The sequence below is a fragment of the Methylomonas sp. Kb3 genome (assembly GCF_002834115.1).
GTDB classification, from domain to species: Bacteria; Pseudomonadota; Gammaproteobacteria; order Methylococcales; family Methylomonadaceae; genus Methylomonas; species Methylomonas defluvii.
This window is the reverse complement of sequence record NZ_PIZT01000004.1, coordinates 57,672-115,342: the sequence shown is the minus strand read 5'-3', so window position 1 is coordinate 115,342 and position 57,671 is coordinate 57,672. Positions and strand designations below refer to the sequence as shown.

The following is a 57,671-nucleotide window of genomic DNA, read 5'->3' as shown; positions in this document are numbered from 1 at the left end:
ACAATCATCAGGTCATTCCAGCGGAGACTGCCGAAATCTGGCTGAAACAGCTATTGAAAGCTGATTGGAAAAAGCTAACCCAGGCCGCCTTTGCCGCCACCTTGTTGGCTAGACGCTGCGACGACCGGGCTCGGGATATCGACGATAGCCTGCGAGCGCAGGTGATCGACAAGCTCAAACAAGCTAAATCCCCTGTGTCGTGGGTAGACATGGTTGCCGAATTCAAACAACTGGATGAACAACAGGAAAAGCAAGTCTTCGGCGAAGCGCTGCCGCCGGGCTTGAAACTAATTGTTTAATGCTAAGCTTTGTGATGCCGATATAACAATCAACAGCGGCACGTTACCTGAACCGGTTATTGGCATAGAAATCGCTTTATCCGGTTCAATAGCGGTTTTTCACTCCGAAAGCACATTAAACGACAAAAACATGGCAGACAAATACGGCATAGACAGTCATAAACTGGTGTATCACCCGCAGCGAGTGGCACAGTGGTTGGACGGCAGGCACGATTGGCAGCAAGCGAAAGCCGTGTATCCTATCTACATGGAGGTCTCTCCGGTAGGTGCCTGCAATCACCGCTGCACGTTTTGCGCAGTGGATTACATCGGATATAAAGCGCAGCGTCTGGATGTCAAAATTTTGGCGGAGCGTTTGGCTGAGATGGGTAGGCTTGGTGTGAAAAGCATCATGTACGCCGGTGAAGGCGAGCCTATGTTGCACAAGGAGATTAATGACATTGTCAAATGGACTTTCGACGCCGGTATCGATGTGTCTTTCACTACCAACGGCACCTTGATGAACCAGCGTTTTGTCGAGCAATCCTTGCCGCTGGTGTCTTGGATTAAAGTATCGCTAAATGCCGGTAGTGCCGAAAATTACGCGGCCATTCATCAAACCAAGGCGTCCGATTTTGACTTGGTGCTGAACAATCTGCGTCGTGCGGTCGACCATAAAAAAACCCGGCAATTATCCTGCGCTCTGGGAGCACAAATTTTATTGTTGCCGGAAAATCAACATGAAGTAACCACCCTGGCAAAAATCTGCCGCGAAATCGGTTTGGATTATCTGGTCGTCAAGCCGTATTCCCAACATCTATTCAGCGAAACCCGCCGCTACGAAGCCTTGCGATACGACAATCTACTGGGAATGGCCGAGGAACTGGCCCAATTCAACGCCGATGGCTTTAACGTGGTATTTCGCGAACAGACCATGAAGAACTACAGCCAGTCGGAAACCGAGCGTTACAAAACCTGCCACGCCACGCCTTATTTTTGGGGCTATATCATGGCTGACGGAGAAGTGTACGGTTGCAGTGCCTATCTCACCGATCAACGCTTTGCTTACGGCAATATCCATCAGCAGTCTTTCCAAGCCATCTGGGAAGGCGAGAAACGCCGGCAGAACTGGCAGTACATCACCCAGGACTTGGATATTAGCCAATGCCGCAAAAATTGTCGGATGGAATCGGTTAATCAATATTTGGACAAACTCACGGCCAACCAGCCGGCCCATATCAACTTTATCTAGGACGAACGCATGAAAGTATTGGTTACCGGCGGTGCGGGATTCATCGGCAGTCATTTGAGCCGGGAGTTATGGCAACAAGGCCATCAGGTCAGCGTGATCGATAGTCTGGTTGGCGGCCGTAAAGAAACGATTGCCGATTTGCTCGGCCAGGAGCGTTTTGAGTTTCATCAGGCCGATATTCGCGACGCCGAAACCATCGCACCTTTGTTCGCAGGTATTGACTGGGTTTTTCACTTGGCCGGTCTAGCCGACATCGTACCCTCCATCGAGCAGCCGCGCGCGTATTACGAGACCAATGTCAGCGGTACATTCAATGTATTGGAAGCGGCCCGCGCCGCCGGTATCAAGCGATTTGTCTACGCGGCGTCGTCATCCTGCTACGGTATCCCAGATCAATTTCCGACACCGGAATCTGCGCCCGTTCAGCCACAGTATCCTTACGCTTTGACTAAATACTTGGGTGAGGAACTGGTGATGCACTGGGCACAGCTCTATGACTTGCCTGCAGTGTCGCTGCGCTTATTCAACGTCTACGGCCCACATGCTCGTACCACGGGCGCTTACGGCGCGGTGTTCGGGGTGTTTCTAGCGCAAAAGATTAATGGTAAACCCTTTACCGTGGTCGGCGACGGCACCCAGACCCGCGACTTTACCTACGTCACGGATGTGGCCAAAGCCTTTATCGCCGCTGCCGAATCGGAACTTTGTGGCGAGATCATGAATGTCGGTAGCGGCGGCACCTACAGTGTCAATCAACTGGTGGGATTATTGGGCGGTGCGATCGAATACATTCCCAAGCGGCCCGGCGAGCCCGATTGCACCTTTGCCGACACCCGTAATATCAAGACAAAACTTGGCTGGCGGCCGCAAGTTAGTTTCGAGCAGGGTGTGGCCAATATGCTGGCGCGCATCGATTACTGGCAAAACGCCCCGCTGTGGACTTCGGCTTCTATCGCTGACGCTACTGCGGGCTGGTTTAAGTACCTGGACAAATAGGGAGGAGCCCATGGCTATCGGACAAGCGGCAGCGGATTTTGCGACTTTGCTGAACAGCAGCGTATTTACAGACGCGCAGGGCCAAACCCTGGACGGCGAATCGGTGATACAGCAATTGCTTGCCGAGTTTGCCAGAGTCCGCGACCAGCAGGCTAAGATCATGGTGCTGGGCAACGGTGGCAGCGCGGCGATTGCCAGTCATGTGATTACCGACTTGCGGAATGTTGGCGGCTTGTGCGCCTTGACCTTACACGAAGCCGCGCCCTTGACGTGTTTTACTAACGACTTCGGTTACGAGCAGGCCTTTGCCAAACAAATTACCGCGTTTGCGAATCCGGACGATTTATTGATCGCAATCAGCAGTTCCGGCCAATCCTTGAATATCGTCAACGCGGTACAAGCTGCCAACGCCAAAGGCTTGCCGGTCATGACGCTAAGTGGCTTTAAGTCCGACAATCCGCTCCGTAAACTGGGGCGCTGGAATTGCTGGCTGGACAGCAGTCATTACGGCATGGTCGAGTTGGGGCATCTCTTCGTGTTGCACCATATTACCGATCATCTGCTCAGGAAATAAGCTCATGTCCACGGAAAAAATTGTCTCCATCGAACAACTGGCGCAGCGTGCCGCCGAACTGAAAGCGCAAGGCAAAACCGTGGCTTTATGCCATGGGACTTTTGATTTACTGCACATTGGCCATATCCGTCATTTGCAAAGCGGAGCAAGGCAGGCAGATGCATTATTGGTTAGCGTCACCGCCGACGAATATGTCAATAAAGGCCCCGGTCGGCCGGTGTTTAATCAATATTTGCGCGCCGAAAACATTGCGGCACTGGCTTGCGTCGATAGTGTGGCGATCAACCATGCGATTACCGCCGTGGAAGTATTGGATCAGGTGAAGCCTGATTTATATGTGAAGGGTAGCGATTACAAAAGTACCAGCGACGATCTGACCGGCAATATCCAGCACGAAAAAGACGCCGTGGAACGGCACGGCGGCAGGATTTACTTTACCGACGAATTGACGTCCAGCTCAACGCGCTTATTGAACGAGTATTTTGAGGTGTTCTCCCCGGAAATCTCAGCGTACCTGGATCAGTTCAAGGAAACGGTCGGCGCCAACGAGATTATCGACAAACTCAAGGCCTTAAGCGGTTTGAATGTACTGGTGGTCGGCGAAGCGATAGTCGACGAATACCATTACACCTCCCCCTTGGGCCAAACAGGCAAAGGCAACGTGTTTTCAGTGAAATACAATGATTACGAACGCTTTGCCGGCGGCGCTATCGCGGTGGCGAATCACGTAGCGGAATTTGCCCATAATGTCACGTTGCTTTCGGGCCTGGGCGCCACGAAAAGCCACGAAGATTTTATTCGTACCAATTTGAACCCGGCGATTGATCCGGTGTTCTTCTTCAGTCAGGATCGGCCGACGATTGTGAAGCGACGCTATGTCGATGCCGACATCGCCAAGTTATTTGAAGTGTATTTTTATAACGATGCGCCGTTGCCGGAGGACACCAATCGCAAGATCGTGGCTTGGCTGGACAAACATTTGCGCGATTACGATGTGGTGATCGTACCGGATTTCGGCAACGGCTTTATCTCCAATCAAATGGTCGCGGCCTTGTCCAAAGGCGCTAAATATCTGGCGGTGAATGCGCAGGTTAACAGCGGCAATCGGGGGTACCACTTGATCACGCGGTATCCGAACGCAGACTTCTTGTCGTTAAACGAACCGGAATTGCGGTTGGCGAGCCACGATAGAGGTGCTGCCATTGAGGAATTGGCCGGCCAGTTGGCCGACAAATTAAGTGCCCAGCACATCGCCATCACCCGCGGTACTAAAGGCGCGTTGATGCTGGATCAAACCAAAACGGCTTACAAGATTCCCGCGTTGTCCTCCAAAGTGGTGGATCGCATCGGTGCCGGCGATGCCTTTCTGTCTGTGGCCGGCTTGTGTTTGGGCGGCGGCTTGTCACCGGAGCAAGCCTTGTTCGCCGGTAGCGCCGCGGCCGCACTGGATGTGCAGATTGTATGTAACCGCGAACCGGTGCGGGCAGTGGCTTTATTCAAATACATCACTACCTTGTTGAAATGACAGACATGAACCTTACGCCTGCCGATTTGAAGCAGCTGTATTATCAAATGTTGCGCATCCGCCGAGTCGAGGAAGCGATTGCCCGGCGCTATGCCGAACAGCAAATGCGTTGTCCCACCCATCTTTGCATCGGCGAAGAAGCTATTGCTGTCGGGGTCTGTGCACATTTGACCAACCAGGACAAGGTGTTCAGCAATCATCGCGGCCACGGCCATTATTTGGCTAAAGGCGGTGATTTGCCGCGCCTGCTGGCGGAGTTGTACGGCTATGCCGAAGGCTGCTGCGGCGGCCGGGGTGGGTCGATGCATTTGACCGACCTGGAAGCCGGGTTTGTTGCGTCCACGCCTATCGTCGGCGGCACCGTGCCATTAGCCGCCGGTTATGCCTGGGCCGAGCAGATGAAAAAATCCGGCGCCGCACAGGGATGTGCCAGTGTCGCGAGAGGCAGGATGCCGGAAGCGACCAACGTCGTGGTGATTTTCTTCGGCGATGGCTGTTTTGAAGAAGGCGTGATGCACGAAACGATGAATTTTGCGGTATTAAAAAAGCTACCGTTGCTGTTTGTCTGCGAGAACAACCAATACTCGGTGATGACACCGTTGGCAGAACGCCAACCCAAACGCGATATTTATAAAATAGCCGCCGCCCACGGCTTAAACGCGGTTAGCGGCGACGGTAATCGGGTCGATGAAGTATATGAACTGGCGCGAATAGCGGTTGGCAACACTAGGAATGGCTTGGGCCCGCAGTTTTTGGAATTGCATACTCACCGCTGGCCGGAGCATTGCGGACCTAATGAAGATGACGACTTAGGCTATCGCCGCCCCGGTGAATTGGCCGAGTGGAAATTGCGCTGCCCGCTACTGCAAACCCGGCAGGCCTTGCTTGACGCGCAGTTGAGTGATGATGCCGAACTAACGCAAATGGAAACCCGCTTGGCCGAGGAAATTGAACAAGCTTTTGCTTGGGCTTTGCAAGGCACACGTCCGACTGTCGATAGCATGAGGCAACATCTGTATGCGTGAAGTAGAGACGATGACTTATGGTGAGGCAATCCGCGAGGCTTTGGACGATGCTTTGGCCCAATATCCGGAAATGTTGCTGATTGGTGAAGGTGTGCCGGACCCGAAGACCATCTTTGCCACAACCCAGGGTTTACGGGAGAAATACGGCGCGGAGCGGGTATTGGATATGCCGTTGGCGGAAAACGGCATGACTGGTATTTGTATCGGCGCAGCCTTGGCCGGCATGCGGCCGGTGCTGGTACATCAGCGTATCGATTTTGCCTTGCTGTCGGTCGATCAGTTGATCAATAACGCCGCCAAGTGGCATTACATGTTTGACGGCCAACAAAAAGTGCCGTTGGTAATTCGCGTCATCATTGGTCGCGGTTGGGGGCAGGGGCCGCAACATTCGCAAAGTCTGCAAGCCATGTTTGCGCAAGTGCCGGGCTTGAAAGTGGTGATGCCGACCACGGCTGGCGATGCCTACCATTTTATGCTGGAGGCGATTGCCGATAACAATCCGGTGCTGTTTATCGAACACCGCTGGTTACACCATGTCCAAGGTGAGGTCGACAAACTTCGTCCGGCGGCCGGGTTGTCCGGCGCGGCTTTGCTGCGGCAAGGCACCGATATTACCTTGGCAGCATTCTCGCACATGAGCATAGAAGCCTTGAAAGCCGCCACGGTATTGGCAAGGTATGGTGTCGACGCCGAAGTCTTGGATATGCGTTGCGTCAGCAGCTTGGATGTGGATAGCGTTGCCGGATCGCTGGCAAAAACCGGCGGCAAATTGCTAGTAGCGGATTGCGCGCCGGAAATGGCGTCAATTGGTCATCAGTTGCTATCCAAACTGGTGTTGGCCCATGGACATGGTTTACAACAAGCGCCGCGCTTGATTGCTTATCCCAACCATCCGGTGCCGACCTCGCATTTTGTCGCCAACGAGTACTATCCTGGCGCCGAGCAGATCGCCTGTGCCGTGTTGGACATGGTGGGTCGATCAGAATTAACAGCCTCGGTAATCGGCGCTTTGCAGTCCGACTTGCCCAAAGATCAACCCGACCGCAGCTTCGTCGGCCCGTTTTAACGCATTGAACAGAGCATCAAACCATGGCTAAAACAGAACAAACCAATCGTTTCGGCAACAGCGCCGTGACTGATATACCCGACAATGTGCCGATGTTCAGCCAGCCCGGGCATAAACTGCGGACCTCCAACAATATTGTCGACCGTAGCGCTTTGTCGAATGACTACCAGGTTATCGACACCAGCCAGTTGGCTAAATTGCCCGGACAGAAATTACAGAGCATTTCCCACGACGATCAAGAAGGCATCATTCGTCTGGAAGCGGGGAGCGAGCATGAACAACACGTTCCCAACCAGTTCACCGGCCCCAGTTTTCGCACCCAGCGAGAACGCTTCCGTTTCGACGGACACAAAATGATGCATCATTTGGATAGGGTGCAGGCCTGGCAAAACGGCCAGCGCTTTGCGCCGGTGCATATCGATATGGGGCTGACCAAGTTTTGCAACACGGCTTGCCTGTATTGCTACGCGGTGGTACAGAACATGACCAAGGGCACCATGATTGGCCGCGAAGCGCTGCTCAATTTTGTCCGCGACTGCGGCAAATTGGGTGTCCGTTCTTTGGGGTTCATCGGCGACGGCGAACCGACGCTCAACCCCACTCTCTACGACGCCACCGTGCTGGCCGGTGAATTAGGTATCGATACCGCAATGGCCACTAACGGCATTTTGTTGGACATGGATCGCGCCCACGATTTGCTGAAAAACATGAGCTACATCCGCTTTAATCTATCCGCCGGTACCCCGGAAGGCTTCAGGCGAGTGCATCAATCCAAGGAAGTCAATTTTCACTTGTTGATCGACAAGATTCGCGAACTGGTGAAGATCAAAAAAGCCAACAACTATAAATGTACACTGGGCTTGCAGATGGTGTTAATCCCGGAATGCTTCGACGAAGTGCTGGCGGAAGCCAAACTGGGCGCCGAATTGGGTGTGGATTATTTCGTGATCAAGCATTGCTCGGATTCCGAGTACAAGGAAATTGGTATCGATTACGACGCCTACTTAAAAATCGGCGATGTCCTGAAACAAGCTGAAGCTCTGAGTACGGACAGCTATGTGGTCCAGGCCAAATGGAACAAAATCAACGCCGCCGGCGAAACCAATCTATACAAGGACGGCTACCGCAAATACGACCAATGTTTCGGCACACCGTTTTTATTGCAGATTTCCGGCAACGGCAAAATCTATCCTTGCGGGCCGTTTTTCAATAAAGAGCGTTTTTACATAGGCGATTTGCACACCGATTCCTTTTACGACTTGGTTGCCACCAGCGAACGCTACTGGCAGGTGCATAAAGATGTGGCCGAATCGGTGGATGTGCATAAAGACTGCGCCATCGGCTGCCGGCAGGATTATGTGAACAAGTTTTTGTGGGATTTGAAGAATCCGCCGGAACACATCAACTTCATTTGATTGCGCTGGAATGCACGATGAATTCGGCGGTTAAGGACATATTTTTTCTGAATATAGAGGACGCCTACGCGGAGGCGTCCAAGCAACAGAGCATCGTCGACGAATCCGGCAGTGTGCGCCGGCAATATTGCTATTACGACGGGCTGTTGACCGATATTGTGTTGCCGAATTTTATTCAGGTTCCCGCCGACAAGTTTGTCGAGTTTTTTTCGCACAACTCATTACCGATACCGCAACTGATCGCCATTTCTCAAGACGGCGCCGTACATTTCAACGACATGCCCCGGGATGTCATTGACGAAGTGATGCAGTACCGCAATCAATATCGCGTGCCGGACTATGTGCATTTCGATACCTATTTTATCGATCCGCTCCAGGCGTTAAACGTGGCAAAGCAGGCCAATCGAGTGTCCTGCGGCCATCCCACCATAGACGGTTTGCAGATTTGCTATTACCGGGGCGAGTTGCCCGAATCGGACTTACCGAACTTGATACATCTGGAATTGCCGGATTACGAGGAATTTTTCATCCGCTCCCGTTTGCGTATTCCGGAAAATATTGATATTCCCGACGGCTTGGAAGAGGAGGTTAAGGCCGCCATCCGGCAGGATATTGCCGCAGCCGGTGAATCGATCAAGCGCAGGCGCCTGTGGTTGATCCAACAATTGCTGAACAAAGCCAAGGCCTTGCCACCGCGTTGGGTCGGCAATCGGCCGCCGCGGATATTTATCCCGACGAGTCGTTTGACCACCGTTATGCAATATAGCTCGCAAGGCTTGGCCAAGGCCTTTGCCGCTCTGGGTTGGGAGGTGCTGTTTTACATTCAGGATAACGATATGGAAGGCAGCAATATGGTCGATATGCTGGAAAAATATATCGATTTCGACCCGCATGCCTGCTTGTATGTCAACAGCTTGAACAACAGTTTCATGCACGACGATATTGTCAATATCGTCTGGTGGCAGGATTTGATGCCGCAATTGAAGTATTCGCAGCCGCTGAAATGGCGAGCCCGGGATTTCAATTTTTCGATTTCGCCGCTGTTTGATCGTTATCTGGAGCAACGCCAGGCCGCCTTGGTGCAACGCTTACATTTTGTGATAGACGATGTGGTGTTTCATGCCGGTAACAATCAGGCGCGAGCCGACAAGATTGTGTTCGTCGGCAGTTCCTATCTGCCGGTGATCAATATCGACAATAGCCAACATCGCCAGGCTCTGGATAGCTTGATTGCGGCGATGGAATCCGGCGCTTGCTTTGACGAAGCGAGCGTGCGGCAAATTGCCGAGACCAGCGGGCTAAGTTATGAATTTGTGTTTTGGAAATTACTGCATTATGTGATTCGCGATTATTCGGTGAAGTGGCTGTGCGCCGATCCTGGTCTGCCGGTGGATGTTTACGGACGCTACTGGGATCAGGATGCCGAGGTGGCACCGTTTTATCGAGGCGAATTGCCGCACGGCGAAGCAGTAGCGGAAGTTTACCGTTCCGTTCGCTATGCCTTGGTTTGCCATCCGTTCGAAATCAATTCGCAGAGGTTGGCTGAAGCGGCCGCTTGCGGTTGTATCCCGGTGGTTTACGATTGCCGGGATGTGGCCGAGCCGCCGTATTGGGACGACTATTGCTTGTTCTTCAAGACGGCCGATCAGTTGCGCAACATTCTGCATAAGCGCTTGCAACCGGCCAAGGCGCCGGAGGGTTTGGCCGCGCAGTTTACCTATCGGGCCGCTGCCGAACGCTTGATCGAGCTGAGCGACTTGCGCTTGTTGGCTAAAGTGGCTGAGCCCGCACCGGAGCCAGTCGCCCTGTTGCCGGAACTGTTCGGCGATAAGTTGCATGTGCTTGCCGGCGCGGAATTTGGCTCGGAAACTTTTTTGGCACAGTTGCAAACCAATCTGGCCTGCTTGGCCCAGCATCGCCCGGCTTTGCACGAAGCCCTGTTGGCAGCTTGGTCGCAACAGCCTATTACGATTTTCGTTGATCAGGCTATACGCGGTGAGTACTGGCGGGTATCGGTAGCGCAGGCTGGCGAACAAGTTTATCGCCTGGATAACATCGCCTTACTCGAACACCGACGCCTGATTGCCGAAAATGCGCAAACAATGGCCCGGGAAAATACCTGCTGTTATGCGCTGGTCGGTTTGGGTGCCGGTTACGAATTGTTGGCGGCGTTCCGCGCCACCGAGTCGCCGATTCCGGAAATGGCGGAATTTGAGGTGCCGGTGTATTTGATCGAAACCAAGCCGGCCGTATGGTTGTTAAATTTGCTGTTGCATGACCTTCAGCCGCTGCTGGCGGCCCGCCGTCTGCGGATTTTTTCCGACCTCGCAGCGGAGGCTAATTTAACCGCCGAGTTTTCGAAGTTCGAAGCAGCCCTGCCGGATATGTTGTTCAATCCAGACCCCAACGGCGCCATCAGCTCAGAGCGTGTTTATCAGCTGTCGGTCGATGCAAAGCAGGCCCGCGTCGAACGGCATGCCGCTAATTTGCGCCAAGTTGCTGACTACTATCAGAGCATCAGCAGCGAACAGTGGCGGAAAAAATTCAGCGCGGAAAAAGTTGGCGAATTGCGGGTAATGGGCTTTATCTCGCGCTTCTCCAGCTTTTTGAAATACTGCATGCGCGACTGGCTGGACGGTTTTCAAAGATTGGGTGCGACGGTGCTACTGTGTAGCGAAACAGAAAATTATTATCTAACCAACATCGAGCATCTGATTGACGAGATCAACCGCTTCAAACCGGACTTGATTTTAACCATAGACCATTTTCGGCATGAATTTGAAGGTATCCCGGCAACTGTTCCTTTTGTAAATTGGATACAGGATATGTTGCCGAATATTCGCTTCAATGAAATGGCGCCCGGTCCGTTTGATTTGAATTTTGTGTTTGCTCGGCGCTGGCTGAGTTTCAACACGCTGCCCTTGTACGGTGACTACCCGCTGCAGTTTTTACCTTTGGGATTCAATGACAGCCAATATTACCCGCTGGAGGAAGAAACCATTGATTGCGACGTGTTGCTGGTCAGTCATTTGGAGGCGCCAGGCAAAACTTTACAACCCCTGCGCGACCCTAGTTTGGATATGAGCTTGCTTGAGCAAGAAGACGCTATGCTTCGAAGCGGTGCACTGAGTTTGGTACAGTTGCGCGAGTTGTACGCCGTGCTCGAACGCCACTGCGCATCGATGACGATGACTGAATTTGAAGAGTTCTGCACAGTGCATCCCGGGAAAACGGCGGCCGATTTTCGTGATTTGTTTGCCCGACATGGCTACGCGCTTAGCGACGGACTCCTCGATTTGCTGTTATGTGTAAAAGGCAATCGCCTGCATTGCGAGTATTTGAATCGCATGAAATATTGGCCGATCCAGCTATTGATGGATGCTTTTCCGAACTTGAAAATTCAACTTTACGGCAAGCATTGGGAGGCATATCCGGCGTTTGCCGACTTGGCCCGTGGCGTCGCTGAAAACGGTACGGCGCTAAACCGCATCATGCAACGGGCTAAAATTTGTTTGAACGCCAATCCCGGTGTCACGCTGCACATGCGGGCCTTGGAAATCATCGCCGCCGGCCGATTTATGTTGTCTAGGCAGATGCTTTACGACGGCTCGCCGTTGCGCGAGTTCTTCGATGCTGACGCCGTCGTGCTGTATGACGACGAAGCCGATTTGCTAGCCAAAGCCGCGTATTACTTGAATAACTCGGAGGCCCGCAAGCAGGTTGCCGCCAATGCGTTGCGCGGACTGGACGCCAAATTGTCTTATCGTGCTGTGGCTAAGCGTGTCTTGACGGCAGCGGGTCAACGGTTTTCTAAGTTGGCGGTGGCATGAGGCTGCAACATTTAGCACTGTTCATGCCGCGTAATACGCCGTTTTATCGGCGGGTTTACGGCTTTTTGCGCGACGCATTCTCCAGCCTGGACGTTCGGGTCAGCGGCGGTTGCGGTTTGCTGAACGAGGCGCAAATGCACACTTGGTTGGCCCAGCATAAACCGGACGCGGTGTTTGAAATGAATCGGGTCAAGAACGAAATGCCGGCTTTACACCGGTATAAAATCCCGCATATCGCTTGGATCGTGGATTTTCAGGGGCGGACTGAGGCGCAAATCGCCGGCAGCGAAATTACTTATTTTTTTGATCCCGGCTGGGATGCCAACTATTGTACCGGGGGGCTGCAAGATTGGTTGCCGCCCGGCACGTGCGTGGAAACCTTTCAGCCGTTGCCCGGGGCTCTGCCGCTGGATGTGGAATTCAATTTTATTGGCCATATCCCGTTGCCGTGGAGTGCTGCCGAATTGGCGCGACCGGTCGCCGCTGACTCGACGTTGACCTTTGCCGAGTTGTTGCAGCGTTACGACAGGCATTTACAAACCACACGCGAGCAGATCAAAACTCACGGCGATTTAAAACGTATCATCGACGATTTGTTGGACGTAGCCGGTGCGACCCCCGAACCCGAATTTTTAAACGCTTGCTATTACAATTTGATGGAGCGGACCAAGCGTGTGCAAAACCGCACGGAGCTATTGAATTTCGCGCTGGGTAAGTCGAAATCGATTGCGATTTACGGTAGCGACAATTGGGCGCAATGGCGCGAATACCGGCCGTTTTATCGGCATTTTTTAGACTGTCCGGCCGAGTTGAACCGAGTACATCAATATTCGCGCATCAATTTGCACGACGGGGTCAGTTTTCACTTTCGCGCGATCGATTGCCTGGCTTCCGGCGGCTTATTGTTTTGGTACGATAACGACGAGGTCGATTCAGAAGTTCTACTTGGCCGCGGTTTGCACGACCACTTTGACGCCAGTCGGCACTACTTTGCGTTTAAAAGCGAAAATTTCGAATATGTTTACCAGCAGGCCATAGAGGGCCGAGCGATGGGGCAGGCTATTGTCGCCGAGGTGCGGGCGTTGATAGCAGCCAAACATACCTGGCGCGCCCGTGCAGAAAAAATCATTCACGACTTAGCCTATGTCTAAAAGGTAATTGCGATGAAAACCCTTTTGATTTCCCCCAGTTATTATCCTCAGGCCAACGCTTCGTACTTTCCTCTGGGCTTGGCTTATATTTCGGCCTATATCCAAAGCCAAGGGCATCAGGTAATAGGTTTGAACTTCAATCACATGCCTATGGAAAAGCGCAATCCGGCCTTGTGCGATACCTTGTTGCACGAAGAGGTCGATATTATCGGCATCAGCGGATTGACCGTGGCGTATAACGAGATCGACCGTTTGATTAAAGCCATCCGGGCGATTCGCGCCGATGTGCCCATCGTATTGGGCGGCGGCATTACCTCGGTGGAAGGCGAGTTGATGATGAACACACTGCAGCCGAATTATGCGGTGGTCGGCGAGGGCGAGCTGATCTTCACCCGTTTGTTGAAAGCCTTGGAAGAAGGTGACGACGTTCGTAAAATCGCCGGGATATGGTGCTGGGACGCGGATAAGCCCAAATTCACCGGCGAGGGTGAGTCGCCTAAATACCTGGACGAATTGCCGTTGCCTGATTTGGATTCGTTTGGAATACGCGAGCATATCGGCTTGCAGGGTGAACACGGCCAGTTTTCCTATCATTTGACCCGGTTGGACGCCGGTCGCTCGTTTCCGATTGCCGCCAGTCGGTCCTGCCCGTTTAAATGCACTTTTTGCCATCACGCCGGCATGGGCACGTATAAAAAACATGACATTGGCCGGGTGGTCGACCAAATCGAAGGGTATATTCAAACTTACGGCATCAATAACTTTTCGATTTACGACGAATTATTCTCGGCCAATAAGGCTAGGGTGGTCGAGTTTTGCGATCTACTGAAACAGCGCAATCTGAATATTCAATGGTTTTGCCAATTGCGTATGGATCAGCTGGATTTGCCGATGCTGAAAATGATGAAGGAAACCGGCTGCAATTATATTTCGTTCGGCATAGAGAGCGGCAGCGACGCGATACTGGGCAGCATGAAGAAAAAAATTACCAAGCAAACCATTACCGATGCGGTAAAAATCGTGCGCGAGGCGAAGATCGGCATCCAAGGCAATTTTTTATTCGGCGATCCGGCCGAAACGCAAGAAACCATCCGCGAGAGTTTGCAGTTTCAACAAGACAATCAATTATATTTTTGCGATTGGTCGGCGGTGATTCCATATGCCGGTACTCCCATTTACCATTATGCGCTGGAAAAAGGTTTAATTGCAGACCGTGAAACCTTTATGCGCAGTTTGTGCAATATATCCGGCTATCTATACAACAGTCAGGTAAATATGACGCAGATGAGCGACGAGGAGTACAAGGATTGGTATATCTCGCTGCGCGAGCTGAACGATGAAAATCACCGCAAGCGCTGCACCAAAGTGGTAGCCGGGGAGATATTGGAACGCTGGAAATCAAGAATTACTATTGAATGCCCGTGTTGCAGTCATCAACAAACCTTGGATTTGCCTTTCCCGTTCGAACAGGACGAAAACGGTCCTCTTTTAAACGGTCCCGTTGGCGTGCAGGGCATGAATGTATTATGCCCGGATTGCGGGCGGAAAATGCATTTGAAGGCCAGGGATATTCCTCACATGAAATTGGTTTATGACCGATTTCAGGCAGAAATGGATGCTTTAGCGGAAAATCAGCAGCACGCAATTTTTATTCCCGCACTAGACCGGTTTGCTACAGTCTTTTTAGAGGATATTAAGATTGATCAAACCTTTGTCGCAGCGGTTTACGATACACGGCCATTTCGAGAGGACAAGTTATTTTTGGATAGGCGGACCCAATTGCTTGATATTGACCGAGTTAAGGAACTCGACGGGCAGAACGTGGTGATTTTACCTTGGATCGAATATCAAAAAGTTTTGGACTGGCTGAAACACCAGAACGTGACACCTAAAAAAGTGATTTGTTGGAATCAGTTTTTCCGCAACGCCATTTCCGAGGCATGAAAATTCGCCGGGTTTCGTTATTTTTACCCCGTGATACCCGTTGGTATCGGATGTTGTCGAGACAGATGGCGCAAGGGTTTAGCCAAGCCGGTTTGGAGGTAAGTTACTGTTGCGGCTTGCTCGATCAGGCTGGTTTATCCGATTGGATAAACCAGTATCGTCCGGATGTGATTTTTGAAATGAATCGAGCTCGCAACGATGTGCCGTTTTTACCGAAGCATATTATCCATATTTGTTGGCTTGTCGATTTTAATGGTCGTGTCATTAGCGATTTTTATGGTAGCGAGATAACGTACTTGTTCAGCGCCAATTGGCTGGATAAGTTTTGCTACGATGGCTTTTATCGTTGGCTGGCGCCGGGGGCGTGCCTGAACGATTATTACCCCGCTACTCCCGATGTGCGGTACCCGGCTAGTTTTGTTGGGCATATCCCCAAGCCCTGGTCTATGGACGAATTGGATGCCGATATTTCAGCAGATTCTATACCGTTGCGGTTTGGCGAGGTGTTGCCGATTTTAGAGAGTCGTATCACTAGCCAGCGTAATTATTTGAACGTGCATGACGATTATTTGGCGTTGCTGCAAACTGTTGCCAAAGATTACTTCAATCGAACGGTAAAGCTGACTAATAAACTCGAATATGACGTCAGCGGGCGATTAATTCGCATGCTGAATCGGCGCGAGTTAATTGACAATATCCTGACAGTAACTGATTTGGCGCTGTTTGGTCCGCAAAACTGGAATGATTGGGACGTTTATCGGCCTTATTATCATTGCCAGCTGGATAGTGTTATGCAGATGCGCCAAGTATATGCCGGTTCGCAAATCAACTTGCACGAAGGCGAGTCTGCGCATTTTCGGGTGATGGATTGTATGGCTTCCGGTGGTTTGATTTTAATTAAAAAAAATCACTGGGACGAATTAGTAGGCGGCGGAATCAGGAATTTCTTTGTTCCTGGGTTGCATTACCTGGAATTCGATGTCGATCAGGTCGGTGATATATGCCGATATTACCTAAATCAGCCACTGGCTGCGCAAAAGATTCGTTCCGCTGCAGTAAAGGCGGTGCGTCAGGCCCATACCTGGCGGCATCGGGCCGAAGCCATTTTGGCTGATTTGGCCGGTTTGGGTTATAAAGTCGCCTGCTAATCTAATTTGTCTGATTCGAAGTAAGCCCGTTACACCAACATGGAGACTGGCATCCAGTGATTTGGGCGGCAGCTTTGATTCTCACTGGGACTTAGTTCCGGCAATCTTTATTTGGGGGTCATCTGCGGTAAGGCCGGATGAAATCTGACAAAATAGAGTTGGATGTCGGTATTTTAGGTTTCTGCTACCGCTGCCGATAACTAAATTGTCCGGGTATGGCGTCGTTTTGAGGTCGCCACATGTTGCTTGGAAAGCGTTTGAATTCATTGCGTCCATCGGGGTGGCCCGATGGGTAGGTCAAGTGTTAATCAATTGGGTACACATACAACATATGTCAAATCACTATTCTCGAGGTCGTTCTAACCTACCGGAACCCCTGTCGGTATCAAATGCCGAACGGTTCTGCGAACAGGGCTTTATTGCCGTTAACGACTATTTTGATACTAATTTGTTGCTGCGTGTTTCAGAGGAATGGCAAGCGTTCTGCGCCAGCGCGACGCCGAGCGAGCTACCGGTCGACCGCCCGGCGGCGGTGTTTTGGCGTCACGTTCAGGGTGACGTAAAGCGCATAAGGCCGCTGGCTGAGTTCCCCGCGTTGTCCGAGATAGCGCTTGGGCACGCGGCTACTCAAATTGCCCGGCAGTTGGCGCAAGTCAGTCAAGGTGAAATGGAACTGCGTCTGTTTGAGACTATCGTGTTTTCCAAGCCTCCTTTGGAGGGCGGTATGCTTAGCTGGCACCAGGACAATCCGTTTTTTCCTTTTGATCCGCAAAATCAGATTGCGTTATGGATTCCTCTGGATGATGTCGATCCCGAAAATGGTGGATTGGAATATGCAATAGGCAGCCATAAAGCCGGTGTCAGTGCGCCGTTTGATTTGCATTCCGGTGCGAACCTGGGCGATGGGCAAATTTGCTTGACCCCGGCCGATTTCGCCGACGATAAATTCGACACGTTTGCAGTTAGCTTAAGGGTCGGTGGCGTCGCAGTGCACGACGGTCGAACTTGGCATCGTTCGTTTCCAAATACTTCCACTACCCGACAACGACGAGCGATTTCGTTGCGTTATTTAGTTGGTCCGACCCGCTATTCGCCGCGCCAAGGTACTGCAGCCAGCATGAATGCCCAAATCAATTTGGCTGCTGGCGCGTTGATCGATTGCTCGGCTTTTCCTTTGGTCTGAGCATTGTCCGGGCAATCTAATTCAACAATGCCGGATGTGTCGGCAGTGCCTGTCTGCCACGCTTGCAGCGCCGATTCGTTAAGCGTATTTAACGAGTCGGCTGACTTAGCAGCAGTCTCTTCTGATTGCCGAGCTTGGCCGGCATCGTTTGCTGTGGCGATTTGTTTGAACTGTGGTTTGGTGCAAAAAGTGGTCGATGCCTTATGGCGACAGTCCGCCGCACAAATTTATGCTAGTTACGACCTTTACCATCAAACGCCCAATCGTACCGAGCAAGTGATTTTTGATCAGCTTAGCGGAACGGCCCTGCCGCGCTCGGAATTGATGTTTGGGCATTATTTTCAACGGCGGCCATTGACGTCAGGCGGTACGTTTCTTGACCTGGGCTGCGGCACAGGCCCAACCTTGACAGCGTTTTCCAAGCTTGCAAACGGCTGGCGATTATTTGGCTACGATCCCAATTTGCCGGATCGGCAGCGGGTGCTTGCCGTCCCCTGCGTGCAGGAAGTGTTTGCCGGCGATTTGTGCGAAATTGCCGGTACATTCGATCTCATAACCGCTGTGCATGTACTTGAGCATGTCACCGAGCCTCTCTGCTTTCTGCAGGGTATGCGGTCATTGATGCACACCGATAGCCGGGCTTTAATCCAGATACCGCATTTTCCCAGCTCTCCCTTTGACTTAGCGATTTTTGATCATTGCTCACACTTCACGTGCTCGAGTATTTCAAGCCTGCTGGCGAGGGCAGGATTGGTGATCGAGACTATCGATATTGATTTGATCCCCAAGGAAATCAGCATTGTCGTAAAGCCTGGCGAACCTTCAGTAGTTCATTCGGCTAATGAGTTGGCCAAGTCGCGAGCTGAAGTAGAGGCTAGCATTGCTTGGCTGCGCGACCTGCAAGATCAAGCGCTGAGTGTCGAAAGCGAGCGCTTAGGGATTTTCGGTACTTCGATTGGAGCGAACTGGTTACATGGTTTGCTGGAGGAGCGGGTAGGATTCTTCGTGGATGAGGATCGGACTCGCCAGGGGCAACTTTATCGAGGATGCCCGGTATTTGCGCCGAGTGAGGTACCGGAATTAGGCAATATCTTGATGCCACTGCCCCGCAGCACGGCTGAAAAAATTTGCCGCCGAATCGGTGCGGGTAGTAATTATCTGCTGCCGCCGGCCTAGGTCAAGCAGCTTCTTTAAACGTTCAGGAGACGTATGAGTACATTCGACGGTTTTCGCAAAACGGGTACCGATCAATCCACCGAAGACAGACTGCAAGAACATTGTGCCAACTTTGCTATCGATCCGCTGACTGCCGTCAAGCTGTTTCCAGTGCTAGCGCGTCGGCAGTGGTTAAAACGGTTTTTGGCACATGCCGAACTGTTCAAACACACGTTGAACGTACCGGGCGATATTGCTGAGTTTGGCGTGTTTCGGGGCCTAAGTCTGATGACTTGGGCTAATTTACTGGAAACCTATGCGATTGGTGATCGGACCAAAGTTGTTTATGGCTTTGACAATTGGCGGGGATTCACCGAATTCGCTGCGCAGGACGGTAAGCCCACTGCTGAAGTCGATAAAGTCCTGGGTGGTTACGATTCATCGGGCTTTAAATCCGAGCTGGAAGCGGCATTGGCTATTTTCGATGCTGACCGGTTTGTGCCTTGGAAGCCCAGGGTGAAACTCATCGAAGGGGATATTGGTGACACTGTGCCGCGTTTTGTGGCTGAAAATCCTGGCGTCCGGTTTTCATTAGTGCATTTTGATTGCGATTTGTATACGCCGACCAAAGCCGCCTTAGAGGCAATTTGGCCGAAAGTTAGCCGGGGGGGAGTGGTGCTGTTCGATGAATATGCCTTGAAGGAGTGGGAAGGCGAAAGCCAAGCGGTGGACGAGTTTTTTGCGAATCAGCCGAATCTAAGGCTGCTCACATTGGAGTGGACTAACTCGCCGGCAGCCTATCTGATCAAGCCTTAATCCAAATGCTGAAGGATGTACTGCCATGAATCTTAGCGATGCACTTACCGATACCGCTGTCCTAAGAACAGCGGCGCTGGCTGCATTGGGCGATGGTTGGCGTGAAATGCTGAATGGCGAGTCGTTTAATCATGCGGTTTACGCGCAAGCCTTGATCACTGTGTTGCGACAGTATTTACCTAGCGGCACGGTGGCGATTCGTGGGATTTCGCCGGTGACCGGCTTGTTATGCGAACAACTGGCCGACCTGCCGTATCGAGTAGCGATTGATCCGCTCGATAATTCAACGAATCGGCGTCAATATTGTGGTGTGCCGCTGCAACGTGGTCGAACTGCAGATGCCGTACTTAACGCGCTTGTCGCTAATAAGGCCAACGCGACGGAAGCCGGTGTGCTGGGTATTGACAATCCCGATGTGGAACTTGCTTATGCCTTGTTATTGAATCAGCATCGACGGGACTTGGCAGAGCGATTGAATCAACGATTGGCAGCTAGTGCGCCAGTGGTTTTGTTTGTCGCCAAAAATGCGTATTACAACCAGCTAAGAATGAGTGTTAGTTTGCGTAGACAGGGCTTCTACACGTTAGCGGTTACCTTTAATCCCGATTTGCGAGACCACAAGGCCGGATATTTCGATGAGATTCTGTCGACCGATCTGCTTAGTTTTTTGTTGTGGTTGAAAGGCGCAAGTGGGGCGGTAATTCATACTCAAGGTTGGCTGTTTCGCTACCATATTCCCGTGTTAATCGATGCGTTTTTACCGAGTAGCTGCCGGCAGTTCGTTGAGTTGATGGATTTAAACTCATTTTTTTTTGCACCGGATGACCTACCGCAGTTACTGCCTTATATGCGGCAAACTTGGGGCGATGGTGTGGATGCGATGCAAAAAGTACAACTGGTGTGTGAGACATACTTGGTAAACCATGTCGATGGCGTTGTCTATCAGGGCAGTAGCCGCATTGTCGATTTGTTTGATGGAGCCAGACGGAGGATGCGCTGGTTACAGTTCTTGTGTTACCCGCTGCCGGAGTTTTGCGTCACTGCCGATGCTGAAAGGCCAATACCCGAACAACCTAGGCTGGTGTTTGCCGGTGGCGTTCCTCCCATCAATTCCAAGCATCCTGCCGAACTGTTCGGTGATGCGCAGTTGGTCGATACCGTCGAAACGATCATCAGTCAGGGTTTGGTTCTGGACGTATACAACAATCCGCTCAAGATTGCCGAAGAAGACTATGCAAATGTGTATACAGCCCATTTGACGCTGGCAGAACAATACCCGAATTACCGTTTCCTAAAGGGTGAGTTGCCGGAGCGTATTGCCCAAATCATTAGCACTTACGATCTGGGTTTGATCGTTTACGATTATTCTGATGAGCTTTTAGTGGGGCCGGAACATTTTAAAACCTTGATTCCTGCTAAATTGTTCATGTATCTGGAAGCGGGCTTACCCGTCTTAGTGAGTCGTCGCGCTGAGGCAACTGCCGAATTTGTTGAGCAACATCGCTGCGGAGTGGCTATCTCCAGTGCCCAACTTCACGACTTGCCCAATTTCTTGCAAGGTTTGGATTGGCGGGAGCTACGTGAAGGTGTGTTGGCCGCTCGAGAGTATTTGTGTATGGATAAACAAATTCAGCGTTTGATTGCGTTTTATCAGCTTTGCGCGCAGCAGCGGAGCGCATTGTTGGCCGATTCAGTCTGCTAACTATCTACCAGACCGATAGATGAAAATACGGGTTTTGATCGTGGTGCCGGCCCGCTCGGGTTCCAAAGGACTGATGGATAAAAACGTGAAATTGCTGGACGGGCGGCCCTTACTTGCCTGGACTGCCGAAAGCGTTGTCCGAGCGGCTGTTCCGGATAGCTTGGCGATTTTATCGACTGACTCTGAGCATTATGCGGTATTGGGGCGTAAAGAAGGGCTCTGCGTTCCGTTTCTTCGTCCTTCTGTTTATTCGGGAGATAGTGTCGCGGCTTTCTCGGTGGTTGAGCATGCTGCAGATTGGTTTATCGCTGTATATGGTTACCGGCCGGAATTAATGATGTGGTTGCAACCAACCTCGCCGTTTCGTTCTGCGGCTATAATTCGGGAGGCTGTTGCCATGGTCAGCGATAGGCAAGTTGATGCGGTAGTCGGCTGCAAGGAAATTCACCGCGATTTGACTACTTTGTTTCGCCTTGAGAGTGGTCATATGTTGCCCTTGGACAATCAAAAACCCACCCAGACGTCGCGTCAACAAAGCCAGCCATTGCTGACACCGAATGGCGCGATGTACTTATGCAAGACCGATTATTTACTGGAGCACAAATCGTTTTACCCGCCAAAGACGGTGCCGCTGATCATGAATGCAATCCAAAGTCTGGATATTGACACCGAAGAAGATTGGGCCATCGCTGAGGCGTACATTAAACAAGGATTGGTATGAACAAGGTTTTAGTCACCGGCGCCGACGGTTTTATCGGCTCGCATCTGGTGGAAATGCTTGCGGCGCGCGGCTTTCAGGTGCGTGCACTCACCCAATACAACTCTTTTAATAGTTGGGGTTGGCTGGAGGAGGCTGCCTGTAAAAATGAGATAGAGGTGATCTGCGGCGATGTCCGTGATCCGCAGTTTTGCCGGATTGCTTGTCGGGATATTGATGTTGTGTTTCATTTGGCGGCATTAATTGCCATCCCGTATTCCTACCAGGCGCCGGACAGCTATGTCGATACCAACATTCGCGGCACGCTGAACATCTGTCAGGCCGCTCGGGATAATGGCGTTAAACGCCTAATTCATACCTCAACCAGTGAAGTGTACGGCACCGCACAATATGTGCCGATCGACGAGAAACATCCGTTGCAGCCGCAGTCTCCGTATAGTGCGTCGAAAATTGCCGCCGATGCGATGGCGATGAGTTTTTTCAATGCCTTCAATATGCCTGTCACCATTGCACGACCCTTCAATACCTATGGTCCCCGGCAATCGGCGCGCGCGGTGATTCCGACCATCATTACGCAAATTGCCGCCGGTAAAAAACAGATTCAACTGGGTGATGTCGCGCCGACGCGCGATTTTAATTATGTAGAAGACACTTGCCGGGGTTTTATCGCGTTGGCCGAGTCGGCGCAAGCCATCGGCGAGACGGTGAATATCGGCTCCAATTTCGAAATTTCTGTCGGCGAAACGCTGAATCTGATCAAAAGCATCATGGCCAGCGATGTCGAATTTTTGGTGGACGAGCAAAGGTTGCGGCCGGAGAAGTCCGAAGTGAACCGCTTGTGGTGCGACAACACCAAGATCAAACAACTGACCGGTTTTGCCCCGCAAGTGACTTTGGAGGAGGGTTTGCGCCGCACCGTAGCCTGGTTTACCGAGCCGGATAATCTGAAACGATACAAAGCGGATATTTACAATGTTTGACAGCTTTATCCGCTTGGTCCGGGAGATTTATCAAACCGAACAATTCATCCCTTTGCACGAACCGCGCTTCGCCGGTAACGAAAAACAGTATCTGCTGGATGTGATCGACAGTACCTTCGTGTCTAGTGTCGGCCCGTATGTCACCGAGTTCGAAAGCAAAATCGCTGCATACACCGGTGCCAAGCACGCGATAGCCACCGTCAACGGCACCGCGGCGCTGCACGTTGCCCTGTTGCTGGCCGGCGTTCAGCCCGGCGAAGAAGTGATTACTCAAGCGGTGACTTTTGTCGCCACCTGCAATGCGATTCATTACTGCGGTGCCGAGCCGGTGTTTGTTGATATTGATGCGGCGACGCTAGGTTTGTCGCCGCTGGCCTTGGCGGAGTTTTTGGATCGATTCGGCGAACGCTGCGATGATGGCGTTTACAACAAAACCAGCGGCAAGCGCATCGCCGCCTGTTTGCCGATGCATACCTTCGGCCATCCTTGCGATCTGGCTGGGTTGATTCGAGTATGCGACGACTTCGGCATGCCGTTGGTGGAAGATGCCGCGGAAGCGTTGGGTAGCCGACTCAATGGCCAGCATTGCGGCACTTTCGGCAAACTTGGGGTGCTTAGCTTCAACGGTAACAAGATCATCACCACGGGCGGCGGCGGCATGATTTTGACCGACGACGAGGAACTGGCGCGTCGGGCCAAACACCTGACGACCACGGCTAAATTACCGCATGCCTGGAAATTCGAACATGACCAAATCGGTTACAACTACCGGATGCCGAATTTGAATGCCGCCCTGGGGCTGGCGCAACTCGAGCAATTGCCGAGATTTGTCGAACTTAAACGTGGATTGGCGCAACGTTATCTGGATTGGGCGCAAGCCAACGGTGCGCAAATCGTCGAAGAACCGGCTGGCGCTGATGCCAATTACTGGCTCAACGCTTTGTTGCTCGATGACCATACGCAGCGCGACGCCTTTCTGGAATTGTGCAATACCCGCGGTGTGATGACTCGGCCGCTGTGGGAGCTGATGTCTGATTTGCCGATGTACCAACATTGCCAGCGCGATAATCTGCTGCAATCGCGCCGGCTGGCCGAGCGGCTGGTCAATGTGCCCAGCAGTGTGGTTTCGTGATGGCTGGCGCGCCGCGCAAAATCTGTGTTGTCACCGGCTCACGCGCTGAGTACGGTTTGCTGTATTGGTTACTGAAGGAAATTCAAGCGGACCCGGACCTAGAATTACAGTTAGTCGTGACCGGCATGCATTTGTCGCCGGAGTTCGGTTTGACTTGGCAGCAAATTGCTGCCGATGGTTTTACGATCAACCGCAAGGTGGAAATGTTGTTGTCGTCGGATACGCCGGTGGGCATCAGCAAGGCCATGGGTTTGGGCTTGATCGGTTTCGCCGATGCCTTAGACGATTTACAACCGGATATCGTCGTGGTGCTCGGCGATCGATTCGAGATATTCGCGGCGGCGCAAGCGGCGATGAATTTACGCATCCCAATTGCCCATATTCATGGCGGCGAACTCACCGAAGGCGCGGTCGACGACGCGATTCGCCATGCTATCAGCAAGATGGCTCATCTGCATTTCACGTCAACCGAGATTTATCGGCAGCGGGTGATTCAACTGGGCGAACAACCGGACCGGGTGTTCAACGTTGGCGCACCGGGGTTGGATAGTGTTTATAAGTTGCCATTGCTGGATAAAGCTGAGCTGGAACAGGCGCTGGATTTCAAGTTTGGTAAACGCAATTTGTTGGTCACCTTTCATCCGGTGACTTTGGAAGCTGCGACGGCTACAGAGCAGTTTGCCCAGCTGCTGCAGGCTTTGGATGAGTTTGACGATGTGCATATCATATTTACTCATGCCAATGCCGATGCCGATGGCCGGGTTATCGCCAGCATGATAGAGGAGTATCGGCAACGCCATTCCTGCCGAGTCGCCAGCTTTATTTCCCTGGGTTCTCTGCGTTATTTGTCGACCCTGAAGTTGGTCGATGCGGTAGTCGGCAATTCGTCCAGCGGTATCATAGAAGCGCCGGCTTTTCGTATCGCTACTGTCAATATCGGTGATCGCCAGCGGGGACGAATTTGTGCGGATAGCGTATTGCATTGCCAGCCGCAGGCCGATGCGATCCGCGCTGCCTTGCTCACGGTATTTTCCGGGGCCTTTACCGACACCTTGGCGCAGGTTGAAAATCCCTACGGGCGAGGCGGCGCATCGCTGAAGATCAAAGATTTACTGAAGCAGACGCCGATGAATGGGCTGCTGAAGAAGCGTTTTTTCGATTTAGAGGTGCTTGAATGAGTGTGTTCATCATTGCCGAGGCGGGTGTCAATCATAACGGTAGTTTGCAAACCGCTATGCACTTGGTCGATGCTGCAGTCGCGGCGGGTGCCGATGCCGTGAAGTTCCAGACCTTCAAAGCCGAGAAACTGGTCACCCAGTTCGCGAGCAAGGCGGAATATCAAAAACACACCACAGGCGCAGCCGAGAGCCAATTGGACATGCTGCGCAAGCTGGAGTTGAAATATGAATTTCATTTTCAGTTGCGTGATTATTGCCAGCGCCAAGGTATCGAGTTTCTTTCGACCGCATTTGATTTCGATAGTTTGGCGTTTTTGGTGGACGAGCTTGGTCTATCCAAATTGAAAATTCCGTCCGGTGAGATTACCAATGGTCCGTTTTTGCTGGCCCACGCCCAAACCGGCAAGGACATCATTGTCTCCACCGGCATGGCTACGCTAGGTGAGGTGGAAACCGCGCTGGGGGTTTTGGCGTTTGGCTTGTTGGGTGGGAAGCAACCGTCTTTGGCGGCATTTCAACAAGCCTACAGTTCGGAAGCGGGGCAAGCGGTTTTACATGAAAAAATCACCTTGCTGCATTGCACCAGCGAATATCCGACACCGATGAAGGATGTAAATTTGCGGGCGATGGACGTGTTGCAGCAGGCTTTTTGTCTGCCGGTCGGCTATTCGGATCACACCGAAGGACTGGTCGTGCCGATTGCCGCCGTGGCGCGGGGCGCGGTATTGATAGAAAAACATTTCACCTTGGACCGAAGTCAAAAAGGCCCTGATCACCAAGTGTCACTGGAACCCGCTGAATTAAAGCAAATGGTGCGCGATATTCGCGCCGTCGAACAGGCGCTTGGCCGGCCCGGCAAGATGCCGCAAGCCGTGGAATTACAAAATCGTACGGTTGCCCGCAAAAGTTTGGTGGCGAATAGTTTGATAGCGGCGGGTGAAACTTTTAGTGCCGAAAATTTGACGACCAAGCGGCCTGGAACCGGTTTGAGTCCGATGGAATATTGGCGATTGCTTGGTCAAACCAGTCGTCGTCGTTATGACGTTGATGACTTGATCGAATGAGTAAGCCGGTCATTTTGCTGGGAAGCGGCGGACATGCGCGGGTGCTGCTCGACATGTTACGGCGGTTGGAGATTGAGATACTGGGCATAGCCGATCCTCACCGACTGCCCGGCAGCGAGCACTTCGGAGTGAGGGTACTGGGCGACGACTCGGCTATACGGGCTTATGCGGCGGATGGTATCGCGTTAGTTAACGGCATTGGTTCTCTACCGCGCGATGCAGGCTTGCGCGAGACCTTGTATCAACGATGTGTGGCGCAAGGTTATCGGTTTCAAACAGTGGTCGATCCTCGCGCGTTTACAGCAAGCGATGTGCAACTGGCTGAGGGCGTACAGGTCATGGCGGGTGCCATTATTCAGGCAGGCACACAAATTGCTGAAAACTGCATCGTAAACAGCGGGGCGATTGTCGAGCACGATTGCCGGATCGGGCGGGATGTCCATATAGCGCCCGGCGCGGTCCTGAGTGGCGGAGTGGAATTGGGCGATAAGGTGCACATTGGCACCGGCGCCACCATCATACAAGGCCTACGTATCGGTTCCGGCAGTGTGGTGGGCGCGGGCAGCGTGGTGACGCGCGATGTCGGTTGCAAGCAGATTGTCTATCCGCCGCGTTCGCACATACAGGATTTGCAACAGGATTGATAAATGAAACAGCATTGGCAGCAGGTATTGATTCGTCCGGAAGCGACGTTGCGAGCGACCATCGAGGTGATTGATCGCGCGGCATTGCAGATTGCTTTGGTCGTGGACGACCAAGAAAAACTGCTGGGTGTGGTGACGGATGGCGATATTCGTCGCGCCTTGATTCGCGGCTTATCCCTGGAACATCCGGTTTTCGAGGTGATGAATAAGCGGCCGAAAGTTGCCGCTTTAAATGACAGTAAGACCCAGTTGATTGCCATGATGGAGGGTCATCATCTCTACCAATTGCCGGTTGTCGATGAACAGGGCAGGGTGGTGCGGCTGGAGTCGTTGCAGGCGCTTTACAAGCAGCCGGCATTCCCCAATCCGGTATTTTTGATGGCGGGTGGATTCGGTACCCGTTTGCGTCCCTATACGGACGAATGCCCCAAGCCGCTGTTAGAAATCGGCGGCAAGCCCATTTTGGAAACCATCATCGAGAATTTCGTTAAGTCAGGGTTTCGACAGTTTTATATAGCCGTGCATTACCGAGCGCAGCAAATCAAAGACTACTTTGGAGATGGCGGACGTTGGGGAATTAAGATCGACTATATTGATGAGACCGAACCGATGGGGACTGCCGGCGCAATCGGTTTAATGCCGGACAATTTGCCGGATGTGCCGTTGATTGTGATGAATGGCGATATTCTGACCCAGATCGACTTTTCCAGATTGTTGGCCTATCACAACGAACAGCAAGCGATTGCTACCTTGTGTGTGCGCCAATACGAGTACCAAATTCCTTACGGTGTCGTGAGATTGGAGCAGCAAAGAGTGGTGGGGATTGAAGAAAAACCCTTGCAAAGCTGCTTAGCCAACGCGGGAATTTATGTGCTGGATCACAGTTTGATTAATAGCATCTCAGCCCAGAAAAAGCTGGATATGCCGACCTTATTAAACCAGCAAGTGGCTGCAGGCGAGATAGTCTCTATGTTTCCGGTCAATGACTATTGGTTGGACATAGGACGCGAAGCCGATTTTCTAAGGGCACAGGGCGAATTCGCCAAGTATTTCTGAATGAGAGGGTTAAAGTTCTCCAAATTCGGGCCGATACATCATTCGAGTTTGAAACAAATCTTTTTAATTCAACACAACACAAAATCTTCGAAGCGCTGAACGTTCTCGAAATTTGGAGGGTAACATCATGGCAATGGTAATCAACACAAACGTCAATTCGTTGAACAGTCAACGTTTTTTAAATAAAACCAACGATTCACTGGCGACATCAATGGAGCGGTTGTCTTCGGGTTTGCGGATTAACTCTGCAAAAGACGACGCGGCAGGTTTAGCCATCAGCGATAAAATGACATCGCAAATTCGCGGTATGACCGTAGCAGTGAGAAACGCCAACGACGGCATTTCGATGGCGCAAACAGCTGAATCCGGGATGGGAGCTATTACCGATACATTGCAACGTATGCGTGACCTTGCGGTTCAAGCGGCCAACAGGGCTGCGGTGAGTGGTTCCGACCGGGACAAACTTCAAACCGAATTTAAACAACTGGGCCTTGAGATTAAAAGGATTATTCAGAATACCGAATTTAACGGTAAAAAAATCTTGAACGGCTCATTGGCGGGTGCTAACTTCCAAGTGGGTGCCAATACCACGACAGACAACCAAGTCTCTGTTACTGTTTCTAACTTGGAAAAAGTTAACAGTCTTAGTGCCTTGTTTGGCGCTGCGGGATATTCGATCGGCTCGGGTGCGGCTTCCGCCAAAGTGAGATCGGCAATTTCAGCTATTGATAGTGCGATCAAAAAGATCGATACTTTCAGGTCAACTTTGGGTGCTATTCAAAACAGGTTCACTACTACTGTAGCCAATCTGCAGTCTTCGATAGAAAACCAAAGCGCCGCTAGATCCCGTATCTTGGATGCCGATTTTGCCACAGAGACATCCAATTTGAGCAAAACGCAAATATTGCAACAAGCCGGTACAGCGATGCTGGCTCAGGCTAATCAGTCCGGTCAATCCGTGTTGAGTTTGCTAAGGTAGTTTTGATTGGGGGGTTGCGGACCGTAACCTCCCGTTTAATACGAAAAGCATAAGGTGAATGTCATGAACAGTGAGATTTCAAATGTGTTAAAGCTATCTCCCGTGACTGTTGCTAAAGCTGATAAGCAAACGGATGAAAAATCATTTGCGGGAGCCAGGATCGACGCTGACAAGCGTAACCCTGGTATTTCCGCGTTGCAAAATGACTCGACTGTGTCCTCTTCAGTTTCTAATCAAGATCAGGACAAACAGAATGAGGCCAAACCTTCTTTCGATTCGGTAAAAAAAGCGGCGGATAAAGGGAATTCGTTGCTCCAATCGGTTAACCGTAATCTCCAATTCAAAGTAGATGATTCAACCAAGGAATTAGTGGTGAAAGTCGTTGATAGTGAAACGGGTGATGTCGTGCGGCAAATTCCGTCCGAAGAAATGCTGGCGTTTATCAGAAGAATGCAGGAGTTAGATGGCCAACAAGGCTCTATGATTCAGGATCGTGCTTAGTAAGTTAGTCGGATGAGGAGAGTGTCATGAGCATAGTTTCGTCGACGGGTATTGGTAGCGGTATCGATATTGGCACCCTCGTGTCGCAATTGGTGACAGCTGAAGGTCAGCCGGCACTGAATTCGATACAGCGGCAACAAGACACAACGAATACGCGCTTGAGTGGGTTGGGGACCTTGAAAAGCGCGTTGTCCGATTTCCAGACGGTCGTAAGCAAACTTAAAGATGGGAACCTGTTTAAAACGCATAAAGCCGCGTCTGCCGACGAATCTATCCTAAAAGTCGCGGCGGGTGCAGGATCCGTGGCCGGGTCTTATGCCGTCGAAGTTACCCAGTTGGCGAAGGCGCAAAAATCTATTTCGGGGGAGTTTGCCAACTCGGCTGCCACCGTTGGGACTGGATCTTTGACTATCGCAACCACCGCCGGAGCTTCGTTCAATGTGACGGTTGCTTCGGGCAATAACACGTTGCTGGGGATCAGGGACGCTATCAACAACGCTTCCGGCAATACCTCCGTTACTGCGAGTATCGTTAACGTCGACAACTCGACCGGCACCGGCACGATTTCCAAGTTAGTCCTCACAGCCAAAAATTCAGGACTCGCCAATGCATTTACTGTGACGGGTACCGATGACGATGGTAACAACGCCGATACGTCAGGATTGTCACAAATTTTTTCTTCTAATCTGAGTGCTCAGACAACGGCTACCGACGCTATTATCAAAGTCGATGGTCAAACCGCGACGCGAAGCACCAATTCCATAACCGATGTCATCCAAGGTCTGACCTTAGATTTGAAATCTGCTCAAGTCGGTACCAAAGTAAACGTCGATGTTAGTTTGGACAATGAGGCTGTCAATAAAACGCTGACAAGTTTCGTCACTGCGTACAACAAGTTACATACCACTTCCAAAGATTTGGGCAAATACGGTGGAGGTACTGGCGGTAGTAGTTCCGGAAATGGTGCGTTAATCGGCGATGCTACCCTGCGTTACGTGACTTCTCAAGTCAGGCAGGATTCGGCAAATCCGGTTTCTTCAGCAACGGGCAACTATAACTCGCTAGCCATGATCGGCATAAAAATAGATAAAGATGGCGTGATGTCATTGGATAGCACGCAGCTTAACACCGCATTGAGTGCCAGTTTACAATCTGTAAGTGACGTGTTTTCGTCGTCTGATGGCGTAGCGACCCGGCTTTATTCAAAATTGGATAACGTATTGCAATCGGGTGGGCCGTTGGATAGTCAGCAAACATCGCTGAAAAAACAATTGTCAGCATTGGATAGCCGTAAAGCCGACGTGCAGGTTAGGCTGGATAATTTGCAAAAGACTTTGCAAAAACAATTCACAGCCATGGACGTCAATGTAGGTAAATTTAAATCAACCGGTTCTTTTCTAAGTAACTGGATCAGCAAATTGTAATGAAGAGGTTTTCCCATGTACGTTGATGCTCATAGAAAAGGCGCTAGACAATACGCAGAGGTCCATACCTCCAGCAATTTTGGCGAGGAATCTCCCCATCGGCTGATTCAAATGTTGATGGAAGGGTTCTTGGCTCGAATCAATTCTGCTAAAGGTGCAATTACTCACGGGGATATGGAAGCGAAAAGTATCTATATATCCAAGGCAATTGGCATAGTTGGTGGTCTGAACGAGGTGCTTGACCTAGAGCAGGGTGGCGAAATTGCCGTCAATCTTCGCCAATTGTACGATTACATCAACTTTCGGCTGTTACAGGCAAGCAGTGAAAACAGCGAGGACATATTAAACGAGGTAACTGTATTGATGAAAGACGTCAAAGAAGCCTGGGATGCGATTGCCTGATGTCTCTTGATTTCCCGGATCCTAATTTCTTGGAGTGGCAGCAACAATTACAAGGTTTTGCCGACAATATCCAAGAGTGCATACTAAAGGCGGAATGGGAGGGTCTGGCTGATATTTTGGATAAAAGGCAAGTTTGTTTAGAACAGTTTTTTGCGGGCGTGGCGTGCTTGCCCGAGCATAAAAAACTACTTGTCAAGCAAGTAGCTCAGTCGATGCTTGAGCAGGATTCGGTTTTTATTTCTTATATCGAAGAGCAAAAGTCGCTCTCGGCTGCTCAGCAAGCGGTCTTGGATCGCGGCCGCAAGGCAATGCAGGCTTATAACAGTTACTAAGTCATCTGATTCAGACTTATCCCCGTTTTTCCCCGGGTTCATCCCGTTCCAACACGCTGTTCAGTGTATCGATATACCCCTTAATTTCTTGATTGTTGTTCTGGCGGCAATGAAATGCCGCTCCTCTGTGTGTTCTTCTAAGGTTCTCAATTGTTTGCCTGATTTCAGCTTGCAGCGCTCTTCGACGTTTTTGTAATCCTTTCGTATATTGAAATAGCGATCCTCAAGTTATGTGATTCTTGTGTATATTGTTGATTTAATTCAATTTTTTTGTTTTTATTGGGGGTATTTGGTATGTGGTTCTTCTAGGTAAGGTATTTCGGAGGGGCGAGTCAAAAAAATGTCGTTCTAATTGGCTTAAGGCTGTTTAATTGGCGAAACGGCCTTTGATCGGGTGTGTTTTAGCCGTTCTTGATGATGCTAATAGCGTATTATTTTTTTAATTATTGAATTTAAAAGGGATTTTTATACATTGGCATGAAAAGTGATTGATGTTTAGTGGCGGCAATAATGCCTATTCCATTTAGTATCAACCGGGAGAACGATCATGCCATCATCAATGGTCATCAATACAAACATCGCGTCATTGAATAGTCAGAAGTTTCTGACGCGGACTAACGATAGCCTGCAAATGTCTATGGAGCGCTTATCATCAGGTCTCAGAGTCAACAGTGCTAAAGACGATGCCGCCGGTTTGGCGATTGCCGACCGGATGACATCGCAAATTCGCGGTATGACTGTTGCTATGCGCAATGCCAACGACGGTATCTCCATGGCGCAAACTGCGGAAGCTGGGATGGGTACAATCACTGAAACGTTGCAAAGGATGAGGGATTTAGCAATTCAGGCGGCCAACAGAGCGGCTGTTAGCGGTGAAGATAGGCAAAAGCTTCATACCGAATTTAAGCAATTGGGTGCAGAGGTTAAAAGGATTATTCAAAATACCGAATTCAACGGCAAAAAAATTCTAAACGGTTCTTTAAAGAATGCGAACTTTCAAATTGGAGCTAACACGGCGGCAGACAATCAAATATCGGTTACGGTATCCGATCTGCTGGCTGTGACAAGTTTAAGCGCGCTTTTTGGTAATAAGCATTCAATTGGATCAGCGGCTACCTCGGGAAATGTGCGCTCAGCAATCAACGCTATTGACACGGCAATCAGAAGAATCGATACATTTCGTTCGAATTTAGGTGCAATTCAAAATCGGTTTTCCACCACTATATCGAATCTGCAATCTTCTATTGAAAATCAAAGCTCTGCACGTTCGCGGATCATGGACGCCGATTTCGCTGCCGAAACTGCGAATTTAAGCCGCAGTCAGATTCTGCAGCAGGCCGGTACGGCAATGTTGGCTCAGGCTAATCAGGTAACCCAAGGCGTATTGCAGCTATTGAAATAAAAGTAGCCGCAGTATTTAGTCTGAATTCACGGTGTATTTGAATAAAGGAATGCTAAGCTGATACATCGCTAGTGAGATTCCGTAAACTTTAATCAAGAAGTAGCAAATGGATGATGAACTTGATCAGGTGAGACAATATGACTTAGGGCCAATAAGCGTAAATAATTTTGGTGAAAAATATTTTTTCAACCTGAATAGAAACAGCTTCGATAGAGTGAGTGCTGGAGTATTGTTTGACGCGAAGTTTGGTAAGGATCTGTTTGCAGAAGATACACTTAATGTGGTTATCGGCACGGATTCAGGGTTATTGCCAAAATACTTGCAAAGCAAGTTTTTACCAAAGGGTACGCGCTACCTCTTCATTGAGCCGGAAGGTGTTTTGCAGGCTTTAAAACAAAACCAATTGCTTGATGGCTTGGATGAGAAGATTCTGTGTGTTGGTTTGGAGCAATGGCCGGAGGCTATTAAAAATTTCAAAATAAACGACTATTTGTATATCAACGCAGTACGCTCCTACAATGCAATTTGTGCGCAAGACGATTATATAGAGGAGTATGCAGAGCTAAGTTGGCATATCACGGAAGTTCTATCGCAACTGCATTGGCAAATTAGCGTCGAGCTGGGTAGCGAGGCGTTTATTGCCAGACAGATTATTAACCTAGCCGATAACCAAAGGCCGGCAAAAGTGCTGGAAAAGGCCTTTGTCGATAATACGGTATTAATTTTGGCGGGTGGTCCCTCGCTTGATGAGGTTTTACCATGGCTCAGATCGCATCGGAACGACGTTGTGGTTTTTGCGGTTTCCAGAATTTCTCGCCAGTTATTACAAGCCAATATCGAGCCGGATTTTGTGTTTTCGGTGGATCCGACTGAGCTGAGCTTTGATATCAGCAAGGAAATGCTCGAGTTCAGCAGCAAGCCGATTTTTGTGTATTCATACCACACTGTCCCCACTTTAGTTAACCAATGGCATGGTCTTGGGTTCTATCTTGGTCCGCGACTGCCTTGGCCGTCGCCACTGAACGTAGCGAATATTGGCAGTGCGGGGCCGACTGTGACCAATACTGCGTTGAGCGTGGCGTATCATTTTGGCTTCAAAAGAATGGTGCTCGCCGGCGTAGACTTATGCTTCACCAGGGAAGGCTTCACTCACGCCACCGGTAGCGACGAGCAAATGGCCGGGCCACGCTTTAATTTGACATCGTTGCAAGTAGAGACAAATGCCGGTTTTATGGCGCCTACAAGTTGCGACTTCGCTCAAGCCATTCTCTCACTGAGTTTCCAGGCGAAACAGTTGTCTGGCATGGGATGTCGGATTTTCAATATTTCCGGTGGTTCTGCCAAAGTCGAAAATATCGAGTATTTACCCATATCCGAAATTGAATTTGGGGATGGCTCCATTAATGTGGCTGAAATCGTAGCCGAGCGCGTTAGCGAATCCGCTGAACATAGTAAATATCACAAACAAATTCTTGATGAGTTGGGGCGTGCTCAATTTCAGATCAAAGGAATTGCTCGTCTGGCGGAGAATGCGCGCCGTGTCAACGACGAGATGTATAGTGCCGATGGGGTCATTGGAAACTATAAGGATAAAAAAAGACTGGATCAGATCGAGAAGAAGTTTAAGCGAGAACATAGGCATTACAGCAAGTTGGTAAAAAGCTTTGGTATCAGAAGTTTTATAAAGTTGACGAAGGCATTTAACGATGAGGCATGGAGTGCTGAAGAAGCCAAGCAACTTGGCAATGTTTTCTATGACGCCTATCGGGAAGGTGCAGCAAAATTGATGTGTTTGTTGGATGACGCTGTCGAAAGAGTTAAGGCCAGGCAACAGGAATATGCGGATGTGCCGGATTTTGGTTTGATAATGGAGCAATATCGAAAAGACAGAAGTTTTGGGCGAGCAAGATTGTGGAAAGCTACTGCCGCTGAGGTGCCGGTAGATGTTCGGGCTCAATTTGCCGATTTTGAAAAACGCTTCTTAGATATTGTTCACGATAAACATACTCGGCATTTTGCGAAGGCCAAAAGCCAGGGAAATCTTTCAAGTCTAAAGCAAAGGGCGGGCTTGTTATTCAAGCATAAAAAAATCGAAGAATTGAGTGATTTGCTGATTAGTCTGAGTAAGCATCAGGATCAGCAGGCGGTTGAGCCGTATCGCCATTTGATTACTGGTTACTTGGCCGAATTGCAACACGCATCGGCCCAGGCGCTGGATGCATATCGACAAATTGTTGACGGTGGTGGTGTGTTGGTAGAGCAGGCTCTGATAAGAATTGCGGATATCGGTATCGATAGCGATGACGCTCATACCGCCAATTTAGCGTTACAGTGTTTGTCGCAATTGAATCCCGTCTACTTACCCTTATATGCGGAAATGCAAAGGCTGCATGGCGATGTGATGGTCGCTATAGACGCCTACAATAATTACATCGGCCAATTCCCCAGCGATACGTTGGCGCAAATAAAATTGGCTAACTTGTATACGGAGCAAGGAATCTATGATGCGGCTATCATGATGCTGGATTATATTTTGGCTCAAAAACCTGATCTGGAAGTTGCTCTCACCATGAAGGCTGCGTTGGTTTCTGCTGGATCTTAACTGCGGATGTGGTGCTGCGTGGTCTCGGGCTATTTTTAAGGGGTCAAACTTTTTTCAATATCAATTCCAAAACCAATTTACTGCCGAAATAGGCTAATAGTAATGAAGTAAAGCCTATGAGGGTCCACTGAATTGCGCTTTGCCCACGCCAGCCATAGCGAATCCTGCCGAACAGTAGTGCGGAAAAAATTATCCAGGCCAGTATCGATAGTACGGTTTTATGAACCAAATGCTGCGCAAATAAATCCTCTACGAAAAAGAAGCCGGTGACCAAGGACGCGGTCAAAAACAGTAATCCCGTTGCAATCATTTGAAACAACAGTGATTCCATGGCTTGCAAGGGTGGTAAAGCCAACATAAAGCGTTTGGGGTGGCGATGGCGTAATTGTTGATCCTGAACGGCCAATAAAATGGCTTGTAAGGCAGCGATATTTAATAGGCTGAATGCCAATATTGATGTCAGTATGTGAGTGCTCATCTGCCAATTGTGGTTCACAAGCAGGCGTGGCGTAGCTGGGTAATGAATATCTAAAGCCAGCATGGCTGCAGCGACTGGAAAAATCAACACGCCCAGTTTTGCCACAGGTTTGTCCAGCGAGGCAATTAACAGCAGAAGGCAAATAACTAAGCCTGCAAGCGATGCGGTACTGAAAAAACTGAAGTTGAATCCGTTATGGTTTTGTACGTTTAAGACGGTGTAGGCGCAATGCAAGCCTGCGCCAAGCCAAGCCAGTTGCATGGATAGTCGGTGCTGTTTGGCGCCAAAAATTTCTTTAACGATCAATGTTGCGGCAATCGCATAGCTTAATATCGAAAATAGGCCGGCGGGTGTGGTGTACATGGCGATGGCAGGGGAATAATCAAAAGGTGTTGCGATACGGTTATGTTAAACTAAGCAGACCAATTGTTGTAATCCGTTTGTGTTGGCAGACATCCGCCGGAACCCTAGAAAAATAAAGACGCAGCTATGTTTGATAATTTATCTGATCGCCTCAGTGGCACACTAAAAAAAATTAAAGGCCAAGGTCGTCTGACCGAGAGCAATATCCAGGACACCATGCGCGAAGTAAGAATGGCTTTGCTGGAAGCCGATGTTGCTTTGCCGGTGGTGACCGATTTTATCGATCAAGTTACTCAGCGCGCGTTGGGTCAGGAAGTGCAAACCAGTTTGACGCCTGGGCAGGCAATGATCAAAGTGGTGCAGTCCGAGCTGGTCAAGGTGATGGGTTCTGCTAACGAAGAGCTGAATCTACGGATCAACCCGCCGGCAATCGTATTGATGGCAGGTCTTCAGGGTGCGGGTAAAACGACTACGGTGGCAAAATTAGGTCGCCATCTAAAAGAAAAGAAAAAGAAAAAGGTAGGCGTGGTGAGTGTTGACGTTTATCGTCCTGCCGCGATTAAGCAATTGGAGACGTTGGCCGCCGATGTTGGATTAAAATTTTTCGAAAGCGATGTCAGCGAAAATCCTGTCGATATTGTCAACAGGGCTATAGATGCAGCAAAGCGCCAATTTTTAGATGTGGTAATTGTCGACACCGCCGGACGTTTGCATGTCGATGACGAGATGATGGCAGAGATCAAAGCTTTGCACGCCGCAATCAAGCCGATTGAGACCTTATTTGTGGTTGATAGTATGACCGGTCAAGATGCTGCAAACACTGCCAAGGCTTTTCATGATGCCTTGCCATTGACCGGTGTCATTCTGACCAAGGCCGACGGCGACGCGCGTGGCGGAGCGGCGCTTTCCATTCGGCATATAACAGGCAAGCCGATTAAGTTTATCGGTGTCGGCGAAAAAACCGATGCCTTAGAGCCTTTCTATCCTGATCGGTTGGCTTCGCGTATTCTCGGTATGGGCGACATGTTGTCGCTGATTGAGAATATCGAGCAAAATGTTGATAAGAAAAAGGCCGAGCAATTAGCCAAAAAATTGCAAAAAGGCAAAAGCTTCGATTTGAATGACTTGAAAGAACAGTTGGAGCAAATGCAAAATATGGGCGGGCTTGGCGCGATGATGGATAAGCTGCCGGGTATGGGAGGAGTGCCCAAAGATATTAAGGATAAAGTCAACGACAAAGATCTGGCGCATCAGATTGCCGTAATCAACTCAATGACCAAACAAGAGCGGCGTTTTCCCGATCTGATTAAAGGCGGTCGGAAGCAGCGTATCGCCGATGGTTGCGGCTTGGACTTGCAGGCTGTAAATCGTGTGTTGAAGCAGCATCAAATGATGGAAAAGATGATGAAAAAATTCAGCAAGGGTAATATTGCCAACATGATGCGCGGCTTGAAGAGCAATATGCGCGGCATGAGAATGTGATTGTCGTAATTTGTCCTTCACTTATTGTAAAAATCGCGTAGAATAGTTTGATTAAGTTTTTTGATTCAATGTTATTTAAGGTATCCAAATGGTAAGCATTCGTTTGTCCAGAGGCGGCGCTAAGAATCGTCCTTTCTATCATGTTGTTGTTACCGACAGCAGAAGCAGTCGCGATGGTCGTTACATTGAGCGCGTAGGTTTTTTCAATCCTTTAGCTCGCGGTGGTGAGCAAAGATTAGTATTGGATAGCGAACGCGTCCAATACTGGAAAGCCAATGGAGCGCAACCTACTGACCGCGTCGCTAGATTGATTAAAGACGCCGATAAAGCAGTCGCTTAATTTTAGCTTTGTCAGAAGGGGATTTTTTGAACGTCGGCCAAGTGTCCGGCGTTTTTGGTGTAAAAGGATGGGTAAAAGTCTATTCCTTCACCGATCCCCGTGAAAACATATTGCAGTATTCCCCATGGATTCTGCGAAAAAATAGCCACTTCCACGAAGTTAAATTGCTTGGAGGTCGGCGGCAAGGCAGTTTGGTCGTCGCAGAGTTGCAAGATATTACTGACAGAGATGTCGCAGCAGGGTTGATGGGCGCGGATATTTTGATTCGCAAGCAACAATTACCCAAAGCGAGCGATGGAGAATATTATTGGGCGGATCTGATTGGGCTGGAAGTACGCAATCTAGAGGGTTGCCAATTAGGTAAAGTTGATCATTTGTTGGAAACCGGTGCTAACGATGTTTTGGTCGTAGTTGACGGGGAGTCAGAACGTCTGATTCCGTTTTTGCAGCAGAGTACTGTTTTAAAAATTGATCTTGACGATGGTCTGATTATCGTCGATTGGGATCCTGACTTTTAACTCAAGGCATGCGTTTCGATGTTATCAGTCTCTTTCCTGATATGGTATCGGATGCCGCTGGTTACGGGGTAACTGGTAGAGCAATTGAGCGAGGCTTGGTTGATTTGTCCGTTTGGAATCCTCGTGATTACACGCACGATAAACACCGGACAGTGGATGATAGACCTTATGGCGGCGGGCCGGGCATGGTAATGAAATGCCAACCTTTGCTCGACGCGGTAGATGCAGCCAAACAGCATAATGCCTTGGCTAATAGCAAAGTGATTTGCTTGAGTCCGCAGGGGCGTTTGCTTGATCAGGAGTTGTTGCTGGATGCGAGTTGCTATGATCAATTGATCCTCGTATCCGGTCGCTATGAAGGTATAGACGAACGTTTTATCCAGCATGCCTGTGACGAAGAATGGTCGCTGGGGGATTACGTCATCAGCGGTGGCGAGCTGGCAGCCTTGGTAGTAATCGATGCGGTTACCAGGTTAATTCCTGGCGTACTTGGTGACGAAGAATCTGCTAAACAAGATTCGCATTTTGATGGATTGTTGGATTGCCCGCATTATACGCGGCCCGAGCATAGCGATATTGGCGACGTTCCGGATGTACTACTCGGCGGAAATCATGCTGAAATCAAACGGTGGCGTATGAAACAGGCGTTGGGGCGGACTTGGTCTAGGCGCCCTGATATGCTTGGAAAAGTAACATTAAGCGCAGAGCAGGATGCTTTGTTGAAAGAATTTAGAACTGAAGTTGTTTAATAGGGTGTGGTTATGAGTAAAATTATTGAAGAATTGGAAGCTGAACAGCTGAAAAAAGATGTACCGGAATTCGGACCTGGCGACACTGTCGTGGTGCAAGTTAGAGTAACTGAAGGCACGCGGGAAAGGTTACAGGCTTTTGAAGGCATCGTGATTGCTAAACGTAATCGCGGTTTGAATTCAGCATTTACCGTCAGAAAAATTTCGCATGGCGTGGGTGTTGAGCGTGTTTTCCAAACCCACAGTCCATCGGTTGGCAGTATCGAAGTAAAACGTCGCGGTGACGTTCGTCGCGCTAAACTTTATTATCTGCGCGATTTGGCTGGTAAAGCCGCACGTATCAAAGAGAAACTTTCTTAATACGCTGCAATCTGGTTCGTTTATAGCGAATCAGGTAATGAGAAAAGGCGGCCTGCTCAGCTGCCTTTTTTTTTGCCGATAGCAAAAGAGAGATGTGATGCCTTTACATATCGTTTGGCAAAATGTTGCGGATGGTGAAGAGTCCCTGCTCGCCGTGCCACTACTCAATGCGGAATTGATATTAACCATGGCCGGTGAAATCATTACGGATGCATCTTGGCACGTTGGCGGAGAGTTAACTAAGACTTTGTCACCACAGGCTGTTAGTGTGCAAAGTTATCTGTTAAACCCGATGCAAACCGAACTGCATGTTACCTTGCTAAGCCAGGGTAGCGTGTACGCTAATACGGTTTGGAGTGCGTTATTGGCTATTCCCGTCGGGCAAGTGGAAACATATTCGGGGTTGGCGGAAACGCTGGGTTCAGGACCTAGAGCAATAGCGGGGGCTTGCCGAAATAACCCTTATGCCGGGATTATCCCGTGTCATCGGGTGGTGGCAAAGCGTGGCATCGGCGGTTTTATGGGGCAGGCCGATGGCGAGTTTGTGGCGCTTAAACACCGTTTACTCGAGTACGAGCGTGGTTTGGGATTGGACAGGGAATGAATTCGGCGCAGACCATAGAGGCATTCTTAAACGCATTGTGGTTGGAATTTGGATTAAGCGACAATACGCTATCGGCTTACGGCAGCGATCTTAAATTGTTTGCGAAGTGGCTGAAGGATAAGGATATAACCGCTGTTGACGACACGACGATCAAGAGTTTTTTGGCTAACCGACAGCAACAAGGTATAACCAGCCGTTCGTCGGCCAGAATTGTCTCTTGTTTGCGGCGCTTTTACGGTTATTTGCTGCGCGAAGGTAAGATTAATATCGATCCTACCCAATTAATAGACTCGCCACAGCTTGGCCGCACGTTGCCTGATTCATTGTCAGAAACCGACGTCGAATTATTGTTAAATGCTCCGGAAGTTGCCGACAAGTTGGGTTTCAGGGATAGAACGATGCTTGAAATGCTTTACGCCACAGGGCTGCGGGTGTCCGAGTTAGTCGAACTGAAGTTTAGCCAAATCAATTTCCGGCAAGGTTGTGTGCGCATCGTCGGTAAAGGCGATAAGGAACGCCTGGTGCCGGTTGGTGAAGAAGCCATGGATTGGGCGGAACGTTATCTGAATACTGCCAGACAAGCAATCCTGGGAAATAGGCAAAGCGACTATTTGTTTGTTACCACCCGGGGCACTTCTATGACCAGACAGGCTTTTTGGCACATTATCAAACGCTATGCTGTGCGGGCAGGTATCGATAAACATTTGTCGCCGCATACGCTGCGTCATGCGTTTGCCACGCATTTATTGAATCATGGCGCTGACCTTAGAGTGGTTCAGCTACTGCTCGGCCACTCGGATTTATCCACTACCCAAATTTATACGCATATTGCCCAACAGCGTTTGAAAGTATTACATACCCAACATCATCCAAGAGGCTAACCATGACTGCATCGATTCATCCCACCGCTTTTATCGAAACCGGCGCCATGCTTGGAGAAAACGTCAGCGTTGGGCCGTTTGCGGTGATAGAGGCGGGCGCCGTAATAGGGTCGAACAGTCAAATAGGTGCTCATGCCGTAGTGCATGCGCATGTCAAAATGGGCGACGGTAATGTGTTACACCCGCACGCTGTGCTAGGCGGCTTACCTCAAGATTTGGGGTTTGATGCGCAAACCGAGTCGTGGCTAGAGATTGGGGACAATAACGTGTTTCGAGAAGGATTTACCGCCCATAGGGCTACAGTAGCTGGCAGCGCTACCAGGATCGGTTCAGGTTGCTATTTCATGAACAACAGCCACGTTGCCCATGATTGCGCGGTTGGTGACAAAACGATTTTTGCCAATAATGTGGCGATTGGCGGTCATGTAGAGGTGGGGCATAACGTGTTTATGGGCGGGGCGGTAGTTGTGCATCAATTTTGCCGGATCGGCGCTTATGCCATTGTGCAAGGCACTACGGGGATTAACATGGACGTGATCCCGTTTATGCTGATAGGTGGCCGGCCCGCGAAACATTATCGGCTCAACATAGTGGGCTTACGGCGAGCCGGTATAGTAGGTGAGAATTACAAAGTGCTTTCCGCCGCGTTCAGATTGTTGAAAAATAAAAAAAGCCTCGAAGAATTGCAATCTACCGAAGAGCTGCAATACTTAAGGCGTTGGCTGGCGGTCGATTCCAAGCGTGGATTACACGGATTTATCGATGTTACCAACTGAATTCAATAGTCAGGGGCAATGCCGTAGGAATTTAACAAATTAGTTCCGGAGGTCAAAGTGGCAAGCCAGTCAGCTAACAGACAGCAAGATTTATCATGAAAATACAAGTAATCGATAACATCGACCAAATCCAGCCACTGATGTTGATGGCGGAAGCGGATGTTGCGTTTTATTCGGATGAGATCCAAGCCCTTAATGCCGCTGAACAGCTCCAACCCAACATCATTTTGCTGAATTTTGCGTTGCGCGGTAGCCAAACGCCCGACTATACCAACTTGTTATTGGCGGCCAGTCCGACCAGTAATATCGTGATCATCGGCGATGACTTGCATGAAGAGCAAATTCTGCACTGCGTGTTGGCTGGCGCCAAGGGCTATCAGAATAGTCAGTCACTGGCGGCCTATATCAACAGAATGATCCACGCAGTCGCGGCTGGCGAGGCTTGGTTGAGCCGTAAGATCGTTGCTTATCTTCTGGATGCCATCCACCGGAATTATTCGCTGCAAGCGAGCAGCTAAAAGTGTAAACCAGCCTCGAAATAAAAAGTTTGTCCGGCGATGGGCTGATTATAAGGGTAACTGGACGTAGCCGGTTCCTTGCCATGGCTATCGAACAGGTTCCGAGCGGATGCAGTCAGATCCAGATATCCCATCAGTTTTTTAGCATTTAAAGTTAGGTCGACCGTTTCATAATCTTTTAAAACTCGCGTATCTTCCGGGCTGCTAAGGCGGTGACCTATCCAGTTAATTTGGGTTTGAATCTGCCATTTCGGCATAAAATTCCAGGCGAGTGCGGTGTAAACATGATGCTCGGGGACATTGCTAACCCGGGTGTGCGTCGCTTCGCTGCGGGCAAATTGCCAAGCGTAGTTACCGCGTAGATTCCAATCTGCGTGAAATTTCCAATCCCATTCAAACTCGCTGCCATAGCCGTCTTGACCTGACGTGTTACGCTCGGTTAGCGTGCCGGCGCCGGAAATCGGGCCGCTAATCAAATCGCGGATCTCATAATGGTACAAATTCAACGCGGTTCTCAGATTCTTCGTTGGACGATAATCGAATGCCAGTTCGGTAGTTGAGATGGTTTCCGGGCTCAAAGCCGGGTTACCAAGGAAAAGCGGACTGTTTTGCTGATATTGTTCTACGAAGCTTGGCGCTCTGTAAGCTTGTCCATAGAGCAATTTAGCAGTCAACTCAGAATTGATGTTCCAGACCAACGCAGCGCGGGGGTTCAATGTGCCGCCAAAGTCGGAATAGTGGTCAAATCGCAAACCGGTGGTCAGGTGCCAGTCCTTGGCAAATTGCCATTCGTCTTGTATCGCCGCGGACCAGATGTCGCGATGATGGTCGTCAATGAATGTGAGAGGGGTTCCAGTTAAGTCTTGTAAACCGCCAGCAACATTGATGGCGGGAAATGCCGATAGCCCGGACCCGTTGATAACACCTACGCCGTAATTGCGCGCTTCCTGGGTGTTCATCTCCTCATAGCGGAAGCCGGCGATCATGCGGATTAAATGATCGGAAAAGCCTTTGTAAATACTGGTTAACTCAAAACTGGGTACAGTATTTTTAAAACCGGCGACAAAGCGCAGCCCCTCCGGAAATAGCACCAAGCCTCGGGTCGCCGCCAGTTGATCGGTGACGTTGCTGTCCGCGCCAATCGGTAAAATTGAGCCGGCCGGAAACCCGTAAATATTGGCGGATACATCGCTATGTAAAAAGCTGGCGTGTGCTTGTAGTTCCCAGTTCTCCAAATCATCCTCAGTGGAATAACGCACATCCGCCAAGTAATTGCTGCCATCGCCCTTGCCCTTGTTATCCAGCGCGCCATAAGCGCCGGAACGAAACCCGTAATCGCTTTCGTTAAAAGCCCAAAATCCCAAATCCCAATGTTTGCGCTGTAAGCTGAGATGACCGTTCCAGCGTTCGTTTTGGGTTTGCATGGGGCCGGGAGCGAGCGATATATTCGTTCCCAACGCTTGGTCGACTTGGGTTTGCGCGTCGGCAGCGATGATTCGCTCGGGATCGACCCCGTTATGACTATATTGCAGGCTACCTGCCACATCCCAGCCTTGCCATTTACCGCCGTATTGACCCCAAGCGCTTTTCGTATCGGCATTGCCGCCGCGTGCGCCGACCGTGACGCCATCAATATCCGCGGCCTTTTTGGTGACAATATTAATCACCCCCGCGAAGGCGTCCGCCCCGTATAGCGCTGAGCCCGGCCCGCGAATCACCTCGACACGTTGAATATTTTCGACGGGAATAATCATTCCCGCCATATGCGTACCCTGATAGGGCACGGAGAAACGTGTGCCGTTGAGCATGAGCAAGACTTCGGCATTGGTTTCATTGCGCATGCCGCGCATCGTGTAACTATAGTCGTTAGTCACCGGTTGGATCGTAACATGCATGCCAGGTACGGTTTCCAGCACCTCGTGCAGATCGGTAGCGCCCATCGTGGCAATTTGCTCGGCGGTGATAACGGTGGTCACTGCTGCCGATTGCGATACCGATTTGGCGGTACCCGAGGCAATACTCACTGAAATATTGGCTAATTCCGCTGGCGATAAATCCAGAAAATCGTTGACGGTTTGGTCGGCATAGGCCTGCTGACCGATGAGACTAAGGACTAGAGAGTGTTTGAAAAGCCGTTTCTTCATTGTTTTCAGCATAGGATTTCTCATAATTCCCGCAGAGGTGCCGGTTTGGCAATGCCGTAGCCTTGTGCGTAATTCACTCCCAAGGTTTGTAGTAGATCGAAAATACTCTGGTTTTCCACAAATTCGGCGATGGTTTTTTTGCCCATTACATGGGCGACCTCATTGATCGCTTTAACCATAGTCAAATCCACCCGATCATCCAGTATGTCTTTTACAAACAGCCCGTCTATCTTTAAATAATCGACCGGTAGGTTCTTTAGGTAAGCGAAAGACGATAGGCCACTGCCAAAATCATCCAGGGAGAACGAGCAGCCTTTTTGGCGCAGCGAATCGATAAATTGCCGGGCATAGGAAAGATTGCTGATAGCCGCTGTTTCGGTGATTTCGAAACAAATCTTGTGGGTGGGTATCTGCCATTTGCGGAATTGCTCGTCGATAAAGCCCAGCATGGCTTGGTCCGACAGCGACAAACCGGACAGATTGACCGAGCACATTTCCAGACGGTCCAGAAAGCCTGGTGTCGTTGCCAAGTGCTCGAACAAACGGGAGATCACCCAACGATCTAAAGGCGAAGCCATATTGTAGCGTTCCGCAGCAGGTAGAAAGGCGCCGGGCGGAATCACCTTATCTTGATCGTCTCGGTAGCGGATTAAGGTCTCGAAATGCAGACCACCACGATTAGCGGCTATGGGTACGATCAATTGACCGAACAACTGGAAGCGGTCTCGCTCGATTCCCAGGCGGATTTTTTCCACCCATTGCATTTCGCCTTGGCGCAGCGTGAGTTCTTCATCGTCCGGGCTGAATATATGTACTCGGTTGCGGCCTTTTTCCTTGGCGGCATAACAGGCGGCATCGGCTTCTTTCAATACATCAACAGCATTGCCGCAAGCGCGATTGATGGGGGCGATACCAATGCTTACGCCGATATTGAAACTGCGATTTTCCCAGGCAAATTGGAAGTCGCATACCGCATTACGTAACTTTTCTCCGGTGATGATGGCTTGTTCCAGAGAACAATACGACATCAGGATGCCAAACTCGTCGCCGCCCAGTCTAGCCAATATGTCCATTCTGCGTACTTGTTGGCGCAGTACTTCGCCGAGTTGCCGTAGTAGCTCGTCGCCCGCCAGATGGCCGCAGGTATCGTTGACGATTTTGAATTGATCCAGATCCAAATAACACAAAACGTGATGGCTGTCGTTGGCTTGCGCCTCCAACACCAAGTTTTGAATATGGATGTCGAATTGGCGGCGGTTGACTAGGCCGGTCAATTCGTCGTGGCTGGCCTGATAAGCGATTTTTTCCGAGAGGCGTCGGGTTTCGGTAATGTCTTCGCAAACCAGCAACAGGTGCGAACGATTGTTTTCGTCTTTCACCAGACGCGCGGTTTCCCTGGCCCAGATGATGTTGCCGTTGCGGCAGATGATGCGGCTTTCCAGCTTATGTACTTGTTCGGGATGATTACGGCAGATTTGGAAGAACTGGTTGCAGTTGCCTATATCTTCGGGATGGGCGAAGTTGAAAATAGAGCAGCCTTGCAGTTCTTCAACGCTCAAACCCAGCTGGCGGGCGCCGAAGCGGTTTACCGAGATGATTTGCCCTTGCATATCCAGGTTAAACACCATGGTCGGGTTGTTGTCGTACAAGGCCTGGAAGTTATTTTTGACACTAATCAAGGCTTTGTTTTGAATCTCCACGGTATCCAGCATACCGTTGAACGCATCGACCAAAATGCCCATTTCATCATTGCTGTGCTTGGCTGCGCGCAAGGAATAGTCGTGTTCCTGGCTGACTTTCTGCGCGGTTTTAGCCAGTTGGGCGATGGGTTTCGCCACCCGGTTTAATAAGGGGGCAGTCAGCAAAAAGGTAATGGATAAAGCCACAAACAATACAATCAGCACCACACCGATAAATTGCAGTTCTCGCCAGAAGGCCGCACTGAGGTCGGAGGATAGAAAAATTCCGCCGACAATTTCGTCATCCAGGCGCATGGGCTGATAAACATAAAGGTTGAGTTTATCGAAATAATTACGCAAGCCATGCGATACGATCGGGCAGGTGGCGGATTGCTTGTCCAGCGAGGTGAACAGCTGACCTCTTTTGGTGTAAACGCACGCGCTGCGCAAATCAGGGAGATTATTCAAGGACACCAAGTTTTCCTTGGCCAAATTGGCGTCGTCGAACATCACTGCAGCCACACTTCGGTTGGCGATCAGGCTGGCTACGGCGATTAAGTCGCTTTGGGCCTTGCGCTTTACTTCGGTGACGTTCACCGTTACCAAAATCACCAAGGCCAACAGCATGGAAAATAGGCTGGAGGTTATGGCGATGCTGAACAATTTGCCTTTGATGGATAGCCGCGAGAAGAATCTACTCATGCTCGCCCCCCTCCACCAGCGTGGCAACTTCGATGAGTTTGGCGCTGACGTTAAAACCGCTTTGCTTCAAAGCCTTGAGGTTAAGGTGCAGTTTGACTTTGCCGTCGTCGAGTGCAAAGCCGATCATGCCGCCGGATTCGGCAAAAAACGGCTCACTACTGACCGTCAGTGATTTTTTCAGCGATCCGACCAGTAATACACCGGGTAAAGCAAGGTCCGCCCGCTGTTCGGGATTGTCGAAATAGACGATGTCGCAATCTTTCGCCTGTTTGGGCGCATCGAATTTGAACAAGCGAATCGGTTTTTCCTGAACGGTCTTGCTCTCCAGCGGGCTCAGCAGACTGCCGAAAGGGTCGTGGCCGATGATACAGATATTAAAGGTGGGGCTGGCTTTTTCCGGCCAAGTGATGAATTTGGTGAAGTTATAGAGATAGGCAGCCTTGACCTTATATTCCAGGTTCAGTTCGTCTGCCGACGACGGCTGACTGACAACGCAACATAGGATTACCCACTTTACGAGCTCAAAAGCGCGCCGCAACGACAATGCGTCATCAGTGGAAAAGACGGAAACCAAGGTTATTCCCTACCGGATAAAATCATCAGGCAAGGATAGTTGAAAAATTATCGGTTGCTGAAAAATCCCCGCAAGGCCCGAATCATATAGGCATGGTCGAGTACGCCGGCACTTTCGCGAATGCTGTGCATGGCCCACATAGGGGAGCCGACATCGACACTGCGGATGCCTAATTTCGCCGACGCTATCGGGCCTATCGTACTGCCGCAAGGTAGGTCGCCGTGATGCGCGTATTTTTGATAAGGCACGCCGGCTTGCTGGCAAACGCGGATGAAAGTCGCCTCTGAAATGCATTCGGAGGCATAACGATGGTTAACATTTACCTTGATGACCGGCCCGTGGTTGACGATAACTTTGTGGCCGGGTTCGTAGGCACCGGGAAAGTTGGGTTGATAGGCATGCGCCATATCCGCGCTAACCATAAAACTATTAGCTAGCGAACGCCGGTAGTCGTCCGGGTTACTGCCTACCGCATTGGCGATACGCTCAAGCACATCCGGCAGGAAACTGCCGGCCGCGCCTTTGCAGCTTTCGCTGCCTATTTCCTCGTGATCGAAAAACGCACAGACCAACGTGCTGTCGGTATCCAGTGTCGGCGCATCCAGCAAAGCCGTCAGTCCGGCATGGCAAGACGCTAAATTATCCAATTGGCTATCGGCATAAAACAGCTGCCCGTCACCCCACAGAGTGCCTTTTTGGGTGTCGTAGGCATTGAGCTCCCAACTTAAAATTCGCTCGGCGGCAATGTTGCCGGCTTGTTCCAGCAATTGCCGAAACCGGTCGGCCGGTAATTGTTGCTCGACACTGGCCGAGAAAATGAGTGGCAACTCACTTTGTTTTTTTAGCTTCAGGCCGTCTTCGTTGACGCCGCGGTTCATATGAATCGCCAGATTCGGCAGACGCAGCAACGGTTCTTCGAAGCGCAGCAGCCGGCTGGCAATGTTGCCGTTTTTATCCAGGTAGGCAATACGGCCTGCCAGACTCAGATCACGGTCAGTAAACGTAGCGAGAATCGGGCCACCGTATACTTCAACAGCCAAACGCAACAGATTGTCCGAGTCGAGCAGCGGCTGCGGTTTGACGCGCAGCCCCGGCGAATCGGTATGGGCGCCAAGTATTTTGAAGCCGGTTTTCGCCAAGGCTTGTTTACCGATGACGAATGCGGCAATTGAAGAATCGTCTCTGATCACATAGTAGCGCCCGCCGCTAGCCAATGACCATGCATCGCTTTCCTGGATGCGTTGGAATTGATGCGCCTGCAATCGTCCTTCTATGCTGGCAACCGCATGCCAAGGGCTGGGGCTGGCGTCGATGAAGTCCAGCAAATCTTGCACTTGTTGCTGAGCGGAGATCATGATTTTTCCAGTGTCAGCGCCACGGAATTAATGCAATAGCGCAGGCCTGTTGGTTGCGGTCCGTCTTCGAATACATGGCCAAGGTGAGCGCCACAGGACTGGCAGGTCACTTCAATTCGCCGCATGCCGTGGCTGTTATCGGGGTGCTGATCCAGGCTTTCCGAGCTCAGCGGATTCCAAAAACTGGGCCAGCCGCAGCCGGAATGGAATTTATGTTCAGAAGTAAACAGGGCGTGACCGCAGCAGGCACAGCGGTACACGCCGGCTTCGTCACAATCGGTATATTTGCCGGTAAAGGGCGGCTCGGTACCTTTTTCCCGGCAGACATGATATTGCTCGGGAGTTAGCTTCTCGCGCCAGGCTTGTTCAGTATCGTGTTTCTCGGTCATGGTAGTGTTCCGCATGCTGTAATTAGTGGGCATTGTACCCAGTCTACCTCGGCATCAAAAGCAATCAAAAGCCGGGAATATTTCAGTTCATTGCATCAGGAGGTCCTAATGTTCTTGAGCCGTAAGGTTTTGAAGCATATAACACCACTATAAAAATAATTAATATGCAGAGTGTGTTCATCTAAACAGCAGCGAGGAGAAGGTCATGGCAAGAATTGTAGTGTTGGGTGCGGGGATCGGCGGTGTGCCGATGGCTTACGAAATGAAGGAAACAGTGGGGAATGCGCATGAAGTCGTGGTGATTTCCGATTCGCCGACTTTCCACTTTGTGCCGTCCAATCCCTGGGTGCCGCCGAAATGGCGCAAACCGGAGGATTTGAAAATCGAGCTGGCGCCGGTGATGGCGAAAAAAGGCATCAACTTCATTCAAAAGGCCGCGACCAAAGTCGATCCGGCCAACAACAAAATTGATCTGGCGGATGGCTCTTCGGTTGAATACGACTATTTGATTATCGCCACTGGTCCACGCCTGGCCTTCGATGAAGTACCGGGTTTGGGGCCGCACGGTGGGCATACCTCGTCGGTCTGCCATGTCGATCATGCTGCATTGGCTGCCGAGGATTGGGACAAATTTATGGCCGATCCCGGTCCAATTGTGGTTGGCGCGGTGCAAGGAGCGTCCTGTTTCGGCCCGGCTTACGAATATCTGATGATTCTGGAAACCGAACTGCGTAAACGCAAAATCCGCGACAAAGTGCCGATGACTTTTGTCACCTCCGAGCCATATATCGGCCACCTGGGCCTCGGCGGGGTCGGCGACACCAAGGGTTTGCTGGAAAGTGCGCTGCGCGACAAAACCATTAAATGGATCACCAACGCTAAAGTCGACAAAATCGAAGCCGGCATGATGTATGTCACCGAAGTGGATGAAGACGGTAACGACAAGAAAAAACATGAAGTGCCGTTCAAGCATTCCATGATGCTGCCGGCGTTTACCGGCGTAGATGCGGTGCGCCATTGCGGCGCGGAAGGTTTGACCAATCCGCGGGGATTCGTGATCGTAGATCAACATCAACGTAATCCCACCTACAAAAACATTTACTCGGTCGGGGTCTGCATCGCCTTGCCGCCGGTGGAGAAAACCCCGGTGCCGACCGGTACCCCTAAAACCGGTTACATGATCGAATCCATGGTGACGGCTACCGCCCACAACATCCGCGACGAACTAGCCGGCAAACAGCCGTCGGACATGCCGAGTTTAAGCGCTTTGTGCCTGGCGGACTTGGGCGACACCGGCGTGGCGTTCTTGGCCGTGCCGCAAATCCCGCCCCGAAATACCACTTGGTCCAACCATGGCAAATGGGTGCATCTGGCCAAAATCGGTTTTGAGAAATACTTCATGCGCAAGATTAAAAACGGCATCAGCGAACCATTTTATGAACGCATGATCTTGAAATTCCTCGGCGTGGTGCGTTTGAAATAGCAGGCTATATGTCTATTGATCGTCTGGTAATGGCGTTTGCCGGCTCGTTCGTTCTGATCAGTCTGGCGCTGCGCTGGCGCGCTGGCATTCGCCGAATTGGCTTTGGTTTACCGCGTTTGTGGGCGCCAATCTTGTGCAGGCGTCATTCAGCGGCTTTTGCCCGTTGGCGATCATTCTGAAAAAGCTGGGTGTTAAAGCCGGGGAGCGCGTATTGAGTTGTTAGATTTTTGCTGGGGAATTGGGTTGGTAGCGTTTATACCAACCCTGACAGCATGTTGATGAGGGGTTTATAATTCGAGCATTAACCGCTCAGCTAACAGAGGAATCCTACACCAGCCTGACCCGCAATTTTAGCTGCTAGTTTCTCGAAATCTTCATAGCAACTTCTAACTGCTTCAATATGGGCGCCAATCGCACCATCAGCGGATTTCAGAAAAAAGATCGGTTTACGTGCTTCCATTGCCATGGGCATAAGGCTGCGGTAGTGTTTGAGCATGGATAGACAATATGGATCTTGTTCCACAACAAGTCCAGAACCGCTTTGCTCATCCAATACGTCAGTTCGATAAACATCTGGAATACGTTCCATCCATCGTTTATAGGCTTTCACCGGGCGCGTGCTCATCGTACTGTGTTGCATTACGATATAACCGATCGGTTGCATAGAACCTTTGGGCATTGATAGATCGGAAGGTGCTGTTGGAAGAATCTCACTCCACACCCTTCGCCATTCTCGCAAAGTGGGCCCGAGGTTTTTGAGGCCTTGCAAAGAAAAGAGATCGGGAGCCAAAGGCAAGCAAACTTGATCGGAAGCAATTAGTGCTGAACGGTTGATCGCTCCCAAATTGGGGCCAACATCTATGAACGCTATTTCCGCTCCCCAGTCCGCTCCTTGCTGAATCAAGCGATGAAAAGCCGTCATGGACCGAAAAGCCGACTCATCGTTGTTACGACAGCGCGGCCACGCATCGGAAAGTTTATCCTCAAATCTTGAAAGGCCCAGATCACCGGCTATAAGGCCAAGTTGTTCAGTAATCATTTCTACATGTGGCTTGTTAATATCACCTATGCCTCGCAGAATGGGGCGAATTGATCCGTACACAGTGTCGGGATGTTCTGCATCCGGCCAAAGCTCCTCCAGCCTATTCTCATCCAGAAACATACTGGTAAGGTTGGCTTGGGGATCAAGATCAGCCGCCAGAGTTTTAATGCCATGGTCTGCAAACATCCAAGCCAAATGATAAACGAGGGATGTTTTACCTACGCCGCCTTTGTTGTTAAAAAAAGCGACTGTCTTCATGTCGGCCTCCGGTAAACCTTAACTAGTACCGTATGCTCATCGAACACGAACTCGGCCGGACGATTGCCGTTCTGCGCTAACAGGGCTTGCGCTCTTTGAACGCCGTAACCGAACCTGTTTACAAAACCGAGCGATTTCATTGCCTCGGCAATAATCGGATTCCGATAACTATTGCGCGTTGGGAAGTTTTCCGGCGTTGCTTCTCCATACAAACCGCCCGGGCTATGAATTTCGATGTGATCACTGAACATATAAAAGCGAATTGGCGTATTGCTGTCGTAGTTGCGATGCATCACTGCATTCATCAACAATTCCCTTAAGGCCCATTCAGGATAATCCGGGAGTAGTTTCTCGGCAAGTAAGCTGGTTGGGCGCATGCTGGTCTGGATAATGCTTTTTAGCCTGACCTCCAATTCGCGCAGTACTGAATGAAGATCGCCGGAAATTTCAGCCTGATCATCAGGCAGTTCGGTAAGCGTAGTGTTGGGAACCTTGAGATATTGGACATATGCCCCCGGCAGGAAAAAACGCGGGTTTTTGCCAAATAACAAAATGCCGGCATGAGAAGGACGTTGTCGCTCCGGATCGTAAAGCCGAAAAGAGGCTAATTGTTGTTCGATGGGTCGATGGTTGGCTGCGATGGTTTCTGAATCGACCGCTTCGCGCCGATAAGCGTCGAATTGTCCTAGAGCCAGATCACTGATTGTTGATTCCGGACAGGGGCGAGCGTCGAACGAGCGAGCCATGGCGACTCTGCGTTCGCTGAGTATGCGTTCTTCTTGTTCGGTGGCAATAGCTTTGCGTGGGCCGACCCTGATCCATACCCGGCCTTTGTAGCGTACCGGCGGCAGATCGGACGCCGTGACTTCGACGACTGCGATGTCGCCGTCGGCAAAGGAAAACTTGCTGACGGTCATGGGGGGTTGCGGTAGAACGTTGCCATCGGATCTGATGCCGCCGAGATTCTTCAATAATTCATCATTGACAGTCAAGCCGGCGAGTGTGCCATCGTCTTTAACGCCAATTAGTAAGTAACCGGGTTGTTTGTGATTGGGTAAGTTATTGGCGAAAGCGCATATCGCTTCGCAAAACTTGTCGGTTTTATTGATCGACTCAGTTCTTTCGATGTTGTCGGCTTCTAGTTTCAGTAACAAATCACGTAGGTGGCTTTCGGTCAACATAAGGAGATACAAGGTCAGTAGAGCCGTAATAGTTAGATGATCGGTCGATTATGGCAAGTTAACCGAACGACCAGCAAGCTAATAACAACAGCAATTGGCGATATTGGTCGTCCTCTCCGTGCTGATTGTAGTCATCATTCCTCCGTAAGCTCCGGTTTGTCGTGTTTGCTACAATTTAAATTCAACAAAACCAGATAGAAATCAGTGTCTTATCAAATGGCACACCGGTTGCTTTGTTGTTAACAAAAAGCGAGGTGTGATGCCATGAAATCGACCAAAGATATTGCGGAACTGCTGGACGAACCGGCTTGCGAGCATAACAAGAAGGAAAAGTCCGGCTGCGCAAAACCCAAGCCCGGTTCGGCGGCGGGCGGCTGCGCTTTCGACGGCGCTCAGATTGCGTTGCTGCCGATCGCCGATGTGGCTCATATCGTCCACGGTCCTATCGCCTGTGCCGGCAGCTCCTGGGACAACCGCGGCACCCGTTCTTCCGGCTCGGAATTATACCGAATCGGTATGACCACTGATTTGACCGAACAAGACGTGGTGATGGGGCGTAGCGAAAAACGCCTGTTCCATGCGATCAAACAAGCCATCGAAACCTACAATCCGCCGGCGGTGTTTATCTACAACACTTGCGTACCGGCTCTGGTGGGCGACGACATCAACGCGACTTGCAAATCCGCCGCCGAACGCTGGGGCGTGCCGGTCGTACCTATTGATTGCGCCGGCTTCTACGGCACCAAAAACCTGGGTAACCGCATCGCCGGCGACGCAATGGTCAATCACGTGATCGGCACCCGCGATCCTGATCCGTTGCCGCCCGGCACCGAGCGCCCGGGTATCAAGGTACATGACGTGAATCTGGTGGGCGAATACAACATCGCCGGCGAGTTTTGGCACGTGCTACCGCTGCTCGACGAAATGGGCTTGCGCGTATTGTGTACCTTGTCCGGCGACGCCCGCTTCCGCGAAGTACAAACCATGCATAAAGCCGAAGTCAATATGATGGTGTGCTCTAAGGCCATGGTCAACGTGGCCCGCAAACTACAACAAAGCTATGGCACGCCGTGGTTCGAAGGCAGTTTTTACGGCATTACCGATACCAGCCAGGCTTTGCGCGACTTCGCCCGAGTGATTAACGATCCTGATTTAATCGAACGCACCGAAGCCATCATTGCCCGCGAGGAAAACCGCATCCGCGAAGCGCTAGCGCCCTGGCGAGAAAGGCTAAAAGGCAAGCGGGTATTGTTGTTTACCGGCGGCGTGAAAAGCTGGTCGGTGATCTCGGCACTGCAGGATTTGGGTATGGTGGTGGTGGCTACCGGCACCAAGAAATCTACTGAAGAAGACAAAGCGCGGATTCGCGAACTGATGGGCGAAGACACGCTGATGATCGAAGACGGCAGCCCGAAAGCCTTGTTAAAAGTCGTTGCCGACTACAAAGCCGACATTCTGATCGCCGGCGGCCGGAATATGTACACCGCGTTGAAAGCGCGGATTCCGTTCCTGGACATCAATCAAGAGCGCGAGTTCGGTTACGAAGGTTATCAAGGCATGCTGGAACTGGTCCGGCAATTGGCTTTGACTTTGGAAAGCCCGGTTTGGGAAGCTGTGCGGGCGACACCGCCCTGGCGCACCGGAGGCCTGAAAAAATCGGCCACTATCGAGGCGCCAGCAGAGCCTTTAGCGGCTCAGGCGGCATAGCATGGCCGACATCGTCAAACGCAATAAAGCCCTGTCGGTCAATCCGCTAAAGGCCAGTCAACCTACCGGCGGTTCCTTGGCCTGCCTGGGTTTTGACCGGGCGATTCCGATGCTGCACGGCTCGCAAGGGTGCACGGCGTTTGCCAAGGTGTTTTTCGTGCGGCATTTCCGAGAGCCGATTCCGCTGCAAACCACTGCCATGGATCAAGCCAGCTCCGTGTTGGGTGCCGACGAAAATGTCATCGAAGGCATCAAAGCGATTGCCGAAAAATCCAACCCGGCTCTGATTGCGGTACTGACCACCGGTTTGGCGGAAACTCAAGGCTGTGACGTGCACCGTAATGTTCGCGAGTTTCGCGACCGTTATCCGGAATATGCCCACGTGGCGGTGGTCGCAGTAAATACGCCCGATTTCACCGGCTGTGTGGAAACCGGCTATGCGGCGACGATTTACGAAATTATCAAAGCTCTGGTGCCGGACGCGGAAACCGCAGGGACCAAGCCTGGCAATCGTCAGCGTCAGGTCAATTGTCTGGTTAGCCCCATGTTGACGCCCGGCGATCTGGAAGCTTTGCGCGATTTGATCGAACAATTCAATTTACGCCCGGTGCTGGTGCCGGACTTGTCCGATTCGCTGGACGGCAGCTTGACAGACGACGATTTTTCGCCAGTCACCATCGGCGGTACGCCAGTGTCGGAGTTGGCGACCTTGGGTGAAGCTAAAGCCAGCTTGATAATCGGCGCCTCTCTGCGTAAATCCGGCGAACTGTTGCAGGAAAAAACCGGTGTCCCCAGTTTCTATTTTGACCATCTTTATGGCTTGCAGGCTAACGACGCCTTGATTACAACCTTGGCCGACATCAGCGAAATGCCGGTGCCGCAAAAGATTGAACGGCAGCGCGCGCAATTGCAGGACGCAATGCTCGATACCCATTTCATGCTCGGCCAACTGCGGGTGGCGATCGCAGCTGATCCAGATCAACTCAATGCTTTGATTCATCTGGTACAAGGCATGGGTGCGGAAGTGGTGACCGCGATTTGTGCCGGAAATACACCAGTGCTGGCGACGGCACCGGTGGACAGCATCAAGATCGGCGACCTGGAAGATTTGGAAGTTATGGCTAAAGAACGCAAGGCGCAATTGCTGATCGGTAACTCGCATGCCGTGGCTAGCGCCGAACGCTTGGGCATACCGATTCTGCGTATCGGTTTTCCGTTGTACGACATCATCGGCGGTTATCAGAAAACCTGGATAGGCTATCGCGGCACTCGGCAAACCTTGTTTGATTTAGCCAATTTGGTGATCAACTTTGCCCACGAGGAGATCGAGCCTTACTACTCGCCGTATGCGCAAAAACCCGAATCCGAACGTCAAGCGTGCTCGCCGTCATGTCATTAGCCCGCCGCATGCACGTTTTGCATACCCACGAACAGAGGATGCCTATGGAAACCGCTATTAAAGTCGCTTTTGCCACTACCGACATGGTGCACGTTGATCAGCATTTTGGCTCAGCCAAATCGTTTGCTGTCTACGCGGTGGATCCGGAACAGTTCGAATTCATGGAAGCTGCGCAATTTGGCGAACTCGCGCAGGACGGTAACGAAGACAAGTTGTCGGTGAAGATTCAGTTGCTGGAAGGCTGCGCGGCCGTGTATTGCCTGGCGATTGGTGCCTCTGCAGTGAAACAAATCGTCGCGCAAGGCATTCAGCCGGTCAAAGTCCACGAAGGCAGCACCGTCAAGGATCTGATCGCGGATTTGCAAGCCGAAATGAAAGCTGGGCCATCCAGTTGGTTGGCCAAAGCCATCAACCTACACAAAGGCCCCAATCCGGAGCGGTTTAACGCGATGGAAGAGGAGGGGTGGGATGAATAGATTGGGTTGGGGTAGCTCGTAAATAGTTAAAAGCCTTGGCGCGTCGGAATGGTTTTGCCCCGCATGCCGCGCCGAGCACCGGAGCTTTTGAACGGATCGGCCCGGTAGGGGCGCCGCAGGGATGCGGCGCGTTGCCGAAGGGGCAGGAATCCCCTTTCGGCAACCCTGTTCAAAAGCTTCGGAGCGCAGGGAATAAGCGGCATCCGGGTGTCTTTTCTTTTGGATACTTTTCTTTGGACAAGCAAAGAAAAGTATCTCGCCTGTCGGTGCGAGAACCGACATTAAAACAGTCGTCGCGTTAGCGACACCCAAATGAATATTTTTCAGTTAGGCCATAAACCTAACTAAACAAAAACCCAAAGGAGAACCACCATGGCCCAACCCGCATTAGTCGTCGAAGCAGGCGACCCGTTCATGAACTCGGAAATCGTCGTCGAGATGGTCAAACAACTGCGCGCACTCGATACCTACGACACCTACGAAGGCTGGTCGGAAGAAAAGATCATCGATCCTTTGGTGATGACCAAAGAACGCAAACGCGAGATACCGATTATCGGCGACCCGGATGAAATTACCTTGGCGCGCGTCAAAGCCTATTACAACTCCATTGCGTCGTTGATCGAAAAGAAAGGCGGCTTGATGGCCGTGCCGGTGATCAACATCACCCACGAAGGTTTCGGCCGGGCTTTGGTATTGGTCGGTAAATTGATCGTGGTGGATAAAGTCTTGCGCGATGTGC

53 protein-coding genes (2 of these 53 cut by a window edge) are annotated in these 57,671 nt (G+C 50.7%); 45 read left to right on the top strand and 8 right to left on the bottom strand.

The genetic code is table 11. The annotated features are described in order from the left end of the window. The 30 genes from CWO84_RS03445 to CWO84_RS03300 form a co-directional block, all read left to right on the top strand. Positions 1-299, top strand: the 3' end of a protein-coding gene (locus CWO84_RS03445) for an Hsp70 family protein (RefSeq protein WP_033157199.1). It extends 2,470 nt beyond the left edge of the window; 299 of the gene's 2,769 nt are visible here — the last part of the coding sequence; its start codon lies beyond the left edge, outside the window; it ends in the stop codon at positions 297-299. 130 nt (positions 300-429) lie between these two features. Then, on the top strand, positions 430-1,530 hold the full coding sequence (locus CWO84_RS03440) for a radical SAM protein (RefSeq protein WP_033157253.1): 1,101 nt from the start codon (positions 430-432) through the stop codon (positions 1,528-1,530). Between the two features lie 9 nt (positions 1,531-1,539). Further along, positions 1,540-2,526 carry an SDR family oxidoreductase gene (locus tag CWO84_RS03435; RefSeq protein ID WP_033157198.1) on the top strand — a complete coding sequence of 329 codons (987 nt, stop codon included), beginning with the start codon at positions 1,540-1,542 and terminating at the stop codon, positions 2,524-2,526. Between the two features lie 10 nt (positions 2,527-2,536). Continuing rightward, positions 2,537-3,100, top strand: coding sequence for an SIS domain-containing protein (locus CWO84_RS03430; protein ID WP_033157197.1), 564 nt, complete (start codon positions 2,537-2,539; stop codon positions 3,098-3,100). Positions 3,101-3,104: 4 nt separating this feature from the next. Then, positions 3,105-4,625 carry a PfkB family carbohydrate kinase gene (locus tag CWO84_RS03425; protein WP_033157196.1) on the top strand — a complete coding sequence of 507 codons (1,521 nt, stop codon included), beginning with the start codon at positions 3,105-3,107 and terminating at the stop codon, positions 4,623-4,625. After that, on the top strand, positions 4,622-5,650 hold the full coding sequence (locus CWO84_RS03420) for a thiamine pyrophosphate-dependent dehydrogenase E1 component subunit alpha (RefSeq protein WP_051670078.1): 1,029 nt from the start codon (positions 4,622-4,624) through the stop codon (positions 5,648-5,650). Before CWO84_RS03425 ends, CWO84_RS03420 begins: the two co-directional genes overlap by 4 nt. Next, positions 5,643-6,716: a transketolase C-terminal domain-containing protein gene (locus CWO84_RS03415; RefSeq protein ID WP_033157195.1), complete on the top strand. Its 1,074-nt coding sequence runs from the start codon at positions 5,643-5,645 to the stop codon at positions 6,714-6,716. The genes CWO84_RS03420 and CWO84_RS03415 overlap by 8 nt, the downstream gene beginning before the upstream one ends. Before the next feature lie 23 nt (positions 6,717-6,739). Further along, positions 6,740-8,131, top strand: a complete 1,392-nt coding sequence (locus CWO84_RS03410; RefSeq protein ID WP_051670076.1) for a radical SAM protein — start codon at positions 6,740-6,742, stop codon at positions 8,129-8,131. Positions 8,132-8,148: 17 nt separating this feature from the next. Next, entirely contained in the window at positions 8,149-11,961 is a 3,813-nt protein-coding gene (locus CWO84_RS03405; RefSeq protein WP_101051800.1) for a glycosyltransferase, read from the top strand. Continuing rightward, a complete protein-coding gene (locus CWO84_RS03400) occupies positions 11,958-13,112 on the top strand; it encodes a glycosyltransferase family 1 protein (protein WP_101051799.1) in 1,155 nt (384 codons plus the stop codon). The genes CWO84_RS03405 and CWO84_RS03400 overlap by 4 nt, the downstream gene beginning before the upstream one ends. A gap of 12 nt (positions 13,113-13,124) precedes the next feature. Continuing rightward, complete coding sequence (locus tag CWO84_RS03395; RefSeq protein ID WP_101051798.1) at positions 13,125-15,056, top strand: radical SAM protein; 1,932 nt, start codon at positions 13,125-13,127, stop codon at positions 15,054-15,056. Then, positions 15,014-16,204 (top strand): glycosyltransferase, encoded by a 1,191-nt coding sequence (locus CWO84_RS03390; protein WP_133120640.1) that lies wholly within the window; start codon positions 15,014-15,016, stop codon positions 16,202-16,204. Before CWO84_RS03395 ends, CWO84_RS03390 begins: the two co-directional genes overlap by 43 nt. Positions 16,205-16,535: 331 nt before the next feature. Further along, positions 16,536-17,387 (top strand): phytanoyl-CoA dioxygenase family protein, encoded by an 852-nt coding sequence (locus tag CWO84_RS03385; protein WP_101051796.1) that lies wholly within the window; start codon positions 16,536-16,538, stop codon positions 17,385-17,387. Positions 17,388-17,390: 3 nt separating this feature from the next. Then, positions 17,391-18,563, top strand: a complete 1,173-nt coding sequence (locus tag CWO84_RS03380; protein ID WP_240617951.1) for a class I SAM-dependent methyltransferase — start codon at positions 17,391-17,393, stop codon at positions 18,561-18,563. Between the two features lie 33 nt (positions 18,564-18,596). Continuing rightward, on the top strand, positions 18,597-19,358 hold the full coding sequence (locus tag CWO84_RS03375; RefSeq protein WP_101051794.1) for a TylF/MycF/NovP-related O-methyltransferase: 762 nt from the start codon (positions 18,597-18,599) through the stop codon (positions 19,356-19,358). A 25-nt stretch (positions 19,359-19,383) separates the two neighbouring features. After that, on the top strand, positions 19,384-21,060 hold the full coding sequence (locus CWO84_RS03370; protein WP_101051793.1) for a hypothetical protein: 1,677 nt from the start codon (positions 19,384-19,386) through the stop codon (positions 21,058-21,060). A gap of 19 nt (positions 21,061-21,079) precedes the next feature. Next, positions 21,080-21,781, top strand: a complete 702-nt coding sequence (locus CWO84_RS03365; RefSeq protein ID WP_033157187.1) for an acylneuraminate cytidylyltransferase family protein — start codon at positions 21,080-21,082, stop codon at positions 21,779-21,781. Continuing rightward, entirely contained in the window at positions 21,778-22,758 is a 981-nt protein-coding gene (locus CWO84_RS03360; RefSeq protein ID WP_033157186.1) for an NAD-dependent 4,6-dehydratase LegB, read from the top strand. The genes CWO84_RS03365 and CWO84_RS03360 overlap by 4 nt, the downstream gene beginning before the upstream one ends. Further along, the gene (locus CWO84_RS03355; protein ID WP_101051792.1) at positions 22,751-23,890 is read left to right on the top strand and encodes a LegC family aminotransferase; all 1,140 of its coding nucleotides are present in this window, start codon (positions 22,751-22,753) and stop codon (positions 23,888-23,890) included. Before CWO84_RS03360 ends, CWO84_RS03355 begins: the two co-directional genes overlap by 8 nt. Next, a complete protein-coding gene (gene neuC, locus CWO84_RS03350; protein ID WP_101051791.1) occupies positions 23,890-25,068 on the top strand; it encodes a UDP-N-acetylglucosamine 2-epimerase in 1,179 nt (392 codons plus the stop codon). Before CWO84_RS03355 ends, neuC begins: the two co-directional genes overlap by 1 nt. Then, a complete protein-coding gene (gene neuB / locus CWO84_RS03345) occupies positions 25,065-26,132 on the top strand; it encodes an N-acetylneuraminate synthase (RefSeq protein WP_101051790.1) in 1,068 nt (355 codons plus the stop codon). Before neuC ends, neuB begins: the two co-directional genes overlap by 4 nt. Further along, on the top strand, positions 26,129-26,776 hold the full coding sequence (locus CWO84_RS03340) for an acetyltransferase (RefSeq protein WP_033157182.1): 648 nt from the start codon (positions 26,129-26,131) through the stop codon (positions 26,774-26,776). Before neuB ends, CWO84_RS03340 begins: the two co-directional genes overlap by 4 nt. A 3-nt stretch (positions 26,777-26,779) precedes the next feature. Continuing rightward, positions 26,780-27,832, top strand: a complete 1,053-nt coding sequence (locus CWO84_RS03335; RefSeq protein WP_033157181.1) for a nucleotidyltransferase family protein — start codon at positions 26,780-26,782, stop codon at positions 27,830-27,832. Between the two features lie 127 nt (positions 27,833-27,959). Next, positions 27,960-28,811, top strand: coding sequence for a flagellin domain-containing protein (locus CWO84_RS03330; protein ID WP_020484854.1), 852 nt, complete (start codon positions 27,960-27,962; stop codon positions 28,809-28,811). A 63-nt stretch (positions 28,812-28,874) separates the two neighbouring features. Beyond that, on the top strand, positions 28,875-29,312 hold the full coding sequence (locus CWO84_RS03325) for a flagellar protein FlaG (RefSeq protein ID WP_101051789.1): 438 nt from the start codon (positions 28,875-28,877) through the stop codon (positions 29,310-29,312). A gap of 26 nt (positions 29,313-29,338) precedes the next feature. Next, positions 29,339-30,736, top strand: coding sequence for a flagellar filament capping protein FliD (gene fliD / locus CWO84_RS03320; RefSeq protein WP_101051788.1), 1,398 nt, complete (start codon positions 29,339-29,341; stop codon positions 30,734-30,736). Positions 30,737-30,751: 15 nt separating this feature from the next. Then, a complete protein-coding gene (gene fliS, locus CWO84_RS03315) occupies positions 30,752-31,138 on the top strand; it encodes a flagellar export chaperone FliS (protein WP_026602079.1) in 387 nt (128 codons plus the stop codon). Beyond that, entirely contained in the window at positions 31,138-31,470 is a 333-nt protein-coding gene (locus tag CWO84_RS03310; RefSeq protein WP_033157178.1) for a hypothetical protein, read from the top strand. The genes fliS and CWO84_RS03310 overlap by 1 nt, the downstream gene beginning before the upstream one ends. A 547-nt stretch (positions 31,471-32,017) precedes the next feature. Continuing rightward, the gene (locus CWO84_RS03305; protein ID WP_033157177.1) at positions 32,018-32,872 is read left to right on the top strand and encodes a flagellin; all 855 of its coding nucleotides are present in this window, start codon (positions 32,018-32,020) and stop codon (positions 32,870-32,872) included. Positions 32,873-32,978: 106 nt separating this feature from the next. Then, positions 32,979-35,474: a 6-hydroxymethylpterin diphosphokinase MptE-like protein gene (locus CWO84_RS03300; RefSeq protein WP_033157176.1), complete on the top strand. Its 2,496-nt coding sequence runs from the start codon at positions 32,979-32,981 to the stop codon at positions 35,472-35,474. A gap of 43 nt (positions 35,475-35,517) precedes the next feature. On the opposite strand, the gene ccsA is transcribed toward CWO84_RS03300, so the two are convergent. Then, a complete protein-coding gene (gene ccsA / locus CWO84_RS03295) occupies positions 35,518-36,315 on the bottom strand; it encodes a cytochrome c biogenesis protein CcsA (RefSeq protein WP_033157175.1) in 798 nt (265 codons plus the stop codon). 126 nt (positions 36,316-36,441) lie between these two features. Between ccsA and ffh the strand changes: the two genes are divergently transcribed. The 9 genes from ffh (at position 36,442) to CWO84_RS03250 (ending at position 42,543) form a co-directional block, all read left to right on the top strand. Beyond that, a complete protein-coding gene (gene ffh / locus CWO84_RS03290; protein ID WP_033157174.1) occupies positions 36,442-37,797 on the top strand; it encodes a signal recognition particle protein in 1,356 nt (451 codons plus the stop codon). An 88-nt stretch (positions 37,798-37,885) separates the two neighbouring features. Then, the gene (rpsP, locus tag CWO84_RS03285; protein ID WP_101051787.1) at positions 37,886-38,137 is read left to right on the top strand and encodes a 30S ribosomal protein S16; all 252 of its coding nucleotides are present in this window, start codon (positions 37,886-37,888) and stop codon (positions 38,135-38,137) included. Positions 38,138-38,163: 26 nt separating this feature from the next. Next, positions 38,164-38,655 carry a ribosome maturation factor RimM gene (gene rimM, locus CWO84_RS03280; RefSeq protein WP_084153320.1) on the top strand — a complete coding sequence of 164 codons (492 nt, stop codon included), beginning with the start codon at positions 38,164-38,166 and terminating at the stop codon, positions 38,653-38,655. Between the two features lie 8 nt (positions 38,656-38,663). Further along, positions 38,664-39,404, top strand: a complete 741-nt coding sequence (gene trmD, locus CWO84_RS03275) for a tRNA (guanosine(37)-N1)-methyltransferase TrmD (RefSeq protein WP_033157171.1) — start codon at positions 38,664-38,666, stop codon at positions 39,402-39,404. A gap of 12 nt (positions 39,405-39,416) precedes the next feature. Then, the gene (gene rplS, locus CWO84_RS03270) at positions 39,417-39,764 is read left to right on the top strand and encodes a 50S ribosomal protein L19 (RefSeq protein ID WP_020484866.1); all 348 of its coding nucleotides are present in this window, start codon (positions 39,417-39,419) and stop codon (positions 39,762-39,764) included. A gap of 97 nt (positions 39,765-39,861) precedes the next feature. Next, entirely contained in the window at positions 39,862-40,368 is a 507-nt protein-coding gene (locus CWO84_RS03265) for an MGMT family protein (RefSeq protein ID WP_033157170.1), read from the top strand. Further along, complete coding sequence (xerD, locus tag CWO84_RS03260; protein WP_033157169.1) at positions 40,365-41,249, top strand: site-specific tyrosine recombinase XerD; 885 nt, start codon at positions 40,365-40,367, stop codon at positions 41,247-41,249. Before CWO84_RS03265 ends, xerD begins: the two co-directional genes overlap by 4 nt. A 2-nt stretch (positions 41,250-41,251) precedes the next feature. After that, entirely contained in the window at positions 41,252-42,025 is a 774-nt protein-coding gene (lpxA, locus tag CWO84_RS03255) for an acyl-ACP--UDP-N-acetylglucosamine O-acyltransferase (RefSeq protein WP_033157168.1), read from the top strand. 95 nt (positions 42,026-42,120) lie between these two features. Then, on the top strand, positions 42,121-42,543 hold the full coding sequence (locus CWO84_RS03250) for a response regulator transcription factor (RefSeq protein ID WP_033157167.1): 423 nt from the start codon (positions 42,121-42,123) through the stop codon (positions 42,541-42,543). Here CWO84_RS03250 and CWO84_RS03245 read toward each other — a convergent pair. The 5 genes from CWO84_RS03245 to msrB are packed head-to-tail and all read right to left on the bottom strand — an operon-like array spanning position 42,540 to position 49,386. Beyond that, the gene (locus CWO84_RS03245) at positions 42,540-44,699 is read right to left on the bottom strand and encodes a TonB-dependent receptor (protein WP_101051786.1); all 2,160 of its coding nucleotides are present in this window, start codon (positions 44,697-44,699) and stop codon (positions 42,540-42,542) included. The two genes, CWO84_RS03250 and CWO84_RS03245, sit on opposite strands and share 4 nt — an antisense overlap. Positions 44,700-44,707: 8 nt before the next feature. Next, positions 44,708-47,068, bottom strand: a complete 2,361-nt coding sequence (locus tag CWO84_RS03240; protein WP_101051785.1) for an EAL domain-containing protein — start codon at positions 47,066-47,068, stop codon at positions 44,708-44,710. Continuing rightward, positions 47,061-47,642 (bottom strand): YfiR family protein, encoded by a 582-nt coding sequence (locus CWO84_RS03235; RefSeq protein ID WP_101051784.1) that lies wholly within the window; start codon positions 47,640-47,642, stop codon positions 47,061-47,063. The genes CWO84_RS03240 and CWO84_RS03235 overlap by 8 nt, the downstream gene beginning before the upstream one ends. A 47-nt stretch (positions 47,643-47,689) precedes the next feature. After that, complete coding sequence (locus CWO84_RS03230) at positions 47,690-48,997, bottom strand: M18 family aminopeptidase (protein WP_101051783.1); 1,308 nt, start codon at positions 48,995-48,997, stop codon at positions 47,690-47,692. After that, on the bottom strand, positions 48,994-49,386 hold the full coding sequence (gene msrB, locus CWO84_RS03225) for a peptide-methionine (R)-S-oxide reductase MsrB (RefSeq protein WP_101051782.1): 393 nt from the start codon (positions 49,384-49,386) through the stop codon (positions 48,994-48,996). Before msrB ends, CWO84_RS03230 begins: the two co-directional genes overlap by 4 nt. A 205-nt stretch (positions 49,387-49,591) precedes the next feature. Between msrB and CWO84_RS03220 the strand changes: the two genes are divergently transcribed. Then, positions 49,592-50,869, top strand: a complete 1,278-nt coding sequence (locus CWO84_RS03220) for an FAD/NAD(P)-binding oxidoreductase (RefSeq protein WP_101051781.1) — start codon at positions 49,592-49,594, stop codon at positions 50,867-50,869. Positions 50,870-50,987: 118 nt separating this feature from the next. Continuing rightward, positions 50,988-51,092: a hypothetical protein gene (locus CWO84_RS25230; RefSeq protein WP_225893020.1), complete on the top strand. Its 105-nt coding sequence runs from the start codon at positions 50,988-50,990 to the stop codon at positions 51,090-51,092. A gap of 90 nt (positions 51,093-51,182) precedes the next feature. On the opposite strand, the gene CWO84_RS03210 is transcribed toward CWO84_RS25230, so the two are convergent. Then, positions 51,183-52,169, bottom strand: a complete 987-nt coding sequence (locus CWO84_RS03210) for an AAA family ATPase (RefSeq protein ID WP_033157161.1) — start codon at positions 52,167-52,169, stop codon at positions 51,183-51,185. Beyond that, positions 52,166-53,350 (bottom strand): RNA-binding domain-containing protein, encoded by a 1,185-nt coding sequence (locus CWO84_RS03205; RefSeq protein WP_033157160.1) that lies wholly within the window; start codon positions 53,348-53,350, stop codon positions 52,166-52,168. The genes CWO84_RS03210 and CWO84_RS03205 overlap by 4 nt, the downstream gene beginning before the upstream one ends. A 264-nt stretch (positions 53,351-53,614) precedes the next feature. On the opposite strand from CWO84_RS03205, the gene nifE reads away from it, so the two are divergent. From nifE to CWO84_RS03180, 4 genes are all read left to right on the top strand, one after another. Next, the gene (gene nifE, locus CWO84_RS03200; protein WP_033157159.1) at positions 53,615-55,057 is read left to right on the top strand and encodes a nitrogenase iron-molybdenum cofactor biosynthesis protein NifE; all 1,443 of its coding nucleotides are present in this window, start codon (positions 53,615-53,617) and stop codon (positions 55,055-55,057) included. A gap of 1 nt (position 55,058) precedes the next feature. Continuing rightward, complete coding sequence (gene nifN / locus CWO84_RS03195; protein ID WP_033157158.1) at positions 55,059-56,456, top strand: nitrogenase iron-molybdenum cofactor biosynthesis protein NifN; 1,398 nt, start codon at positions 55,059-55,061, stop codon at positions 56,454-56,456. A gap of 44 nt (positions 56,457-56,500) precedes the next feature. Next, complete coding sequence (gene nifX, locus CWO84_RS03190; protein ID WP_084153311.1) at positions 56,501-56,932, top strand: nitrogen fixation protein NifX; 432 nt, start codon at positions 56,501-56,503, stop codon at positions 56,930-56,932. A gap of 372 nt (positions 56,933-57,304) precedes the next feature. Beyond that, positions 57,305-57,671, top strand: partial view of a NifX-associated nitrogen fixation protein gene (locus tag CWO84_RS03180; protein WP_033157156.1) — the 5' portion only. It continues 107 nt past the right edge of the window; only the first 367 of its 474 coding nucleotides appear in the window; the start codon lies at positions 57,305-57,307; its stop codon lies off the right edge, out of view.

Excerpts from the sequence above, each read along its gene's own strand:
- CWO84_RS03405 (WP_101051800.1), top strand. The coding sequence starts at position 8,149 with ATGAATTCGGCGGTTAAGGACATATTTTTTCTGAATATAGAGGACGCC.
- trmD (WP_033157171.1), top strand. The coding sequence starts at position 38,664 with ATGCGTTTCGATGTTATCAGTCTCTTTCCTGATATGGTATCGGATGCC.
- CWO84_RS03220 (WP_101051781.1), top strand. The coding sequence starts at position 49,592 with ATGGCAAGAATTGTAGTGTTGGGTGCGGGGATCGGCGGTGTGCCGATG.
- fliD (WP_101051788.1), top strand. The coding sequence starts at position 29,339 with ATGAGCATAGTTTCGTCGACGGGTATTGGTAGCGGTATCGATATTGGC.
- CWO84_RS03400 (WP_101051799.1), top strand. The coding sequence starts at position 11,958 with ATGAGGCTGCAACATTTAGCACTGTTCATGCCGCGTAATACGCCGTTT.
- nifE (WP_033157159.1), top strand. The coding sequence starts at position 53,615 with ATGAAATCGACCAAAGATATTGCGGAACTGCTGGACGAACCGGCTTGC.
- CWO84_RS03360 (WP_033157186.1), top strand. The coding sequence starts at position 21,778 with ATGAACAAGGTTTTAGTCACCGGCGCCGACGGTTTTATCGGCTCGCAT.
- rplS (WP_020484866.1), top strand. The coding sequence starts at position 39,417 with ATGAGTAAAATTATTGAAGAATTGGAAGCTGAACAGCTGAAAAAAGAT.
- ccsA (WP_033157175.1), bottom strand. The coding sequence starts at position 36,315 with ATGTACACCACACCCGCCGGCCTATTTTCGATATTAAGCTATGCGATT.
- CWO84_RS03230 (WP_101051783.1), bottom strand. The coding sequence starts at position 48,997 with ATGATCTCCGCTCAGCAACAAGTGCAAGATTTGCTGGACTTCATCGAC.
- CWO84_RS03410 (WP_051670076.1), top strand. The coding sequence starts at position 6,740 with ATGGCTAAAACAGAACAAACCAATCGTTTCGGCAACAGCGCCGTGACT.
- CWO84_RS03395 (WP_101051798.1), top strand. The coding sequence starts at position 13,125 with ATGAAAACCCTTTTGATTTCCCCCAGTTATTATCCTCAGGCCAACGCT.
- CWO84_RS03370 (WP_101051793.1), top strand. The coding sequence starts at position 19,384 with ATGAATCTTAGCGATGCACTTACCGATACCGCTGTCCTAAGAACAGCG.
- CWO84_RS03240 (WP_101051785.1), bottom strand. The coding sequence starts at position 47,068 with ATGAGTAGATTCTTCTCGCGGCTATCCATCAAAGGCAAATTGTTCAGC.
- CWO84_RS03375 (WP_101051794.1), top strand. The coding sequence starts at position 18,597 with ATGAGTACATTCGACGGTTTTCGCAAAACGGGTACCGATCAATCCACC.
- neuB (WP_101051790.1), top strand. The coding sequence starts at position 25,065 with ATGAGTGTGTTCATCATTGCCGAGGCGGGTGTCAATCATAACGGTAGT.
- ffh (WP_033157174.1), top strand. The coding sequence starts at position 36,442 with ATGTTTGATAATTTATCTGATCGCCTCAGTGGCACACTAAAAAAAATT.
- CWO84_RS03330 (WP_020484854.1), top strand. The coding sequence starts at position 27,960 with ATGGCAATGGTAATCAACACAAACGTCAATTCGTTGAACAGTCAACGT.
- CWO84_RS03245 (WP_101051786.1), bottom strand. The coding sequence starts at position 44,699 with ATGCTGAAAACAATGAAGAAACGGCTTTTCAAACACTCTCTAGTCCTT.
- CWO84_RS03305 (WP_033157177.1), top strand. The coding sequence starts at position 32,018 with ATGCCATCATCAATGGTCATCAATACAAACATCGCGTCATTGAATAGT.
- CWO84_RS03365 (WP_033157187.1), top strand. The coding sequence starts at position 21,080 with ATGAAAATACGGGTTTTGATCGTGGTGCCGGCCCGCTCGGGTTCCAAA.
- CWO84_RS03385 (WP_101051796.1), top strand. The coding sequence starts at position 16,536 with ATGTCAAATCACTATTCTCGAGGTCGTTCTAACCTACCGGAACCCCTG.
- msrB (WP_101051782.1), bottom strand. The coding sequence starts at position 49,386 with ATGACCGAGAAACACGATACTGAACAAGCCTGGCGCGAGAAGCTAACT.
- CWO84_RS03420 (WP_051670078.1), top strand. The coding sequence starts at position 4,622 with ATGACAGACATGAACCTTACGCCTGCCGATTTGAAGCAGCTGTATTAT.
- nifX (WP_084153311.1), top strand. The coding sequence starts at position 56,501 with ATGGAAACCGCTATTAAAGTCGCTTTTGCCACTACCGACATGGTGCAC.
- CWO84_RS03355 (WP_101051792.1), top strand. The coding sequence starts at position 22,751 with ATGTTTGACAGCTTTATCCGCTTGGTCCGGGAGATTTATCAAACCGAA.
- CWO84_RS03210 (WP_033157161.1), bottom strand. The coding sequence starts at position 52,169 with ATGAAGACAGTCGCTTTTTTTAACAACAAAGGCGGCGTAGGTAAAACA.
- CWO84_RS03325 (WP_101051789.1), top strand. The coding sequence starts at position 28,875 with ATGAACAGTGAGATTTCAAATGTGTTAAAGCTATCTCCCGTGACTGTT.
- CWO84_RS03310 (WP_033157178.1), top strand. The coding sequence starts at position 31,138 with ATGTCTCTTGATTTCCCGGATCCTAATTTCTTGGAGTGGCAGCAACAA.
- CWO84_RS03430 (WP_033157197.1), top strand. The coding sequence starts at position 2,537 with ATGGCTATCGGACAAGCGGCAGCGGATTTTGCGACTTTGCTGAACAGC.
- neuC (WP_101051791.1), top strand. The coding sequence starts at position 23,890 with ATGGCTGGCGCGCCGCGCAAAATCTGTGTTGTCACCGGCTCACGCGCT.
- CWO84_RS03300 (WP_033157176.1), top strand. The coding sequence starts at position 32,979 with ATGGATGATGAACTTGATCAGGTGAGACAATATGACTTAGGGCCAATA.
- CWO84_RS03250 (WP_033157167.1), top strand. The coding sequence starts at position 42,121 with ATGAAAATACAAGTAATCGATAACATCGACCAAATCCAGCCACTGATG.
- CWO84_RS03440 (WP_033157253.1), top strand. The coding sequence starts at position 430 with ATGGCAGACAAATACGGCATAGACAGTCATAAACTGGTGTATCACCCG.
- CWO84_RS03335 (WP_033157181.1), top strand. The coding sequence starts at position 26,780 with ATGAAACAGCATTGGCAGCAGGTATTGATTCGTCCGGAAGCGACGTTG.
- CWO84_RS03205 (WP_033157160.1), bottom strand. The coding sequence starts at position 53,350 with ATGTTGACCGAAAGCCACCTACGTGATTTGTTACTGAAACTAGAAGCC.
- CWO84_RS03340 (WP_033157182.1), top strand. The coding sequence starts at position 26,129 with ATGAGTAAGCCGGTCATTTTGCTGGGAAGCGGCGGACATGCGCGGGTG.
- rpsP (WP_101051787.1), top strand. The coding sequence starts at position 37,886 with ATGGTAAGCATTCGTTTGTCCAGAGGCGGCGCTAAGAATCGTCCTTTC.
- nifN (WP_033157158.1), top strand. The coding sequence starts at position 55,059 with ATGGCCGACATCGTCAAACGCAATAAAGCCCTGTCGGTCAATCCGCTA.
- CWO84_RS03415 (WP_033157195.1), top strand. The coding sequence starts at position 5,643 with ATGCGTGAAGTAGAGACGATGACTTATGGTGAGGCAATCCGCGAGGCT.
- lpxA (WP_033157168.1), top strand. The coding sequence starts at position 41,252 with ATGACTGCATCGATTCATCCCACCGCTTTTATCGAAACCGGCGCCATG.
- fliS (WP_026602079.1), top strand. The coding sequence starts at position 30,752 with ATGTACGTTGATGCTCATAGAAAAGGCGCTAGACAATACGCAGAGGTC.
- xerD (WP_033157169.1), top strand. The coding sequence starts at position 40,365 with ATGAATTCGGCGCAGACCATAGAGGCATTCTTAAACGCATTGTGGTTG.
- CWO84_RS03425 (WP_033157196.1), top strand. The coding sequence starts at position 3,105 with ATGTCCACGGAAAAAATTGTCTCCATCGAACAACTGGCGCAGCGTGCC.
- CWO84_RS03435 (WP_033157198.1), top strand. The coding sequence starts at position 1,540 with ATGAAAGTATTGGTTACCGGCGGTGCGGGATTCATCGGCAGTCATTTG.
- CWO84_RS03265 (WP_033157170.1), top strand. The coding sequence starts at position 39,862 with ATGCCTTTACATATCGTTTGGCAAAATGTTGCGGATGGTGAAGAGTCC.